This window comes from Bradyrhizobium sp. DOA1 (assembly GCF_001593325.1).
Taxonomy (GTDB): Bacteria; Pseudomonadota; Alphaproteobacteria; order Rhizobiales; family Xanthobacteraceae; genus Bradyrhizobium.
In genome coordinates, this window is record NZ_JXJM01000001.1 from 3,921,807 (window position 1) to 3,978,045 (window position 56,239).

A 56,239-nucleotide genomic window follows, 5' to 3' on the forward strand; every position below is an offset into this window, starting at 1 on the left:
CGGCGGTCAGCGCCACCATCACGGTGGTGACGCCTGGAATGGCACGGACGGCAGCCTCGGCTTCGGCCCGGATGGGCTCCCAGGCCCGCGCCTCGGTGGCATCGACGTTGATCGAGAAGAACACCTTGCCGTCGGAGGCGCTGACCGCGCTCAGCACATTGGCGTTGGTGAGCGCGACCCCGCGGGGCGACTTGATCCTGGCGAGGCTGTCGAGAACCTGTTGCTGCGTCACGCTCAAAGCGCATCTCCTAGAGTTGAGGATGCCCCATTAGAGCGGAAACGCCCAAAAGGCTACTGCCTGCCGATATCGTCGGCCATCTCCGCGGGCGCTGCCCCCTGCTCCCTGACCGCCTCGTAATTCAGCTCGATCATGACCCCGTTGGGGTCGTGCACGAAGATCTGCCAGAGGTCGCCGCCGGGCACCTGGCGGGAGTCGAACTTCATCCCCTTCGACGTCAGGCGCTGCTTCATGGCGTCGAAGCCGCGGCTGACGAAGGCGACATGGTGAACAACGCCGGAATCCGGCTTTTGTGGCTCGGCAGTCGGCGAAATATCGACCAGATGCACCACCGGCCTGCCCTCGCTGTACATCCAGGCGCCCGGAAAGGCGAAATTCGGCCGGGCGCCATTTTCGAGGCCCAGAACGTCCTCGTAGAAGCGGACCGTCTCGGCCAGCTTCCGGGTCCGGATGTTGAAATGATCGAGCACGCCCACGCTCACGTCGCCCAAATCCACACCCATGCCTTCGCTCCCATTTTTTGAGGTTCTTGAGGTCCGCCATCCTAGCACAGGGGAGCGCCAAACGAAGCCGTTGCCCTCCGGCCTCAAGGGTTTATGGTGCGGCCCAATCCGTCTCCAAGGCGGAACCAGGCGCCCTGCTCGCCCGGCAAGAACCGTAAACCCAAACTACGGACAAGGTACCATACATGGCTAAAGTCGCTTTCCTCGGTCTCGGCGTCATGGGCTTCCCGATGGCCGGACACCTCGTGAAAAAAGGGGGCCATGAGGTCACCGTCTACAACCGCACCGCGGCCAAGGCGAAGGAGTGGGCGGACAAGTTCGGCGGCAAGACCGCGCCGACCCCGAAGGCCGCGGCCGAAGGCCAGGATTTCGTGATGTGCTGCGTCGGCAACGACAACGATCTGCGCGCGGTCACGATCGGCCCCGACGGCGCGTTTGCCGGCATGAAGAAGGGCGCGACCTTCGTCGACCACACCACCGCCTCGGCCGAAGTCGCCCGCGAGCTCGATGCGGCCGCGACCAAGGCCGGCTTCAAGTTCGTCGACGCGCCCGTTTCCGGCGGCCAGGCCGGCGCAGAGAACGGCGTGCTGACCGTGATGTGCGGCGGTGCGCAGGATGCCTATGCCGGCGCCGAGCCGATCATCACCGGCGCCTATGCGCGGATGTGCAAGCTGCTCGGCCCCGCCGGAAGCGGCCAGCTGACCAAGATGGTCAATCAGATCTGCATCGCGGGCCTCGTGCAGGGTCTCTCAGAGGGTATCCACTTCGCCAAGAAGAGCGGCCTCGACGTCGCCGCAGTGATCGAGACCATCTCCAAGGGCGCGGCGCAGTCCTGGCAGATGGAGAACCGCTACAAGACCATGAACGAGGACAAGTACGATTTCGGCTTCGCGGTCGAATGGATGCGCAAGGACCTCTCGATCTCGCTGGCCGAAGCCCGCCGCAACGGCGCCAACCTGCCGGTGACTGCGCTGGTCGACCAGTTCTACTCCGAAGTGGAGAAGATGGGCGGCAAGCGCTGGGATACGTCGAGCCTGCTTGCGCGCCTGCAGCGCTGATCTATCGGCGCTCGCAGCATCAAACTTCGTCGCGACTTCGGCCGCGACGAATTCCAAGCGGGCGTAACAACCATAGCATTCGGGGGAGTCTTGCTTAGCATGATCGCCGCCATCCTTGTCGTTGCTTTTGTCGGTGTTACCGGACATAGGGTCTTTCAGCGGCGCTCTCTCTTCCTCACGAGCCTAGTCTGCCTTGCTATTCTGATCCTGGTTGCGTCGCCTTCGCCGGCGCGAGCCGCATCGCTCGACGGCGCCAGCATCGGCCCGCAATGGGCGCTCCCATTCGCCGGCATGCTCCTATCGATCGCGATATTTCCGCTCGCAGCACCGCACTTCTGGGAACAACATCAGGGCAAGATCGCCGCGATGTGGGCTGCCCTGATCGTGTTGCCGTTCGCAATCTGGTATGGCTCGCTTCCGACCATCCAAGCGCTCGTTCATACCGCGCTGCTGGAATATATTCCCTTCATTCTGCTGCTCCTTGCGTTGTTCACCGTGGCCGGCGGAATCGTGGTGCGTGGCAATCTTCACGGCTCTCCGCTGCTGAACACGCTCCTGCTCGCATTGGGCACGCTGCTCGCAAGTGTCATCGGCACGACCGGCGCGTCGATGGTCATGATCCGGCCGGTGATCCGCGCCAACGACGACCGGCGGCACAATGCGCATGTCGTCATCTTCTTCATCTTTCTGGTGTCCAACATCGGCGGCTCGCTCTCACCGTTGGGAGATCCGCCCTTGTTTCTGGGATTCCTGCGCGGCGTCGACTTCTTCTGGACGACGACGCACCTGTTCCCTCAGACCACGTCCGCGGCCTGGATCCTGCTCGCTTTGTTCTTTTGCATCGACGCTTATCTTTATCGCAAGGAAGGCCGCGTCAAACCCGACCCTACTCCGGATAATCCCTTGCGGATCAACGGCGGCCTCAACTTCGCTCTCATGGGGGTAATCATTGCCGCGATCCTCGTGAGTGCCAAGCTAGACCTCGGCGGGTTTGACGTCCTCGGCACGCATCTCCAGGTGCAGAATCTTCTGCGCGATGCCGTGATGATCGGCGTCGTGTTCGCATCCCTTGCGGTCACGTCGAAGGAGGACCACGACGCGAACGGCTTCTCTTGGGGCCCAATGATCGAAGTGGCAAAGCTGTTCGCCGCCATCTTCATCACCATCATTCCCGTGCTTGCGATTCTCAACGCCGGCCGATCCGGTGCGTTTGCTCCCGTCGTCAACATGGTCACCAATGCCGACGGCACACCGAACAATGCGGCCTATTTCTGGTTGACGGGCCTGCTCTCATCTTTTCTCGACAATGCACCGACCTATCTGGTCTTCTTCGAGCTTGCCGGGGGCGATGCCAATCATCTGATGACGAACGGCGCCCTGACCCTTGCCGCGATTTCGGCCGGTGCCGTGTTCATGGGCGCAAACTCCTACATCGGCAACGCCCCCAACTTCATGGTGTACGCGATTGCGCGAGCAGGTGGCGTCGCAATGCCGGGCTTCTTCGGATACATGGTTTGGAGCTCCCTCCTGCTGCTGCCGGTCTTCGCGTTGGTCACGCTCGTTTTCTTCAGGTGAAGGGCCGCGGGTCCACCGACCGCGGCGGCCCGGACGGAACATCAATTAACGCCGGGTTAACGTAATTCTTTAGCTCCTTAAGGCACCTCTTAAGGATTTCTTGCCAGAGATAGACAATGCAGAAGGCCCGCGTCCGGCGTGGGCAGGAATCGTGTTGCTTGATGAGTAACCCCGCTGAAAAGCCCGAGGTTGTGCAGCTTCCGGCGGAGCCGGTGAGCGCTCCATCGGCGAGCAGCCGAAGGGCTGCGGCGCAGCGGGTGCGCGAGGCGCGCGACAGGTTAACGTCGACCAGCGGAACCCGGCCGGCCTTCGACGCCGAGATGCTGCGTCAATACGCCCAGACTCGGCTGTCGGCTTCCTATGTCGTGATGCTGCTGGTCGTCGCAACCGGCGTGCTGTTCGGGGTCTGGATGCAGCCGATCCCGGCCGCGGCCTGGACAGCTGGAATGCTCTGCTTCCATGCCGCCATGATCCGCAGCTGCCGACGGTTCCTGACCGAACCCGCCTCTCCTGCCGCGACGCGCGCGTGGCGGACACGTTTCGTCGTGCTCGACCTGCTTTATGGCCTGTGCTGGATGGCAATCCTGATCCATCCCGTGCTCGACATGGTCACGGAAACGCTGATGATGTTTCTGATGCTGCTGGTGATCGCAGTATCGAGCATGCTGGCCGCCAATCTGCCGATCGCCGCCGTTGCCGCCACCATGCCGGTCGCTGTCGCGATGGCACTGAGCTTCGTGATGACGGGCTCGCTGGACAATTACATCCTGGCGGCGCTCGCGGTCGCGGCCGAGGGCTATTTCGTGCTGCTGGCCCACCGCCTGCACTCCTCGACCTTCGCCACGCTCGAGGCGCGCGCCGAGAAGGACGCGCTGATCGGCGAGCTCGAACAGGCCAAAGCAATCTCGGACGAAGCACGCCACCGCGCCGAATCCGCCAACGTCGCCAAGTCGCGCTTCCTCGCGCAGATGAGCCACGAGCTGCGCACGCCACTGAACGCCATCCTCGGTTTTTCCGAGGTGATGAAGAGCGAGATTTTCGGCGCACATGCGGTTCCGGTGTACAAGGAATATTCCGCCGACATTCACAATTCCGGCGTACACCTGCTCAATCTCATCAACGAGATCCTCGATCTATCCCGGATCGAAGCCGGCCGCTACGAACTCAACGAGGAAGCGGTGTCCCTGGTCGGCATCGTCGCCGACTGCCACCATTTGATGAAGCTGCGCGCGTCCAGTCGCGGCATCACCATCCACGAAGTGTTCGAGCAAGCGATGCCGCGGCTCTGGGCCGACGAGCGCGCGATCCGCCAGGTCGTGCTCAATCTGCTCTCCAATTCGATCAAGTTCACTCCGCAAGGCGGCGAGATCTGGCTCAAGGCGGGATGGACCGCTTCGGGCGGACAATATCTCTCGGTGAGGGATTCCGGCTCCGGCATCCCCGAGGACGAGATTCCGGTCGTGCTGGCCTCGTTCGGCCAGGGCTCGAACTCGATCAAGTCGGCGGAACAAGGCGCGGGCCTGGGCCTGCCCATCGCCAAGAATCTGATCGACCTGCATGGCGGCACGTTCACACTGAAATCGAAGCTACGCATCGGCACCGAGGTGATCGTCACCTTCCCGCCGGAGCGCGTGATGAGTGCGCTGGCACCGCTGTCGGACGATTCCCCGCCGCTCCAGCCGGAAAGTTCGCTCGTTCCTGATGAGAAGCGCCGGCCGCGCCACAAGCCGATCATGAGCGCAGGCACGGGGTCTTAACGAGATGCTTGCAGACATGCCCGACCATCCCTCACTATATCCGTATGAGCAAAGACACGCCGTGCGTCGCCGTCTGCATCATCGATCCCAAGTCCAAGCTGTGCTTCGGCTGCGGCCGGACCTTGCCGGAGATCGCGCGCTGGCACGCCATGGACAGCGCGGAACGGCTGGCCGTCATGGCGCTATTGCCGGCCCGGATGAATCAGGCTGGCCTCACGCCGATCGCGGCATTGCCAAGGCGCACCTGACGGGCACGCGCACGCGGGGAGGCGTGCGATGATCCGCTTCCTGCTCGTTCTCGTCATGCTCGCCGGCACCGCAGGTGCGGTCGTCGCCTATGGCGATCCCGACCAGATCGCGCGGGCCAGCCACAAGGTCTCGCACATCTTCCGCGCGCCGACCGCCGCGCCGGCTCCCGCCGTGCATATCCCGCGCGGCCAGGGCGGCGAGTTCGCATTGCGCGCCAAGATCAACGGCGTGGCTGCACCGATGGTGATCGATACCGGCGCGACCTCGGTGGTGCTGACCTGGGAAACCGCAAAGGCGATCGGGTTGCCGCTCGATATGCTCGAATACGACGTCGACCTGGAGACCGCCGGCGGCCACACCAAGGCCGCCCGGCTCACGCTCGACCGTCTCGCCGTCGGCAAGCTGGTGGAGAAGTCGGTCCCGGCCCTTGTCGTGCAGCGCGGCCAGATGAAGACCAATCTGCTCGGGATGAGCTTCCTCGACCGCCTGGAGAGCTGGGGCGTGCGCGCGGATACGCTGATGTTGACGGGGTATCCGGAGCTCCAGCGCAGCTCCCGTCGCACACGCGCGGCGGTCAACTAGACCAACCTAGGCCGCCGCCTCCGCAGGGGCACGTGCACCGACACGCGCGATCGCGTCGCGCAGCACGGCGAGACCGGCGCCCGGCTTCACCCCCTGCTCGGCGAGATGCCGCCGGAATGCGCGCGCCCCCGGCACGGCGTGGAATGCGCCAACGAAATGCCGCGTAATCGCGTGCAGCCGGGTGCCACGCGCCAGTTGCTCTTCGATGTAGGGCATCATCGCCTCGAGCGCCTCCTGCATGGAGGTGTGCGGTGCCGTCTCGCCGAAGATGTCGTCATCGACGCCGAGCAACCGCCACGGCTCCTGGTAGGCCGCGCGGCCGAGCATCACGCCGTCGACGTGCTCGAGATGCGCCTTCGCCTCTTCGATGCTCCGGATGCCGCCATTGATGATGACGGGCACATCAGGCATCGCGTGCTTGAGACGATAGACGCGTTCATAGTCGAGCGGCGGGATGTCGCGGTTCTCCTTCGGCGACAGGCCGCTGAGCCAGGCCTTGCGCGCGTGCACGATCAGCGCATCGCAGCCGGACGCCACCACCGCGCGCGCCAGCGTATCGAGCGCGACCTCGGGATCCTGGTCGTCGATGCCGATGCGGCACTTCACGGTGACGGGAACGGCGACCGCAGCCTTCATCTCCTCGACGCATCGCGCCACCAGTTCCGGCTCGGCCATGAGGCAGGCGCCGAAGCGGCCATCCTTCACGCGGTCGGACGGGCAGCCGACATTGAGATTGATCTCGTCATAACCAAACGCTTCGCCGATCCGCGCGGCCTGCGCGAGTTCGTGCGGATCCGAGCCGCCAAGCTGAAGCGCCACCGGATGCTCGCATGCGTCGAATCCAAGCAGCCGCTCCCGGTCGCCATGAATGATGGCGCCCGTGGTCAGCATCTCCGTATAAAGCAGCGCCCGTCGCGTCAGGTGACGGTGGAACACCCGGCAATGCCGGTCAGTCCAATCCATCATGGGGGCAACGGAAAAACGATTATGTCGAAATCTCAATGACTTACCTGTGATAAGAAGCTGCGGCTTGAGCATTGTTACCCGCACCTCCTAGCGCTTTGTAACACCGTCCTCAAGATCGCTTTTCCTGCGCCGTCGGTTCATAGATGTCAGGCATCAGGGTGGACAATATCGATGACAGATGCTGCAGTCAGAAGAAGCTCGCACTGCCGCTCTGGCGCGGCTGCTCGTCCATGCGGTGCGTGTTCGCAAAGTTGGATTTCAAGCTCGCGAGAAGTGAAGATTTAAGGACAGTGCTCTCGACTCTCACGCTTCGGTCCGCGCACCCCTCCTGAGCCTCACTTCAAGGCGATCGTGATCTGACTGATGTTGGCCGCCAGCTCGAGCCCCGCCTTGGGGCCTTGCAGCACGATCGTCACACCCTTCTCGTTGCGGAGATGGACGCCGTTGACGCCGCCGACCAGAGCAAAACCGCCGCCGACCGAACTGTAGGTGCCGGCAAAGTCGCCGACCTCGCGGATCCCCGAAGCCCAGCCATCGAGCCGGCCGACTGTCGCGCCGACCGTGATGCCGAAGCTCAGGCCGCTGATCTTGAACGGGTAAGACTTGCCGCGGTAGGTCAACACGCCACTGCCAGCGCCGCCGCCGACCACAAGGCCGGCCTTGACGATCTTGGCCCTGACCTGGCCGGACGCCTGCGCAAAGGATGGTGTTGCCGGCGCAGCCAACCCAAGCGCCAGCAACAGGAGCATCATCAGCCGAAGTGCGCGGTGGCGCCCGCGCCGCTCAGGGTTTTGCAGCATCGACCTTCTTCCAGGTCTCATCGGGATCGAACAGCGTGGTCCGCTCGGCGACGAATGCCGTGCGCTTGCCAAGGTCTTTCTGGTAGACGGTGCCGGCGTGATTGACCAGGAAGGTCATGATGCCCGAATTGCCATACTCCGCCGGCCAGGCGATCAGGGCAAATCCGCCGATCATTTTGCCCTTGACGACGTAGTTGAGCGCGCCGCCAGGCGCATCCCGACCCTGCCCCTTGAGGATGCGGAAATAGTAGCCGTGATAGGGCGCAGGACCGACGTCGCCGGCGCGATAGCCTTCCTTCGAGGCCTCGGCCGCCAGCGCGCCAAGCGGGCTCGGATCGTTGTCGTCACGCCAGAACAGGCCGTCCTTCTTGCCGGGCGAGGAGACGATGCGCTGTGCGTAGATGCCAGCGCCCTCGCCGCGGTCCTTGTCGGCATATTCATTCTGCGCGTCGACGAAGGCGAGCGCGGTCTGGATCGCGTCGAGCTCGTTGCGGCCGATGCGACGGCGCAGCACCTCGATGCGTCCCTCGGCGGTGTCGAATTCCCAGCCGCTCTTGGTGTTGACTAGCGGAATCGGGAACGCGAAATCGTCCGGCCCGAGCATCAGGGTCGCGGTCTTGTTGCCCTCGGCCTTGATGGCGTGCTTGGCGTCATACATCGAGGTGAAGCGCTGGCGGATGTCATTGTCGGCGATCTCGTCGCCGGAGGAGACGATGTCGTCCGCGGCCCTGCCCAGCACTTTCAGGATGTCATCCGGCCCGCTCTTGACCGCAGCCGCGAGCGCGGCGGCCGCGTCCTCCGGCGTCTTGAAGGACTGCTGCGCCTGTGACGCAGAGCCGAGCAACGCCAGCGCCACGAAACCCGGCAACATTGCGCGACGGAATGATTTCAAGCCGGTCATGGCGTCGCCTCCGCAGGGATCTTCGCGCCGCCGGCGAGCCAGTCGCCATAGCTGCGGAATGTCAGGCCGAGCTTTTCGTAATAGACGCGCAGATATCCATCGCTGCCGCGGGTTACCGCGGCTGGCATCACCTGCTCGACCTCCTGCGCCATGACGCCGACATAGGCCTTGTCGCTGCCGATATAGCTGAAGCGATAATAGCCGAGGCCGTTTGAGAGTTGACCGAGCAGGACGACGTCATGCTTCAACGCAATGTCGGAGCGCCGGCCGCCACCGCCGCCTCCGCGGAATCCACCGCCGCCACCACGCATCGCCATTCCGCCACCACCGCCGCGGCCGGCAAAGCTCGGTCCACCGCCGCCACCGCGTGGCATGCTGGCCATGCTGGCGCGACCACGCGCGGACGCTGCGGCTGCCGAGCGGCCGGAGGAGACATTCATGGCACCGCCGCGATTGCCGCCGCCGCGGTTGGCCGCAGCACCGCCGCCGGCGCGGTTGGCGGCCTTGGCGCGATCTCCGCCGCCTTTGTTTGCAGCCTTGGCCCGGTCACCACCACCCTTGGCACGATCGCTGGACCCAGCGCGATCGCCGCCGCCGGGCCGATCGCCGCGGTTGCCGGCACGATCACCCGCGCGATCGCCCGCACGATCTCCTGCGCGGTCACCGGCGCGATCGCCTGCCCGATCTCCTGCACCTTGATTTGGACGCAACACCTGGTTGCCGTCACGGCCGCGGAAATCCATCCGATCCGACACGCCGGCCTTCAGATTGTTGTTGCCGAAACGCTGCTGAACATTGCTGTTGTTGTAGCGCACGCCGCCGCGATGCGCCGGATTGTGCTGCCAGCCGTTGCCGATGTTAGTGGTGCGGTGATTGACGTAAACGTTGCGATTGCCCCAGTTGCAGCCGCCGCCCCAGTAATTGCCCCAGCGTCCGATCGCCCAGGCCGTGCCGAACGCCAGGCCGGCCGCGACCATGCCGGCACCGATATAGGACGGGTAGCCCCAGTAATAAGGCGGATACTCGGCATAGGGCCAGCTCCCGTAGACCGTCGCCGGATCGTAATACGGCACATACATTTCCGCAGGATTGGCCTGCTGGATCACGACAACCTGCTTGCCCTCCTGAGACTGGACACTGACCTTCTGCTGCTTGGTCGTGACCAGCTTCTTGTTGTCATAGGCCTTGTTGCGCAGGCGCTGGATCGCATCCATCACGTCGGGCTGCTGAGCCAGAAAGGCGTCGCCCAGCTTTTTGGTCCAGTCGAGCTGGTCGCTCATCATGGTCAGAACATCGGCAGTGCTGGCCAGCGCCTTGACGCTGTCATCCCAGGCCTGCTTGTCCACCTCCGTCTTCAGCGCGTCACCTTTGAGGGCCTTGCGCTCCTTCAGCCAGCGATCAGCCTGCACCACCTCGAGCGGATAGGTCGAAGCGGCCAGAACGTTCGCAAGGAGTTCGTCCGGATAGAGCGCGATCGGCGCCACGAGAGCCTCGAGCTGCTCGGGCTTCAGAAGCTCCGCCGACGGCGCGGGCTGGCTCGCCGGCTGCGCCTGCGGAATCGGGGCCGCAGGCGGCGTTGGGGTCTGCGCCGTTGCAGCGACCGAAGTCGCCATTATGAACGCAAGCGCCATCAGGATCTTGCCGCAGCGAAACATCACATCCTCCTTCGGACTTTCAGCTTCGGAAGATCGAGCCGGATCGGACGCGTTCGTTGATCAAGATCAACGAAACGAAGTCGTCGAGACTGCTGCAGCGCGAGAGCAGAGCATCATTCGATCAGTTCCGCATCCATCAGGAGCCGACATCATGCAACTGCGAAAGAGAGACGGTCCCGGCCATCGAGAGGCTTGATCAAGATCAAGATATCGCCCGTTCAGCGCGCGACCGGAAGCCGGATCGTGAACAGGGCCCCGCCCGCGGCATGGGTTGCCGCGGCGATATCGCCCTGATGGGCCTCGATGATGGTCTTGACGATCGCAAGTCCCATTCCCATGCCTTGCGGCTTGGTTGTGAAGAACGGATCGAAGACCTTGGCGAGGTCGGTCGCGGCTATTCCAGGTCCGGTATCGGTGATCCTGATCTCGGCGTGATTGCCGGCACGAACGGTTGAGACGCTGACTTCGCGCTTATCGGCATTTGCATCGGATACCGCATCCATTGCGTTCATGATCAGGTTGAGGATGACCTGCTGGAGCTGGACCGGATCCCCCTTGACATCAAGATCAACCAGGACAGGCGTGTAAATCAATGCGATGCGGCGCCCATCCGCCACGGCTTTCACGAGCCCGATCGCTTCGCGGACGGTGTCGTTGAGCTCGATCTCCTTGACCTCGAAAGGCGTCTTTTTCAAAACGGAGCGCAGCCTGCGGATCACCTCGCTGGCTCGTTGATCGTCGCGCCTGATGTCAGCGAGAATCTGACGAACCTCGTTGATGTCCGGTGAGTTGGCGCGCAGCATGAGCTCCGCCGTTTCGGCGTTGGTCAGAATCGAGCCAAGCGGCTGGTTCAGCTCGTGGGCGATTGACGTCGTCAACTCGCCGACGGCGGAGTAGCGATTGGCGTGAGCGAGTTCGGCGAGGCGCTGGCGCGATTCAACCTCGGCAAACCGCCGCCGCCGACGCTCGTGCAGCAGCCCGCTGATGAGACCGGCCTGCACCAGAAATACGGCCGCGATCATCAACATCTGCCAGCGATAACGTTGCCAGATGTTCGGCTCCCGAAACAGGATGGCGCTGCCGGGAGGCAAACGGCTCTCGCTGATGCCCCAGCGCTGTAGTTCCCGCCAGTCGTATCGGGGCGCAGCAAAGCCGATAGGCTCATAATTGATGCTTCCCGGCGTCGCGCCGCCGAGGATACCGATCGCGGCGCTAACGGTCCTTGAACTCGTTTCTGTAATCAACTGCATCGGTCCGCCAACGGTGCTGTCACCGAAAAACGGCTCCGCATAGGAAAAGATCGGAGCATTCGCGACCGCATGCAGACTTCGCAGAGCAATGTCGCTCTCGTGAACGACCCCAGCCGCATCGATCGACATTAGCCCCCAGAATAGCGCGCTGTGTGCGGGGAGCTTTGCTGCCCGCTTCAGTATGTCCTCAAATGACAGATCCGAATACCAGACCAACTCGACCCGCGCGTCGAGAGGCTTCAGCTCCCGTTTCACCTCTTCCAACCAGAACTTCTCCAGGGGCGAGGCACCAATCACCACTGCAACCGACTTGGTGTCCGGCAGAAGCTGCAGGATGTGCTCGAATGCGATCAGGAAATCATTGCGGACTGCAACGATCACGTCGTTGCTACTCAGATTGGCTCGGTCAACCAGTCGATGTTCGACCACCGCATGAATGAGCGGGGTGTCGGGGAACAGTTTCGCCCGATATCTCTGCGCAAACCGGGCCGCCGGCGCGCCGATGCACAAGACAATGTCGGGCAATGCGCCCTGGTACAACGAGTGCAGATACTCGACGAAAGGCGCCTCGGGACCGGGATTGTTGAAACGCGCTGTGAGCAGCGCGTGCTCCTGGATGTCGAGCGGCCATGGCGATTGCCGCTCGAGTTCGGTCTTGATGTCGCGCGCATACTCGCTCCACGGCCGAAACTCGCGGCCGAAGGAGTGCAGGATCAGCACCCGTTTGAGCTCGCCGCGCCGGCTTCGCTCGACGGCGTCGGCGCGCACAGGTGGCAGGCACACGACCACGAAGAGGCCGAGGGACAACAGCGCGGCCGCGGCTCGCCACGACCTGACTGAACCAGTGCACATACGCCCGCTCAACCTCCATTCCCGCAGCTTCGACGGCTGCTTTCCAGGGCATTCTAGCGGGAATCACGACACGCCGACAGTCCGCAACCCGACACATGTTGAACATGTGTCAAGACCAGCGCATCTTCCCGCTACTGAGCCGGGCAACGGTGATAGCGGATTTCCATATCCTCCATGCCGGGGAACTGTCGAACGAGGCTGTTTGTATCGAGCTCTTTCAGGCTGAATTGAACGCTGGAGAGCATCATGTCGGTGGCGCAGGCGGCGATCAGGTTAACGTTCGGCCCGCTGTCCTTCCTCGCCTTGATCCGGCAGCGTGCGAATTTTCCGATGATCTGATCTCCATCGACAATGAAGCCGCCGCCATAAACATCCGACATGTCGGTGAAGCCGAGCTGGGCTCCCTTGCGCGCGAATACCTTGGCGCAGTTGTCGGCACCGGTCGCCCATGCGCCGTTGAGCTCGAGCGCATTGGCGCTGACAACCGTGACGACGAGCGAGATCATCGTCATACCGAGCGTGGCTAATTTCCTTGAACCCATCTGATCGTCCTTCTCTCGCCGCTCAATGCCCGCTCAGTACCAGCGTTTGGATCGGCAGCAACAGCGCCTGGATACGCAGCAGCAGCGCGTGGACGAGGCCGACGCCGTCCACGACATGGAGCGCGATCTTCCGGCTTGTCGAGGTACCCTTGGCCGAGATCTCCTCGTGATTGCTGGTATAGGCATTGACGATGCAGCTCGAGCCCGGCGTCACCCCGTCGAGGCCGCCTTTGTAAAGTGGCTCCAGAAATACGAGGATCGTGCCGGGACGGACCGCATTCTGCGGATCGATGAGCTGCTCGCCGGAGCGGAACTGTCCGGCCGCGATGTAATCCTGCACCGTCGTGATCACCATCGGGATGATCACCCATGGCCTCGAGATGCAGGTCGCTTCCGCCACCATGCCTGTCTTCATCACCTGCGCCTCGATTTGGCCGAAGCCGGCCTGCAGCGCCTTGCGGCCGGCACCTTCGGGCACGAGAACGCCCGCCGGGCGCATCAGCTGATTGACGACATCGCCGGTCCGAACCAGGAACTGCTCCACTCGTCCGTCGACGCCGGCGCGTACAAAGGTTTTATCGAGGTCGACCTGCGCCTGAGCGAGTGCGGCTTCCGCGCTGGCCTTCTGCGCGGGCAGCAAAACCGACAGCTGCAAGGAAGCGGATTGCTTGGCGGCCGCCGCGGCATCGATGCCGGACTGGCGCTGGTCGACCAGGACCTGGAGCTTGTCAATGTCGCGTTGCGGAACGATTCCGGGATTGCGGCGCTGGAGCTCGCTCTTGACCTCAAGCTCGTCCTTGGCCTGCTGGTAATTGGCTCTCGCCTCCCCGACCTGGGCCTCCGCTTTCACGACGTCGGCCTGCGCCGTCTGCATCGCCGCATCGACCTCTGCCACCTTTCGCCTGGCGGTTTCGACGGCGGCCTGCTGCTTCGAGCTGTCGAGCGTGAACAGCACGTCGCCCTTCTTGACCGGCGCGCTGAAGCCGACCTTGACCTCGTCGACGCGGCCGGACCCCTCAGGCAGGATCGGCACGGTGCGGAAATAGAGCGTCGCCGACGACGTCGCCGGATGGAAGTAGAAGATCATGGTGATGAGCGACACCGTCAGCATCAGACAGCCGGTGATGCCCCAGCGCAGCTCATACCAGATCGAAAAGAAGGTGATCTCCTTGCCGAGGCGCTTGCCCTGGACATAGCGGCGGTAGAGATAGTCCGGCAGGATCGTGACGAGGGAGCAGATCAGGAGCTCAAGCATGGCTAGGCTCCTTCTCCTTGGCGAACTCCGGCTTTTCTGCTGCCGCCGCGGCAACCGCAACGTCGCTCGCGGCCTCCTCGCCGCCGCCCGGCGTCGCGTCGGCAATCTTCTCTACCGATCCGGCGATGCTGCGCAGCGGTGTGCCGAAATCGGGCAGATCGATCATCGCCAGCAGCAGCCCCGCAATCCAGAAGATGTGCATGTGCGTGAACAGCGAGATCAGTCCGAGCACCGCAACGAGTTCGAACTGCAATTTCTGCGACTTGTGCGCCATCCGCTCGGGCAGGCTGTGCAGCTTCCAATAGAGCGTACCGACCCAAAGTATGGTGCCAATCAGGAAAAACCCCATCACGACCATCAGCGTGTCGGTGCCGCTACCCGGCGCGAGATAGAACGGCAGATGGTGCGGAGCCATTGGATGAAGCTGGTCGCTCAAACGTCTCTCCCGATCAGCGAAAATGCACTTTTGGTACTCTGTTCGGGCAGTCTCGCTGTTTGCTTGATTTGAATCAAGAGAACGCCTCGTGCCCGACCTAGCGTTTTCCCTTGCTAAATGGATAATCATCAGGAGCCGCAAGCATGCCGGGCCTCGACGATCTCATCCCCAACGCCGCACAGATTCGAAAGGAAGCTGCCCTCAAGGAGGCTGAAAAAGCGGACGAATATGTCCGCCTCGCAGCAGCGGCCGACGCCGAGAAGCGCGCGCTCATCGAGCGCCTGAGCAAGCCGTCCGGCAAGAGCGAGGAGGAGAAGATCAAGCTCGCCTCAACTATCATTCAGCGTGCCGTGCGAAACGGCCTGACGGAAGTGCTGGTCTATCGCTTCCCCAACTCGCTTTGCACCGACAAGGGACGGGCCATCAATCAAATGGAAAAGGGCTGGGAGAACACTCTGACCGGAATCCCCAAGGAGATCTTCCAGCTCTGGACCGATTATCTGAAACCGCGCGGCTATCGCATTTCCTACCAGGTGATCGAATTTCCTGGCGGTGTGCCCGGCGATATCGGCGTGACCATCTCCTGGGACGAATGAAGCGCGACAGGAGCGAATGGCATGGCCAAGGACGCGCCTGCGGAGCGGATGAAGCGAAAGGACTACGAGAAGGAGCTTGGAAAGCTTCAGGTCGAGCTCTGTCATCTCCAGGATTACGTGCGAGAGAACAAACTGCGCGTCATCGTCCTGTTCGAGGGCCGGGACGCGGCCGGCAAGGGCGGCACGATCAAAGCGATCACCGAGAAGGTCAGCCCGCGCGTGTTTCGCGTGGTCGCCCTACCCGCACCGTCGGATCGCGAGAAGACTCAGCTGTTCTTCCAGCGCTACATGGAGAAATTTCCCGCTGCCGGCGAGATCGTGATCTTCGACCGGAGCTGGTACAACCGTGCCGGCGTCGAATATGTCATGAACTTCTGCACTCCCGCGGAACACGAACGCTTCCTCAACCTCTGTCCGCAGATGGAGAAATACGTCATCGACGGCGGCATCATCCTGATCAAGATCTGGCTCGAAGTCGGCATGGACGAGCAGGAACGCCGCTTCAAGGCCCGGATCGACGACCCTGTCCGGCAGTGGAAGCTCAGCCCGATGGACCTGGAATCATTCCGGCGTTGGTATGATTATTCACGGGCGCGCGACCTCATGCTGAAGAAGACGAGCACGAAGGACGCGCCCTGGTACATCATCCGGTCCGACGACAAGCGCAAGGCGCGGCTGAACTGCATCGCCCACCTTCTCGGCGCCATTCCCTACAAGCGCATCAAGAAGGACAAGATCAAGCTGCCTAAACGATCCGACAAGGGGCGCTACGACGACCAGGCTGGCCTGAAGTACATGAATTTCGTGGCAGAGCGCTATTGAGACGCAGACGGGCTGCGGTGACGCAGCCCGTCGCTCCTTCGGTTCACTTGAGTCGGATCGTAACGCCGCCGACCGCAGCCGATACTTCCGCGCCGACCCTGGGGCCGCTGAGCTGAAGGATCACACCATTGCCGTTCTGCAGCTGAACGGCACCGGCCCCCGCGGCGATCGCCCCACCGGCTCCGCCTACCGCATAGGAGCCTTCGATAGATGCCGGCCCCTTCAGATTGAGCGCCCGACCGACGAACTTCGTGGTCGACGCCCCGATGGTGAGGCCCACGCTCATGCCCGAGACCGTGAACGGGTATTTCTTGCCGCGGTAGAACAGAACTCCCTCTCCGCCACCGGCCCCGACGATGAAGCCACCCTTGGTGAAGACGACCGCAACCTGGCCGGTATCGGCACGCGCCTGCGTGCTGATACCGAGAGTGGCTGTCGTCAAGGCAATCAGGACGGCACCGATGGCAACTTTCCTCATGATGTTTCTTTCTCCTTTTGTGGTCATTGCGCCAGGATCATCGCGAAGTAGCCGAAGATCGTCAGGAGGATGCCCGAGACGGCATAGCCGACCGGGAATCCGATCCAGGGCACCGAGCTCTGGATCTCGACTGCGGCTTCGCGGCACGGGCCGGAATGCGACCGCGCGCCGGCGACGCCGCCCATCAGCACGGCGGGATTGATCTTGAAGACGTGGAAGCCGATCGCCCAGACGATGAAGGGCGGGATCGTGCAGGCGATGAAGCCGACGATGAAGATCTTCAAGGCGATCGCGCCGGTAAGCTGCGACAGCAGTCCTGCGCCGGCATTGACGCCAACGATGGCGACGAAGACGACGAGGCCGAGATCCTCCAGCACGTTCCGCGCCGCGTTGGGCGTGTTGCCGAAGAAGCGCAGCCGCGACACGATCGAGGACACGATCACGCCCGACAGCAGGAGGCCGCCGGCATTGCCGAGACCGATCTTGGCGCCGAATGCCGGAAACTCGATCATGCCGATCAGGAAGCCGATGATCATGCCGACGGATAGGGTCAGAAGATCAGTCGACGTATTGGCGCGCGCAATCCGGCCCCACTTCTCGCCGAGCTCGTTGACTGCTGATTTCAGGCCGACCACGGAGACGATGTCCATCCGCTCCAGTTTGGTCTTGAGACCGGCCGGAATCTGGACGCCACCGCGCTCAACCTTGGTGACCTGCAACTGGCCCGCGATCGCCGTGTCGCGGAAGGACTCGAATGTCCGCCCCACCATCTCCTTGTTGGTGACGAGGATATCCGCCTGGTCCATGGGAATGCCCAAGGTCTTGGCATCCGCAACCTCCGGGCCAATAAGACCCATCTTCTCGGTGAGATGCTCGGTCGAGCCGCCGAGCGCGACGACGTCGCCCTTCTGCAGCACGAGGTCGGCATCGGCGCCTTGAGGCTCACCGTTCCGTCCCACATTGACGATCCGGTACTCGGGATTGATTGCCCGGAATTTCGCGATGCTCATCCCCACGGTGGCCGGGTTCTCCAGCCGGTACGCTCGCAGGCCGAACTGACGATAGCCGGTCAGGCCGCCGCCTTCGAGATCCTTGACGCCATATTCCCGCTCATACTGCTTCGCGGCAGCCTTGGCGTCGACGCCCCACCAGCGCGGCAGGTATTTGCAGATCAGGATGATGCCGACGGTGCCCCAGATGTAGGTGATGCCGTAGGAGAGCGCGATCATGCCGGAGGCTTCCTCGGGCTTCATGCCCTCCGGCAGCTTCACGACACCTGAGGTGACCGCCTGCTCTGCCGAGCCGATCGCCGCCGACATGGTCTGCGATCCCGCGAGCATGCCGCCGGCAGCACCTGGCGGCAGGGCGAAGAGCTTTGCACCGAGCACCACCAGTGTCAGGCCCAAAACGCTGGACACGACTGCGAGGAACACGAACTTGATGCCATCGCCTCGCAGGCTGTTGATGAAGGACGGACCAACGCGCAAGCCCACGCCGTACATAAAGAGGTAATAGAACAGGCTCTTGACGAAATTGTTTAGCTCGAGCTTCACACCGTAACTGGATGCCCAGACCGAGAGGCCTGCTCCCACCACGATGGCGCCGGCAACCATGCCGAGGCCATAACCCTTGACGTTGGCCCGGCCGATATAGACGGCGAGACCGACGACGAAAAACAGCAGCAGATACGGATACTGCCGCAAAAACTCAAAGAATGCCTGCATGTTAGTCCCCTCCAAGCCTTAGGATGCGGCCTTGAGCTTCGGCTTCGCGTCGGTCTTCGGTCGACCGAGTTTCGCCAAAGCTTCCGTGCGCACGAGCTTCAGGCCTTCCTTGGCGTCGTAGCCATGGATTTCCTTCACATCCAGCTTGCGCATGAAGTCGATGGTCTCCTGCGTGATGACCTGGCCCGGCACCATGATCGGGAAGCCCGGCGGATAGGGAATCACGAAGTTCGCCGAGACGAGCTCGGGGCCGGCCTTTAGCCGCTGATCGATCTCGGGATCGTTGAGGCGGATGTGCTCGCATCCGGCAACGTCATAGGCCGCGTAGAAGCCGCTGCGGATGTCGCCTTCATTGGTCTTGGTGCCAGCATCGCCACGGAAGCTCGGGTGGAAATGCGAGAAGTTCGGCAGATCCGGCACATCTTTCATCAGGCTCGTCACCCGTGCCTCGAAGGTCTTCCGAGCATTGGCGCCGCCCTGGGCAAGGCCGCGATCAATCTCGCCCGCGATTTCGGCGAGCACGCGGACGAGATGCGCCACGTCGCTGCGGGTGTTGTTGATGTTGGACTGGACCAGGACCGAGTTGCGGGAGGTCTTGTTGACCTGGATGTTGTACTCGTTGGCGAGAATGCCTTTGAACTGCGTCCCGTCATAACCGGCCATGCCACACACCAGCGTCATGCGGGTCGGATCGAGGCAGAACTCGTCGTCGTCCAGGCTCTTGAGTGTATTCGCCCAGTTGACGCCGGGAGCGAGGAAGTCGGTGAAGCCGCTCTGGCGGTATTGCGCCGGCACCATGGCGTCGGCACCGAGGATACGGAAATATCTCGAGATCAGAGGATTGCTGTTGACTGCCTGGCGGATCGCGAACGCGATCTCGATCGCATTGGCGACGAGGCCATAGCCTTCCAGCTCCATCTGCCGCCGCGAGATGTCGAGGCTGGCGATGAGCTGCTGGTTCGGGCTGGTGGAGGCGTGGGTGAACACCGCCTCCTTGAACTGCTGCTCGACCGTGTGGAATTCCACATCCTTGACCGACAACATCGAGCCCTGACGGATCGCCGACATCGACTTGTGGGTCGAATTGGTTTGGTAGACCCGGAGCCGGATCTGGCGCGGATCCGGGATCAGCCGAGTCTTGAGCAGCACCTCGTTGGACGGGCTCTTGCCGAGCTCGGCCTGCTGCTTCTCATAGACCGCGACCGACTTCGGATCGCGCATCCAAGCCTCGATCTCGTTGGCGGCGCCAAGGCCCGTGCGGCGGCGCAGGAACGGCGAGAACCGGGCAAAGCCGAACCAGGCTTCGTCCCAGAGGAAGATGAGGTCGGGCTTGATGGCAAGGCATTCCTCCATCACTCGGCGTGTGTTGTAGATGTGACCGTCGAAGGTGCAGTTGGTGAGATCGACCATCTTGACGCGGTCGAGCCGGCCGTCCGCCTTGGCGCCCAGCAGCGCCTGCTTGATCGTCTTCAGCGGTACCGCGCCGTACATCGAATATTCCGTCATCGGAAAGGCTTCGACATAGAGCGGCTGCGCTCCGGCCAGCACCATGCCGTAGTGATGCGACTTGTGGCAGTTGCGGTCGACGATCGCGATGTCGCCGGGCGCGAGCAGCGCTTGCACCGCCATCTTGTTGGACGTCGAGGTGCCGTTGGTGACGAAGAAGACGCGGTCGGCGCCGAGCGCCCTCGCCGCCTTCTCCTGCGCCTTCTTGATGTTGCCGGTCGGCTCTAGCATGCTGTCGAGGCCGCCGGTGGTGGCGCTGCTCTCGGCCAGGAACAGGTTCGGGCCATAGAACTCGCCCATGTCGCGGATCCAGTCGGATTTGAAGATCGACTTGCCGCGGGCGATCGGCAGCGCATGGAAAGTGCCGATCGGGCGTTGGGCGTATTTCTTGAGATTGTCGAAGAACGGCGTGTCGTAGCGATCCTGGATGCCTTCGAGGATCGACAAATGCAGCTCCAGAAGCTCTTCGACGGAATAGAAGATGCGGCGAACCACGTCCGCCTCGGGATTACCGGCGAGCTCCTCCACGTCGCGGTTCGAGATCATGTAGAGATCGAGCTCGGGCCTGACCCGCTTGATGATGTGGGCGAGCCGGAGCGCTGACGCGTCAGTTTCGTCGTTGAGGCCTGCCGTCGCCATGATCGAGCGCAACACCGGTGCATCATGCCGCGAACGCAAGCCGAAGCCCTCGTTGATGATGACAGCACCGATGTTCGGATTGAGCATCGTCGCACAGAACGCATCCTCCAGGCTGCCGACGATGACAGGTTCATAGATGAAGGCGTCGACCGGGCGCCGCAGCTTGCGCCATTCGGCCGCCAGCGCCGGCCATTGGCCCGGCGACACGCCGGTGACGATCAGGGTCTCGAAATAAGGCCGGCGTGCCACGTGGGCACCAAAGCTCGGCGGCACCAGTTCGGGCGCATCGCCGTTGCCGTCGTCCTGTGCGCTCCAGTCACCGGCGTGCTGGCGGAAGGACCGCGTTGCCAGCGCCTGGGCGATCTTCGTGGCAAGGGCGAACGAGGCCGCGCCGTCGCCGGCTGCCGCGGCTTCCCGCAGCGCCGCCATCAGCTGCATACCGGGATAACCGTGAAATTCCTCAGTGATCGAGAGATCGGCGAGTGCCGCGTCAAAGGCCGCGCGATTGCCGACCCTGGCCCAGGTCTTGGCGGCCTCGACCAGATCGCGCCAGTCGTCTGCCCGCGCTCCCGGCCCGGAAAAGAACTGGTCGATGCGCTTTTGCGCGGCCTTGGGCTCTTTGGACATGTGTCTCTCCCGATCCATGAGGGCAAAGGTGATGCGGGATCGTGAGTGCGGCCCCGGTCCCTCCATTGATCCAAGTCAACGGTCGCATGCATTCTGGCTCGCGATGCCAGGCCGCCCGCAGCGCAACACGGAGGGGTCAAGCCTTTCGTTGCGCTGAGTGCGTCTCGTCGTCGCTGGGCAGGCTATCGAGCGACCGCAGCCACTGGTCGCTGTCGGTCTTGCCCGCCAGCCCCTCGGCACGCAGGAGGTCACGGAGCTGCGCATGCGCACCGACGACGCAGAAGGTCACCCCGCGTGATGCAAGCTCGTCGTGGAGATCGTGCAGCATGCCTGCACCCGCCAGATCGATGTAGGGCGAAGCCGAGAGGTCGCAGACCACCAGCCGGACGCCCGACGACCTGCGCAGCGCCGTCAAAACGGTCTCCAGGATGGTCTCGGCATTGATGTAAAGCAGCGATGCTTCAGGCCGGAACGCGATGATGCCGACCAGCGGCTCGACGCCCTCGTGCCGCGCACTGTCCGAATACCGACCGCTGCCGGGCAATCGGCCCAGGAACGCGACATTCGGCCGCGAGGCCCGCGCCAGTAGCAGGAAGATCGACGCGATCGACGCCAGCAAGACGCCTTGGAGAATGCCGAGCAGCAGCACGGAGATCAGTGCGATGGCCGCCGCGTAGAAATCGATCCGACTGACCCGCCACATTCGAAGCAGCGCCCGAACATCGACCAGCCTGTAAACGGCGGCGAAGACGATCGCCGCGAGCACCGCCTTCGGCAGGTTGGTCAGCAGCCCCGTGAAGAACAACAGGCACAGACCGAGCGTCACCGAGCAGATCACCAGCGCCAGCGGCGTCCGCGCCCCGGCGTTGTCGTTGACGGCCGATTGCGACAGGCCACCGGCAACGGGATAGCCATGGCCGAAAGCAGCGGCGAGGTTCGCTGCGCCCAGTCCCAGGAATTCCTGACGGACATCGAGGGAATAGCCGTGCTTGGCAGCGAAGCTGCGGGCCGCCGACACGCCTTCGATATAGGCAAGGAGCACGCAACCTGCGGCGAGAGGGAATAGATCGTCGAACTCCAGCAGGCCAAATGTCGGGACCGCCAGCGCCGGCAGCCCTTCCGGTATCTTCCCGGTAACGGGCACACCTAGGGCCGGCAGGCCCAGCAGCGTTGCCAGAGCGATCGCAAGCGCAACGACAGTGATGCCGACGGGTTTTCCCGGCAACAGCCGTTCGCCGAGCAGAAGCAACAAGAGCGCGACCGCACCGATGCCTAACACCAGCGGATCGACGCCGCCGAGCTGCCCGAATAGCTTGACAGCCCGATCGAAGAAATTGTGGCCGCCACCGGCCACCCCAAGAAGGCTTGGCAATTGGCTCATGATGATGGTGAGCCCAGCTCCCGCCTTGAAGCCGACCAGGATACTGTCGCTAACGAGCCGGACGAGAACGCTGAGCTTGAACAGCCAGGCGATCAGGCAAAGCACCGCCACGGAAAAGGCCGCGAGGCTCGCGATCTGCGCGTAGCGTACCGCATCTCCTCCGGCCAGCGCACCGACGGTCCCTGCAATCATCAGGGAAATCGCTGACGTCGGCCCGATCGCGAGCTGCCGCGACGACCCGAGCAAGGCGTAGCCGATGCCTCCGAGCATGTAGCCATAGACGCCGATCTGCGGCGGCAGGCCGGCCAACGCGGCATAGGCGAGCGAGACCGGAATGGCATAAGCGGCCAGCGTGACGCCGGCAATCGCGTCGGACGGCAGCCATTCGCCGCGATAGGCCGCAAGCCAGCCTGCCGGCGGGAAGAAACGCCACCAACCGGCATCGGACGGTGCGCTCATCGCCCTTGCTCCTGATGGGGCGCTTCGCAGCGCAGCAGCACAATCAGCAGCGCGACGACCGGCAGGCAGAGCGCGAGATCGGGGATGTTCTTGGTCGCAAAAGCACCGGCGGCGGCCCCGAAGCCAAACACGGCACACAATGCGAAGAAGATGCCCGACTTGCGCAACGTCCCGAGCGGAGCCCCGCCATACACGACCGAAAACATGTTCTCGATGGCTTGACGCATATTGCCGGTGATCATCACCGTGCTGCAAACGGTGCCCTCGACCCGGGCGAACATGGACGATTGCATGGCTGCGACCACGGAGATGCCGAGCGTTCCCGCCAGGTCCGGCAACCGGTTGTGCAGGACACCAATCACGATCAACAGCACGATCTCGATGACAGTGCTGATCGCCGCGGCGCGCCCGCCGGCGACACGACGCAGCCAGGCAGCGATCACGATGCCGACCGCGAAGGCGAGGATCGGTGGCACGAAGTGCGACGCCCTCGCCCAGTTACCCGCCATCCCGTAGGCCCAAAGGAAGATCAAATTCGCGGTCTGAGCGTTCGCCAGCACGCCGTGAATGATCCAGGTATAGGCATCGATGAAGCCGCCCGCGAAGGCGAGCAACAATACGATCTCGACCGTCTCGTCGCGGCGGATCGCGCCGGCTGCGACGTCCAGGGTACTCATCTCGGAAATACGGGCTGCCGCAAATACTCCATTCCGTCATAGGCATCCCGCCGTCCCTGCCGAGGCTTGATCTGGATCAAGCAAGATCCCCGGGACGCCAATCAAATCCCGTCAAAGCGCCGGGGGAATGCCATGGAAACCGTCAGGTGGATCATCGCCACCGCACCGGAAATATTCCTGCTGCTCGCCATCGCGATCGGCACCGTCCTTGGCCGCATCAGAATCCGTGGCTTCTCGATCGGAACGACTGCCTGCATCCTGATCGTAGCCGTTCTGATCGGCCAGCTCGGCAGCTTCACGTTTCCGCCGATCCTGCGCGCGATCCTGTTCAGCCTGTTCGTGTTCACGATCGGCTACCGGTCGGGACCCGAGTTCTTCGCCTCGTTGAGCGTGCGGACCCTGGCGCAAGTCATGCTGGCGCTGGTGATCGGAGCGACCGGGCTCGTGATCGTGCTCATCTTTGCCCGCGTCTTCACACTCGATACTGGGACAGCAGCGGGCCTGGCCGCCGGCGCGCTGACCCAGTCCTCCGTAATCGGAACAGCCTCGGGCGCGCTGGCGCAGCTCGGGCTCCCAAGCGAGGTGTTGAAACAACAGGAAGCCAACATCGCCGCGGGCTACGCGGTGACCTATGTGCTCGGCTACATCCTGACGCTGCTGTTCGTGCCGTTCGTTGCGCCAAGGCTGATGCGCATCGATCTGAAGGCGGAGGCGAAAAAGCTCGAGGCCGAACTCGCCGGCGGCGCGCCGCCGAAGACGCAAAACCTCTCATACCGCAAATTCCAGGCTCGGGCCTATCGCGTCTCAGCGGGCGCGGGCCGTGCCATCGGTGCGATCGAAGCCGAGATCGGCAGCCGTACGGTGGTGGAACGCATCGTGCGCCGCGGAGCCGACATCAAGGTGCAGCATGACACCGTGATCGAGGCCGGCGACGACATCGTCATTGCCGGTCCGACCGCTGCGATCGTCGCGGCCAAGCCCATCATCGGGACCGAGATCGATGCGGGGGAACTGCTGAGCAGCCTGCCGGGCAACGTAGTCGAGGTGCTCGTTGAAAACCGTCAGTTGCACGGCCGCTCGCTTCGCGAGATCGTCGAGCGGCTGGGCGACAATGCGCGCGGTGTATTCCTGCGCGCGCTCACGCGCATGGGTCGGGAGGTACCTCTCGGTCCCGACACGCGGATCTATATCGGCGACGTCATGACGCTGGTCGGCAGCACCGGCAACATCGCGCGGGCAACGGAGCGTGTGGGACATGCCCTTAATACCAGCGATCGGACCGACATCGCCTTCGTTGCTGCGGGCATCGCGGTGGGTCTGCTGGCCGGTCTTGCCAGCTTCAAGGTCGGCACCGTCGCGCTGACGCTCGGTGGCGGTGGCGGTGCGTTGATCGCGGGGCTCGTCTGCGGCTGGCTGCGGACGCGCAGGCCCGGCATCGGCGCGATGCCGCCGGCAGCGCAGCAAACCTTGAGCGATCTCGGGCTCGGCGGTTTCATAGCGGCCATCGGACTCGGCAACGGGCTTGCCGCCTGGTCTGCGATTCAGGCGCACGGTTTGCTGCTGGTCGGCATGGGCATCGTCGTCACGCTGATTCCGATGACGATAGGAACGCTCGTTGCCTATTACCTTCTGCGCATGAACCCGGTAGTGACCTGCGGCGCGCTCGCCGGCGCCATGACGGTCGATGCCGCCGTCACGGGGGCTTGTGACGTTGCCGAGAGCCAAACCCCGGTGCTCGGCGTCGCCGTGCCCTACGCGGTCGGCAATGTCGTCCTCACCGTCCTCGGCCCGATTGTGGTGGCCGCCACGTTCACAGGGTAAGGAGGCCGAGATGCGAACGCCTCTCCCGGCAATCGGCCAAATCTTCGCAGTCATGCTGTCCATTCTTGGCACGCTTGCCGCGCCCGCACGCGCCGAAGACCAAGTCCGGATCCAGGAGGAAGTCTGGGTGTTGCCACTACCGCTGCCGATGTTCGCCTATCTGGTGCGCCCGGTCGGCGATGGTCCCTTCCCTCTCGTGATCATGAATCACGGCGTGTCGCTCAACCCGACCGATCGCAGCTTCTTTCCGCTCGTCGAGTTCCGGGACGCCGCCAAATGGTTTGCCCGGCGCGGCTACCTCGTCGTGGCTCCGGTCGGCACCGGCTATGGTGCAGCAGCCATCGACATTCCCGAACGTGGCATCTACGGACCGTTCTTCTCCAAGATCGGGAACTGCTCCAATCCCAACTTTCGTGACGCAGGGCTCGCCGTCGCAAAGGTCGATCTCGAGATCATCGACTATCTCGCCGCCGAGAAACGCATCATCCCCAAGGACGTGATCGTGGTCGGCCAGTCTGCCGGCGGCTGGGCCTCGATCGCCTTATCCAGCGTGAACCCGCCACCGGTGAAGACAATCATTACTTTTGCCGCAGGCCGTGGCGGGCGCGTCGGCGGCAAGCCGAACAACAATTGCGCGCCGGACAAGCTGGTTGAAGCCACCGCGGATTTCGGGCGCACCTCGCGGGTGCCGATGCTGTGGATCTACATCGAGAACGACACGTTCTTTGGGCCCGACCTGTCCAAGCGCATGCATGCTGCCTTCACCGCTGCCGGCGGCCGGGCCGAATATCATCTGATGCCGCCGTTCGGCGGCGAGGGGCACTTCTTCATCGGTTCGCCAGACGCAATTCCGCTCTGGTCGCCCTTAGTGACGAAGTTCCTCGATGCGCAGAAATAGGTGGCCGATCCGGAGGCGCGACTATGCCCAACATCCGTGACTGCCTTGCAGGCCTTCTCATTGCTATCGTCGGGACCGCAACGTCGCTTGGCGGCGTCGCGCCGGCGGAAGCCCAAGCCGACAAGCCGGCCGAAGTCGCGACGCGCGGTCAGCGTGAAGCAGCGGACATCAGCTACGGCGGTTGGCAGAAACTATGTTTCAGGCCGGGAGGTGCGCCCACGCTGTGTCGAACCTCGATCACAGGTCGATTCCCGACCGGACAGATCGCCGTGCGGCTTGATCTGATCGAACGCGAGGGGTCCGAAACAGTGCGTCTGCAATTGTTCGTGCCCGTCGGCATGTATCTTCAACAGGCGCCCAAATTGACGATCGACCAAGGCTCCCCCTTTCGCCTGCCTTATACCTGGTGTCTCACCAACCTCTGCATAGCAGCCGACGTGGCGGCGCCGAAGACCATCGAGGAGATGGCATCAGGCAAGGCGCTGATGCTTGAACTCGTCGATTCGAACCTCCTGGCGCTGACGACCTCGGTGCCGCTGGCGCAGTTCGCGGCCGCCTACAAAGGTGCGCCGGCGAAGACGCTGGAGCAACATGTCGAGGAGTGATCGATGCGGGGACCTATGCAGCAGCCGCACGCGTCACGGGCCCGATCAGGGCTTCTGCAGAAAATGGCTTGGTCAGATAGGCGAGGCAGCCCGACGTGATCGCCGCGGTGCGGTTCGCCGGACTGTCGTTGCCCGTAATGTAGATGACCGGGGCGGTGACGCCCTTCTCCGTCAGGCTCCGGCGCAGGTCGATGCCGGAACTTCCGTCGAGATCGATGTCGAGCACGATGCAGATCGCCCCTTCCATTCCGCCATAGTCCAGCAAGGCGCCCGCCGACTCGAATAGCGTCGCGACGAAACCGTGCGCACGCAACAGCCTGGACATGCTCGTCCGGACGGACAGGTCATCATCGACGATGAAGACGGATTGGTGTTTCGGCACGGCGACCTCTCAAGCGTCCCAGCGGTGGTGGTCTGCGGCTGATCGCGTTATGACCCGGCCTTCCATCGCGCATTGGGGCAATTGGGCACACTCGTCTGCATGGCAGCATCGCCAACGTCTTTTCAATTGTCCCTTCGGGAAGTCACATCAAGGGAACTGTGCGAACTGAAAGCAGGTGCGCTATTTGCCATTCACATCGAGCATTCCCAATCGTTCCGCGATCGAAACGAGTTCCGCAAGCGAATGGACCTGCATCTTCTCCATCACCTGGTGACGATGCGCTTTCACGGTCCGTTCTGTGGTCCCGAGCTCATGCGCGATCTGCTTGTTGATCCGGCCGCGCACGATGAGATCGAACACCTGCCGCTCGCGGTGTGTCAGGGAGGCCAGATGACTTCGAAATACATCGAGCCTGCTGCGCTGGGCGCGTGACACCCGCTGGCTCGCCAGCGCGCGCTCGATGGCATCGATCAACTGCTCGGAGGATATCGGCTTGGTCAGGAAGTCTTCCGCACCGGCCTTGATCGCTCGCACGGTGGTTGGAGTATCCGCATATCCCGTCAGGAAGATGATCGGCAAAGTCGAACCGGACGCGGCCAATCGGGTCTGTAACTCGGGCCCGCTCAATCCCGGTATCCGCACGTCGAGCAGAATGCACCCCGCCTCCTCGTCGTTCGGCGCTGACTCCAGCAGCGCTTGTGATGACGCATAAGTGGCAACATCGTAGCCCGCGAGCTTCAGCCGGCGCTCGATCGCCGTGCGAAAGGACTCGTCGTCATCGACAATGTGAACGAGGCCCGGCACCTTCCACCTCTCGCGCAATTCCTACGGGGACCATTGAAGTCCCCTCAAGCCGCAGAATCATCTTCAACAATTGAAGTTCAAAATATCTGTCATGCAATCAGCCAGATTCCCGCAGCGCCTGCCAACTTCTCATCCTGCGCATCCAAGCGGCTGCCCTGTCCCTTGGTACAATGAACGTTGGGCCAATGGATTGAACCACCATCATACTCGTAAATCTACCTGGGCGGGAGTGGGATAGCGCGGCGCATTTCCGGCCAAGAATTTCGTTTGACGGACCAATTCGGCGGCAAGCTGAGGAGTTGGCCTATGTTTGTTCGCATCACAACGGATTCCGCCCTACGCCCCAATTCACTCCGTGACCTCGGCATGAAAAGTGAGTCAAATGCGTTGGTCAGTTTAAGCGAATTTTCCTACCGAAAGGGATCCGAGATCTACGGGGAGAAAGAGCCGGCGGAATATGTCTACCAAGTCAAGTCCGGAGCGGTACGAAGTTACAAGCTGCTAACGGACGGCCGGCGCCAGATCGGCGCATTCCACCTCGTCGGGGACATCTTCGGGCTCGAGAATGGTAGCGAGCACCGGTTTACGACCGAGGCGATCGTCGACACCACCGTGCGCCTTGTGAGGCGGCATAGTCTCGAAACGGTCGCCCAGAACGACGCAATGGTGGCTAGAAATCTCCTGAGCATGACCACCAACAATCTCCAGCATGCCGAAGACCACATGCTGCTGCTAGGACGCAAGACCTCGCTGGAGCGGGTCGCGGCCTTCCTGCTGGAGATGGACAAGCGTCTGACGGCTGCGGGAGTCATGGCGCTGCCGATGTCGCGGCGCGATATCGCGGATTACCTTGGCCTGACGCTGGAAACCGTCTCGCGCGCTCTCTCACGCCTGCATGAGCTCGGCGTTCTCGGCTTCGTGGGCAACACTCAGCGGCAGATCGTTCTGCTCGACCGGCAGCAGCTCGCCGGTCTCGATCTGCAGTCTTGACCTATATGGTTCGATCGCACCTGGATCAGCGACGATTGGACGGCGCCTGACGCGCCGTTCAATGGCGATTGCGCGACCTTCGATACGCCGATGACGATGATTTGAATGCCTGCATAGCAGCAGGAATACTGACATTTCGTCACCAACCCCAGTGCCCTCCTCGCCTGACGGCATCGGGATTTTTAGCCGACGTTCTGTCGGCTTCGGCGCGCTGTTCGCGATTATCATATCACTACGCTGCTCCACTGCGGTGCTCGAATTACCCCGAAGCTGATCGAGGCGCCTTGGCGGCTTCGAGATGGTCGAGCGTCTTGCGAAGGACCTCGAACAGCACGGCCGCCGACCATCCAAACAGCAGCACCCCATTCATGGCTGTCAGTGGGCCAATGAGCCGCCACTCGCGCACAGGCGTGATATCGCCGTAGCCGAGAGTCGTATAATTGACGAACGCGAAATAGAGCAGCCCGTCTTCAGCAGCTGCCGCGCCGACGATGCTGTAAGTCGCTGCCCACACGAGGACTTCCAGTACATGAGCGACCATCAACACCACGGCCGTGGCCATCATCACGCCCATCAAGTGCGATCTCGGCCGTGCCGTGTGACGCAAACCCGCGCTGCGTGCAATACTGACCGCAATGACCGTCACCAGTGCGTGCAATCCGATACAAGCCAGGCTAACCAGCGTGCCGACGAGAAACGGAAGCATCATAGCGTCCACCGCATTTGCAACTGGCTCGTTGTTGTCTTTAGTCACGGAGTTCCGAGGCGGCTGTGTCGCCGCAGCCGCATCAGGTCAGCTGCTCGGCCATGCGCAGCTGGACGCCGCCGGCAGGCGTCGTGATTGATCCACGTCAATGGTGGATCGCAGTGGTTTCGGAATTGGCAGATTAGATATCGTCAGACCACACAGGCTCGCAGACAACCAGCGACGACATGGCATGGTCTGATGGACAAATGAGCGCTTGATGCATCATCGGATCAACGCTCTGATAGAAGGCTTCAGCGGCGTCCATCGCCTTTCAGCTGTTTTCCCGACAATCCGGATTGACAGGTGCATGGCGCGCGGGCATCGCGATGCCGCGATGCCGCGGTTAGATTGCAACTGAGGTGGAGAACAAGGATGCAGCCAGGGCCGTATCGGAGAGATTATGGTTGAGAATGCTCATTCGACAGGTCGGCCGCTCGATCCCCGTTGCGCATGGTCCGGGCTGTCCCAAGCGGAACGCGATGCTGCCTATGATAACAACGCAGCCGTCAAGAACAGCGCGGCCCTGATCGCCGAGCGGAACGAAGCCTCTGGCCGGCTGCGAGGCAGGCTGAAATCCCATCTCGATCTGGCTTACGGTCCGCGGGCGAACAACAAGATCGATCTCTACCCGGCTGCCAGGCCTGAGGCGCCATGCCTGGTGTTCCTGCATGGCGGCTACTGGCAGCGCAATTCGCGCGAATTGTTCGCCATGCTCGTCGAAGGCATCGCCGCCCATGGCTGGTCGGTTGCCATTCCCGGCTATTCGCTGGCGCCGGAGGTGTCCCTCACCGACATCGTCGCCGAGGTCCCGCGCGCGCTCGACTGGCTCGCCGCCAATGGCGCGTCCTATGGCGTTGCCGGACCGGTCGTCTTGTCGGGATGGTCTGCCGGCGCCCATCTCGCAGCGATGGCGCTGGACCATCCGAGTGTCCATGCGGGACTGGCGATCTCAGGCGTGTATGAGCTCGCGCCCATCCGCGATACCAACCTCAATAACGCGCTGAAGCTCACCGATGAGGAAATCGCCGCGCTGTCGCCGCTGCGCCTGCCCCCCACGCCGAAGCGGCTCGACATCGCCTATGGCCGCAACGAGCTGCCGGCGCTGGTGTGCGATTCCATCAATCTCCACGACAAGCGCGCGGCGGCGAAGGCGCCCGGCAAGCTCATTCCGGTCGACGGCGCCGACCATTTCACCATTCTCGAGGCCCTGCGGCGACAAGACGGGGTCCTCGTCGACGCCGTCCGCCGCTTGCTGGATTAGAGCCGCGAAACAACCCCATGCACAGTAGAGAAGCCTCTGTTTTCAAAGACGAATTTTACAGTCAGGTCGGCACCATCGATCCTTTGACACGTCGGGCAAAACAGGAGCGGGATGCCATCATCGCGGCGCTTGTTGCTCCCGCGCGTCCGGTGACGCCGCTGTACCCACACACCATGTCCCGGATATCAAGCACGTCCGCCTCCATGCGAGATAGGCTTTGATGACTGCCGGATCGTTGCAGATCTCGTCGGACGGCCCTTCCGCGATGATGCGACCGTAGTTGAGCACCACGAAGCGGTCGGAGACCGTCATCACCATCGGCATGTCGTGCTCGACTGTGAGGTGGCCCACATCGCGCGAGACAATCTCCGTGTATCCATCGTGTCGGGTGGACATGGCAAACGGAGATGCGCATGAAACGCCTCATGCTCTCGCTCATTGCAGCCGTGCTTCTCGCCGGTGCGGCCACCAGCGTGCTCAGATCACATGTCCTGTTCCATTACGGTCGGAGCGGCATGCCATCCATCGAGGAGCTGCAGGCAGGGCAGGCCAACAAGCTTCCTGAACAGGAGATGCAGGACCGCTCCGTCTTGTTTGCGAAAGAGACCGCACGCTAGAGCAGGCCGTCTCCCTTTTAGGCTCTTCGCGCTACTCGGCCGCCGCGGTCGCAGGTTGAGGCTGACTGTCGTTTGGACCCGTTCGCGCCTTCTGCTGCTCGAGCCAGAGGCTATGGTGCTCGCGTGCCCAGTTGACGTCGACTTCGCCGGAGCCCATGGCCTCGAATGCACCTTCCATTCCGATGGTGCCGATATAGATGTGCCCGATCATCGCTGCGACGAACAGGACCGCGACGATGGAGTGGACGATCTGGGCCAGTTGCATGCCTTCGATGCCCGTGCCGTAGAACGGGAACATCAGCGCATAGCCGCTCGCGGCGACGAGCCCACCGCCGATCACGACGATCCAGTAGATCATCTTCTGGCCGCCATTGAAGCGGTAGGCCGGTGGATGGTCGTGCCCGATCAGGCCGCCGCCGCGCTTGGCCCATTCGATATCCGCCTTATTGGGAATGTTGCCGCCGATCCACATCAGGAAGATCAGCACGACCCCAAGCGTGAACGGGAAGCTCAGATAATTGTGGGCGTATTTCGCCCATTGCGACCATTCGGAGAAGGCCTCGAAACCGATCAGCGGCAAAAGCAGCTGCCGGCCAAAGGTGACGTTGAGGCCGGAAATCGCCAGGATGATGAAGCAGGTTGCCGTCATCCAGTGCACGAAACGCTCGAAGCCGTTGAAGCGCACGATGGTGCGGCCCGAGCGGCCGCTTTCCAGCCGAACCATGCCGCGGGTGAGATAGAAGATCATGATCAGGGCGATCATTCCGATAATGGCAATGCCGCCGATCCAGGGCAGCGTCACCATCCGGAATTCCCGCCATTCCCGTCCCTGCGGCTGCTCGAGGACGCCGGACCGCTGATCCGGAATGCTGACACGCCCTTGAATCCGGTTCAGCTCCTGCAGAAGTTGCTGCTCCCTCACCGAGCTTGCAGTCGGATTGACCTGTTGGGCGTTCGCGGGCGCCGCCATCACCAAGAGAAGCAGCGTGCAAACGCCGAAAGCCAGGCGAATGAACCTTCCAAATGACGCCATCACGTCCTCCCCGGTCTTGCGCGCCCTTAGCTGCCTATCTCAAGATTCGATCGACTCGCGATAGGCGGTCTTCCAACCCCATGCGCCCGAGCCATAGCCGCGCTTCATGACGCGCTCCTTGTAGATCTGGGCGATGATCTCGCCGTCGCCCGCAAGCAACGATTTGGTCGAGCACATTTCAGCGCAGAGCGGCAGCTTGCCTTCGGCCAGCCGGTTCGCGCCGTATTTCTCGTACTCCTCCTTGCTGCCGTCGGCTTCGGGGCCGCCGGCGCAATAGGTGCATTTGTCCATTTTGCCGCGCGAGCCGAAATTGCCGACCTTCGGATATTGCGGCGCGCCGAACGGACAGGCGTAGAAGCAATAGCCGCAGCCGATGCAGAGGTCCTTGGAGTGCAGCACCACGGCATCCGCCGTGGTGTAGAAGCAGTTGACCGGGCAAACCGCCGCGCAAGGCGCGTCGGTGCAATGCATGCAGGCCATCGAGATCGAGCGCTCGCCCGGCTTGCCGTCGTTGATGGTGACGACGCGGCGCCGGTTGATGCCCCAGGGCACCTCGTGCTCGTTCTTGCAGGCGGTGACGCAGGCGTTGCACTCGATGCAGCGGTCAGCGTCGCAGAGAAACTTCATTCGAGCCATGTTCGTTGCTCCCTCAAGCCGCGACGATCTGACAAAGCGTGACCTTCGGCTCCTGCATGCCCGTTGCAGGATCGTAGCCGTAGCTCGTGATCGTGTTGGCGCTCTCGCCCAGCACGATCGGGTCGGTACCGGCGGGATAGTTCTTGCGCAAATCGACACCGCCGAGCCAACCGCCGAAATGGAACGGCATCCAGGCGACGCCCTTGCCGACGCGTTCGGTCACCAGCGCCTTCATCCTGGCCCGCGAGTTGTTCTCGGCGCCGCTCACCCAGACCCAGCCGCCGTCCTTGATGCCGCGATCGGCGGCATCGGCCGGGCTGATCTCGATGAACATGTCCTGCTGCAACTCGGCGAGCCACGGATTGGTGCGCGTCTCCTCGCCGCCGCCCTCATACTCCACCAGACGACCCGAGGAGAGGATGAGCGGAAACTGCTTCGCGATCCCCTTCTCGACCGCCGCCTTCTGCACCGAGAAGCCGATATTGGGCAGACGGAACTGCCTGGCGTCGGGCAGAGTCGGATATTTTTCCACCAGATCGACGCGCGGCGTATAGATCGGCTCGCGATGCACCGGGATCGGATCCGGCAGACCGAACGCATTCATGCGCGCCTTGCCGTTGCCGAAGGGCACGCAGCCGTGCTTCAGCGCGACGCGCTGGATGCCGCCCGAGAGGTCCGTCGCCCAGGACACCGCATCCGGATTTGCCGGATTGACCCTCTGGATGGTTGCCATTTCGGTCTCGGTGAGATCCGTGTCCCAACCGAGCTTCTTCAGGCTCGCCAGCGTGAACTCGGGGTAGCCGTCCTCGATCTCCGAGCCCTTGGAAAAGGACTTGTCGGCAAGCAGGCTCACTTTCCGCGTCGTCCCGTCCGGCAGCTTTTCCTCGCGCTCGATGCCGAACCGGGGCCGGAACGCGCCGCCGCCGTCCATCACGTGCAGATTGTTGTTGTAGAGCAATGGCGATCCCGGATGCTTCACCTCGGGCGAGCCCCAGCACGGCCACGGCAGACCGTAATAGTCGCCGCCGACCTCCGGATCGTCTTTTGGCGCGCGCATCGTCACCAGATCGAACTTGTTCTGGTTCTTCATGTGCGCCTTGATGCGCTCAGGCGACTGCCCGCAATAGCCGGTTGACCAGCTTCCGCGGTTGATCTCGCGCAGCACGTCTTCAGCGAGGGGAAGATTGTTCTCGACCTTGATGTTCTTGAACATCTTGTCGGCGAAGCCGAACTTCTTCGCCATTAGATAGATGATCTCGAGATCATCCTTGGACTCGAAGATCGGCTTGACGATCTGCTCGCCCCACTGCATCGACCGATTGGAGGCGACGCGCGATCCCGCGCATTCGAACTGCGTTGCCACGGGCAGGATATAAACTCCGTCCTTGCGTCCCGCCTCCACGGCCAGAGACGCCCAGGTCGTCGGGTGCGGATCCGCGATCACCAAGAGATCCAGCGCTTTCAGACCCTTCATCGACTCCGGAATGCGGGTGATGCTGTTGCTGGCGTGGCCTTGGACGAAGACGGCCTTGACGTTGTCCTTCTGAGCGACATCCGCCTTCGGCAACAGCGCGGCATCGAACCAGCGTGTCAGCGGGATGCCTGGGGTCTCCATCTGCTTCTTCTCGTCGAAGCGGGAGACCAGATATTCGTAGTCGACCTCCCACACGCGTGACCAGTGCTTCCAAGCGCCCTCCGCAAGGCCGTAGTAGAACGGCAGAGTCACGATATCGAGACCGACGTCGGTCGCACCCTGCACGTTGTCATGGCCGCGCAAGATGTTGGCGCCGGCGCCGGCCTTGCCGACATTGCCGGTCATCAACAGGGCGATGCAGCTCGCCCGCACATTGGCGGTGCCGACCGTGTGCTGAGTCTGGCCCATGCACCAGATGATGGTCGCGGGCTTGACCGTCGCAAACATCTTGGCGACGCGCTCGAGCTGGGCTGCCGGCACGCCGGTAACGCGTTCGACCTCCTGCGGATTCCATTTCTCGACTTCCTTGCGCAGGTCGTCGAAGCCGTAGACGCGTTGCGCGATGAACTCCTTGTCTTCCCAGCCGTTCTTCAGGATGTGCCACATCATTCCGTAGAGCACGGGAATGTCGGTGCCGGGGCGGATGCGGACATATTCGGTGGCGTGCGCCGCGGTGCGGGTCAGGCGCGGATCGAAGACGATGAAATTCGCCTTGTTGAGCTCTTTGCCTTCGAGCAGGTGCTGCATGCTGACGGGATGCGCTTCCGCCGCGTTGCTGCCGATGAACAGCATCGTCTTGGAGTTGCGCATGTCGTTGATGCTGTTCGTCATCGCGCCATAGCCCCAGGTGTTGGCGACGCCGGTGACGGTGGTGGAGTGGCAGATACGGGCCTGATGGTCGGTGTTGTTGGTGCCCCAGAACGCACCGAGCTTGCGGAACAGGTAGGAGCCTTCGTTCGTCATCTTGGCCGAGCCGAGCCAGTAGACGGAATCGCTGCCCGACTTCTCGCGCACCTGGAGCAGCTTGTCGCCGATCTCGTTCACCGCCGTATCCCACGACACGCGCGTCCATTGCCCGTTCACGAGCTTCATCGGATAGCGCAGACGGCGATCGCTGTGCACGAGCTCGCGCACCGAGGCGCCCTTGGCGCAATGCGAGCCGCGGTTGATCGGCGAATCCCAGCTCGGCTCTTGCCCGACCCAGACTCCGTTGAGCACTTCCGCCGTGACTGTGCAGCCCACCGCGCAGTGCGTGCAGATGCTTTTCTTGACGACGGCGCCGGCGGCGAGCGGGCCGGCTGCGGCCGCTTCAGCCTTGCGCACACTGCCGACCGGCAAGGTCCCCAGTGCGGCAAGAGCGCCGCCGGCAAGGCCCGACCTGCGCAGGAACGTACGGCGATCAAGTCCTCCGCCCTGGCCCGCAAGGGACTCGGCAACGGAGCCGCGGCGATCGGAACGCTGATGTGTTCGCTTGATAAGCACGGCAGCCTCCCTCTCAGGCCGGATAACGATTGACGCGGTAGAACGTCTTCACGTGATCGGATTCCTTGTAACGCGCCTTGCGCTTCTCATCGTTGTTTTCACTGTCCGCCTGCGCCGACCCGACCAACGGAGTCGCAAGCGTCGCGCCGGCGCCGACCGTGCCGATGCCGACCTGGCGAAGGAAGTCGCGGCGTCCGACCTTTGCTTTCGTCTCGTCACTCATCGCATTTCTCCCAGGACCGACGCGCGTCGATCAATTGGCGAATGTGAATGCTTCCGTCTCGATCTCGATGAACGTCCGTCCGAGCGCTCCGACCGCGCGATAGAAACGCGCATTGCCGGCGCCCTCCATGTCTGCGAAGAGCCGCCCCATCCAGGGCGACAGGTGCTTGTCGAAGAAGGCGCGCTGAGCCTCGGACGGAGCATCCAGGCAGCCATCGGCAAGGCCCGACATGATCTCGCACAGGATCGCGGCGTGATCCTCGGGCTCGGAATTGTTGGCAATCCGCTCGATGCCGAGCTTCGTCAGGTCGGCGCGCAGACGCGACAGCGGCCGTTCGTTGAGAAATCCGGTGAGGTAGTAGGAGGCGTAGGGCAGCAATTCGCCGCGACCGAGCCCCACGAACAGATCGAAATATTCTCGCTCGACCTGAGTTGGAATCGCGCGCGCGGCGGCATCGGCGAGCGCTGCGTGCGCGCGTCCGAGCGGTGTTGCGTCACCGCCCAAGGCTGCAAGCTGGTCGAGCAATCGCTTCGACGGCGGCGCGGACAGCAACGTCGCCAGCAGGGCATATTCCTGCGCCCGCGCGGCATCGATGGGATCGACAGTATCTGGGGGCATCGCCTGTTCGTAGAGATCGGGCCGCAGGTCGTTGCGAGGAACACCGGTGGCGCCTTCAACTGCAACCACCCGTTGTGCGGGCACGCGGGACCAGGTCGAGACGGACGGCTGACTGATGCCTATTTTGCGCGCAAGCTGAGCGATGCCGCCTGCGGCATCGATCGCGCGTTCAAGCCCGTCATCACGCACGTGGACCTCCCATCCAAGAGTCCCGTCTGCTGAATATTGTCATTTGTTACAAAGCACTAGAGCAAGCGTAATCCTGGTTCCCCGAGCCGTCAATCGCTCGACCATAGCCGCAGCCTATAGCCTTTGGTCTACGGCTTACCGGGCTGCTGTTTAACGCGGCAGTGCACCACCGTGGGTACGTGGCCTGACAGGTTCGGCAAGCTCCGCCCATGTGTCCGCCACCGTTGGCTGCACTGCAACAGGGATCGTCGCGCGTTCCGTCTCACCCAGCGGCTCCGTGACATCCGTCGGGTCGGGAGCATCGGCTTGATGAAATTGTGCGGAAGAATCCGTTGTTTCAATCGACGCTTCGGCGAGGGACTGCGCCGCCTCACGTACGCCGCCGACAATCCGATCGACGAGCGCGGCCAGTTCCTCGGAGGAACAATCCAGTGGCCCGAACCCCGGCATCGCAGTGGGATCGTTGAAGTCCCAGGCGTTCTCCGCGAGACCGACGAAATCGCGAATGGCGGGATCGGCCGCCCAAGCGCGGCGAAGAGCCGCACGACCCAAGTCCTGTGGAATACCCTTGCGCAGGAACGCGGTGATGTCGGTCGCAGCATCGATCTCGTCGATCGACGGCAGGCTGGAGAGATCGATCTTGCTCGCGTCGTCATCGACCTCGGACGGCGGCGCGGGCTCAGCCACAGCAGGCTGCGCCGGCTCCGCTCGCGCCTCGCGCTTGCGGCGGGACCAACGGGCAAGGAACTCCTCCTCACTCATTCCTGTCCGCCCTCGTGTTCTCGCCGCGCCAGCGCCTCCGGGTCGGCACGGCGCCGCTTGCGCTTGACGAATTCCCGCTCGACATGGTGCTCGGCGACGAAGCTTTCAATTGCCTCGCGCAGCACCTCCGGCATCGGCACGGCCTCGACGAGATTGTCCGCGGCTTCAGTGAAGCCCTCGCCTTCCGCCGGATCGGCAGTCACCGCGGCAACGGCATAGGGCGAGGCGCCTTCCGAAGGCGACAGCACGATCCATACACTCGGATTGCCTGAGGCGAGATTGTCGCGATAGCGCGCCGTCTCGGACGGATAGAGATCCACGGTCGCACGTCCGGCGTAGAACAGCGTCGTGCCGTCCTGCTCGCGAAGCACGGTCCAGGGGCGTGTGGCCGGCTCGTCCGGCAGCACGGCAACCCCGCGCCAGATGAAATCGACCCAGGGCGAATCTGCCTTGCGCCGCTCGACCACGACACCGACGGCAATGGAGAACAATGGGCGCGCCGCGGGACTCATGTCGCCATCTCCAGCCCCTTCACCGGCAGCCCGGTCAAGAGATTCTGCGGCTTCATCCGGAGCTTCTGGTCCGCCGTCATCGACAAGATCAGGTAGACCGGCTCGCCGCTGACATCGTCAAGCGCGCGGTTTGCATCCGCAAAGGTCAGCCGGAATAGTGCGAGCACCCGATCGGCGCTGCGCTGGTCGAGTTCCTCGCCGTGCCAGAGCCGGTCGCCCAGCCGGGTGGAGTCGGCATCGAGCCCGACATACCAAGTGAGCTTCTCGTCCTGAAGCGCGCGCAGCGGTTCGATCATGACGTCGACGGCAAGGAGATGGGAGATCCAGCGCGTCATTACCTGTGCCAGCGCAGTCGGTCCGCGTCCGCCAGCCGTGAGATCGAGGGCCATGTCGAACTGGTCGCTGCGCTGCCAATAGGCTGCGGCGGTCTCTTCGCTCAACACATCAACAACGGCGTCGGTGGTGGCCCCCAGCATCGACATCAGGGACAGCACCGGCGTCGGAGTCCGGCCGCCGACGATTTCCTCGTCGCCGAGCAGCACGGCCTGTTCATGCGGCAGGACCCGCTGGATCCGGAAGAACAGCTCGGCCGCGCGCAGCACGAACGGATCGTCACAGCCATCGAGCGCATTGCGCAGGATGACGTGCACAAGCTGGTTGACGAAGAGCGGCGGCAGGTCACTCGCGCCCGATCGCACCGATGCGAGATAGGCGGCTTCGAGCGTCGGATGCCGCAACAATAGATCCCGAAAGGCCAGCACGAACTGCCAGTTCTCCCGGGCGTCGGGATCGGCAAGGGATGCAATCTCGTCCGCGCCGACCGCCTGGCGCGGGTCGACGAGCAGTTCGCGGTGCAGCCGGCGTTCGACCGGGCACGCATCCTCCGGCGGCATCAGCTCGGGGCGGGCAAAATAGGCCTTGAGGAAGTCGTCGGTGACGCGCAGTCCACCGCCCTCGTCCCGATCGAGCAGGTGATGGCCGCAGGCGATCCAGAAATCGTTCATCTGACTGACGGTCCCCGGCCGAGATCCGCAAGCCTGAGACTGCCGTCAGGCTCGAGGTCGTCCTCCATTTCCATGAACGAGAACGCCTTGCTGTGCCCCTGCCCCTCACGAAGTTGCAGCCTGCGGAACGACTCGCGGACCTCGCCGTCGCTCACTGCCCGGTGCACCGCAACAAGCGAGCTGATCGGGTGGCTGCAGAGCGACTGCGAGAACGCCACCTCCTCTTCGGCGGCCGCCCTCGCGGTCGCCACGTCCGGCGCACCGAAGCGATCGACGAGTTGCTTTGCCAGGAGATCGACCAAGCCATGGTAGTCGTCCGCAGTCGCCGGAACGATCTGCGCCAGCGTCGACCAGCCCCAGGATTGCACCCCGAGGAAACCGCCGCGAAACGCCGCGCGCGCCTTGCCCTCGAGCGACGCCGCGTCGCAGTCCCAGAAGCGGAAGGCACCGGAGACGGCCCACTCGCCCGGCTCTGCCGCCACGTCAAATACGAATGTGTCGGAGGGATCGAGCGCGATGGTCCGCAGGAGCTTCACAGCCGTGGTCCCCCGAGTGCCGGATCGAGCCAGGACGGCGTCGCAAGCGCCTGCATGAGGTCGCGACGTTCGATCGCGCCCGCGCCAATCCGGCGCGTGAGGAGATCGCCGTCATCGTCGATGCGCTGGACGGACTGCCGTTCGCGCGGCATCCGGGAGAGGTATTCACGCGCAACGCCGTCAAAGCCGTCCGCCCGCCAACCGTCGAAGGCCAGCATCAGGTGCCGGGCAAAGCTCTCGGTGATCTGCGCCGCGCCGGCCTCGCCGAAGCCCTCCTGGTCGAGCGCCGAGGCAAGCGGATGGACACCCGGCTCGTCGTCAGTCATGGCCACCGTCCGGATCATCGCGCCGAAGACCAGCCATGGCGGCACCTCCTCCTCATTGGCGGCGAGAGGCCATCCCAGGCGGCCGCCGCCAATCAAGCCTCCGTCGATCCTGACGGCGTCCGGCCAGCCGATCGTGATGGGCTTGCTCGGCGGCGCGTAGGCGCGCAGGGCATCGGTGAGCGCGACCATGCCGGCGTAGAATGCGCGCCGCGCGCTGCGTAACGGCTCGGTCGGCTCGAGCACCACCGCGAACTCCGCGAGGTCAAAGCGGCCGACATAGACCAGCGTGCCGGCGCCGCTCTCCGGTGCAATGCGGCATGCATGAACAAAAGCGTCACCACCCTCGCGTAGCCGCACCAATGTGAACGGCGGCGGCAGGTGGATCGGTTCCGCCAGGGACACTTGGCTGATAGGGGTCGACGGCAGGCCGTCCTCCGCTTTCCTTTTCTTCCCGATGGATAATGTCTATACGAGGCGAAGGGCCGGCGCGAGTCCGTCGTCGTCGTCCAAATGGCGGAGGGTTGAACCTGGAGCAGCCATCGAAGACCGTCCTGATCTGCTCGTGCGAAGACACGATGCGGCTCGACATGGCCACGATCAAGCGCGGTTGTTCCAACGGCGAGATCAGAGGTTTCCGCCATCTCTGCGGTACCGAGCTCGATCACTTCCGCAAGTTCGCTGCGACAGACGCAGCGCTTACGGTCGCCTGCACGCAACAGGCGACGCAGTTCTCCGAGGAGGCCGGCGAACGCCCTGATCCGATCAGCTTCGTCAACATCCGCGAAACGGCGGGATGGTCGAGCGACGGCGCCCGGGCCGGTGCAAAAATGGCTGCCCTGCTCGCATCCGCCTCCATCCCGGCGCCGGACTATCCACTCGTCACCTTGTCGAGCGAGGGCGTGGTCCTGATCTACGGGCGCGATGAGGCCGCGATCGAGGCCGGCCGCCTGCTTGCCGATCACCTCGACGTCACCGTGATGCTGAAGCAGCTCGGCGAGACGATCGCGCCCGCTGCTACGGTCTTCCCGATCGTGCAGGGCACGATCCGCTCTGCCAAAGGGCATTTCGGTGCCTTCGAGCTTGCGATCGACGATTATGCGCGTCCCCGCCCCTCCTCGCGCGATCGCTTCGTGCTGGACGCGCCGCGAAGCGGGGTCACCTCGCGCTGTGACATCGTGCTCGATCTTTCGGGCGGGATGCCATTGTTTCCCGCCCACGAGCTGCGCGACGGCTATCTGCGCGCGGATCCGAACAATCCCGCGGCGGTGCTGCGTGCCGTGCTGAGCGCGCGTGACCTCGTCGGCAGCTTCGACAAGCCGAAATATGTCGACGTTACGCCGAGTCTCTGCGCCCATTCGCGCTCGAAGCGGACGGGGTGCCATCGCTGCCTCGATCTCTGCCCGACCGGGGCCATCACGCCCGCCGGAGATCATGTCGCAATTGATCCGAACATCTGCGCGGGCTGCGGCCAATGCGTCGCCGCCTGCCCGACCGGCGCGGCGTCCTACACGCTGCCGCCCGCCGATACGCAGCTGCATCGAATTCGAGCCATGCTGCTCGCCTACCACGCGGCCGGTGGCGCGGATGCAGTGCTGCTCTTTCATGACAGCCCGCACGGCACGCCGTTGATCGACGCCCTGGCGCGACATGGCGACGGCCTGCCCGCGAACGTGCTTCCCTTTGCCGTCAACGAGCTCACGCAGCTCGGACTGGAGGCGATCGTCGGCGCCTTTGCCTATGGCGTCTCGGCGGTGCGGTTCCTGCTGCGGGCAAAGCCGCGCCACGATCTGACCGGGCTATCGCAGACCATCGGCATGGCCGAGGCAATCCTTGGCGGTCTCGGATTTGCCGGCCGCCGTCTCGCCACCATCGAAACGGACGATCCCGATGCGCTCGGCGCGCATCTGACGGCCATCGGCACGCTTGCCGCCGTCGCAACGCCGGCGACCTTCAGGACCGTCGGCACGCGGCGCGACCTTTTGCGATTTGGATTGAGCGAGCTGCACCGGCTGGCACCGACTCCGGTCGACGTGATCGCGTTGCCGCCGGGCGCGCCGATCGGTGCGATCACGGTCGATACGGACGGCTGCACGCTGTGCCTCGCCTGCGTCTCGGCCTGCCCAACCGGCGCGCTGCGTGACGATCCCGACCGCCCCGTGCTGAAATTCATCGAGGATGCTTGCGTGCAATGTGGCCTGTGCCAGAGCACCTGTCCGGAGAAAGTCATCAGCCTCAAGCCGCAAATCGACTTCCGCGCGACCCGCGCGTCCGCCGTGACCATCAAGGAGGAGGAGCCCGCACTCTGCGTCCGCTGCGGCACGGCCTTCGGCGTCAAGAGCACGATCGACCGCATCGCGGCCAAGCTCGAAGGCCGGCACTGGATGTATCCAGCCGGCGACAAGCGGGTCGCGGCACTCAGGATGTGTGCGGACTGCCGCGTCATCGTCATGAGCGAACAGCAATTCGATCCGTTCAAAGGCGTTCCCGAACGAACGCCGCCGCGCACCACGGACGACTATTTGCGCCAGCGCGAGGTCAAGGACAACAACGGGTAATTTCGCAGGGTCGGAAACCAAGGAAGCATCATCACCATGTCTCGTTTCATCGCAGCTCTGTCGACGTGCATGATTTCGGTTGCTGTCGCCGGCGGATCGGCCGAAGCCGCCGCTCCTCCCCTCACCAAGGCGCAGAAGGTTGCCGTGAAGCAGGCGATCGTCGCCTGCAAGGCCGAAGCCAAGGGCCAGAAAATCGCGTGGCTGTCACGCCGGAAATACGTCAACCGCTGCGTTGCGGACGCGCTGAAGGAGCATCCCACCATCGACGTCATTCAGATCCTCAAGCAGCATCCGGAGATGAGGGATCTTCCGATGGACAATTGGGACTCGATTTGAGAGGCGGCTATCGCGACGTCGCGCGGCCAAGGAAGTCGGTCAATGCGCGGCGGTCCTCGGCTGAACCGATGCGCTGCTCCGGCATCTTCGTCCCGGGCGTGTAGCTGTTCGGTCCGACTTCGAACAATTTTGCGACGGTCTCGGGCGTCCAGACGATGTCCATGGTCTTCAGCGCCTCGGAAAAGCGATAGCCTGGGAGCGATGCGATCTTGCGGCCATACAGTCCCGCAAGCGTCGGGCCCGCGCGCTGAACCTCCTTGTCCGACAGCGTGTGACAGGCAACGCAGGCGCGAAACACTTCTGCACCGTGGTCGCCGGCATAGACCGCCAGCGGATCAGCCGACTTGCCGGATAGAACAGAGCTGATCGGATCGCCCGTTCGCGCATTCCAGCGACGGATCTTGCCGTCCGCACCGCCCGTGATCAGCGTCTCGCGATCCGAAAGGAAAGCGACCGACCAGACCGGCAGCCCCGGGCCGATAAACGTGCGGAGCAAGCTGCGGGACTTGCGGTCGACGATGGCCACCGTGCCGCCGATGCCGGCCGCCGCGATCAACGCGCCGTCCGCCGAGATCGCAATGGCGACCACCGGTGTCGGGCCAGCAGCAACCTCGCCGCTGACCTTGCCGTCTGCGGTCAGCATGCGCAGCATGCCATCGACCGCACCCACGACGATTTCACCATCCGGCGCCACGCTCACGACATTGAGCGGCGCCGGCAAGGTCATGATTTCGGGCTGGCCGTCCGGCAGGCGCCAGATGCGCAACGTCAGATCATAGCCGACGCTGACCAGCGACTGGCCGTCCGGCGTGAACGCGACGCCGTTGACGTTCTGCGTATGCCCTTCCAGCACGCGCGAGGCACCGTCCGATAGCGACCACAGCCGCACTGTCCGATCCCATGAAGCCGATGCGAGAAATGCCCCGTCGGGAGAGACTGCGAGCGCGACGATGGGAGCGAGGTGTCCCTCGAGCAAACGCTCCGGCTGCTGCCGGCCCGCGGTCCACACCGCAATCCGTGCGTCGGCACCGGCCGTCACCATGCGGCCATCCTTCAGGAAGACGACCGCGTTGACGGCATCGGCATGGTACCGCAGCACTTGCTCCGCGGTATCCGTCTCCAGCGACCAGCGAATGGCGGCCGTATCGAAGCTGCCGGACAGGAGGCGGTTTCCATCGGGCGAAACGGCAAGCGCCCGTATGGGGCCGCCATGTCCCACCATGTCGGCGCGCACGGCTGACACTGTGACGATGACCCACAGGGCCGCGGCAAGTGCGCAGAAAGGTAACCTCATCGCCCCTCACCGGCCCTGGTCACGTTCACGCCCTCGAGAATGCCAGAACAGTCGGCGGAGATAAATTACCGATCTACTTCGCCGGTGCCGTCGTGACCTTGGATGATCCCTCGGGCGCGGGCTGCATTCCCGGCGGACTCTGACCCTGAGGACTTTCGGGGGGCGCGCCGCCCGAGCCCGTGTTGATCGGACCCGTCCAGCCTTGTGGCTGGGGTTGGCCCTTCTCCTCCGGAGGTGTCTGCGCGGCAGACGAGTTGGGTTGCGCGGTCTGGGCGGAGGCACTCTCGAAGAGGCCAAGTGCTGCAAAGCACAAAATCGTCATCAGCAGTTTCACGTCAGATCCTCCGGTGCACGTACCAAACGAGTTGCCCCCGTTCTACGTTCCGGCATGTGCGCCGCGACAGACTGACCTTGCATCCCGCTTGAACGGCGGGGGTCCGGGCACTACGCTCGGGCTAGTCTGGTGGTCAAGGATGACGGCGTGCAGGGGCGAGCGCGGCCATTTCTGCAGATGCTGGCGCGACTGCGCGCGTTGCGTCCGCTCGATAGCTCGGAAGAGCCCGAGACGCGGCGCGCCTCGCCCTTCCTGATTGTCGTTGCCGTCGTGCTCGCGCTCCTTTTGGCGATCCTGGCAATCGACCTGAACCAGGCCGCCCTTCAGTCTCTTGGCCTGATCGGCACCGCGTTCTCCGCCGACCCCATCTTCAAGAGCCCGTAGAACCGCTTGTGCCCTGATGCAATCAACGCGTTGGCTCGCGGCCAGCCGTATCGTATAAACAGCTTGATGTTTGGTGCGGGAGGCTGCGGATGAAAGCGTTTCTTCTTGGCTGCGTCGCGTCGCTGGTGATCGCGGTTGCGGGAATGGTACTCTTGAATCGGGTTCAGGAGCCCGTCGCTCACGCGTTTGCGACGACCGGGGTACGTCTCTAAGGCGCCCAAATCTCACTGGGCGTGAAGCCCGTTGGTCGGCGCGCTCCTTCTCGCTTTCCCGCGCAACGACCTGACGATCGTCCTGGCTGTCCTAGTCTCGCGATCGACTTCGTGTATCCGCGACTTAGGAACCACGGCAGCCCGCTGGCATTGCCGGCACGTGCAAGCGGAGCACATAGATCGGACATTTGGAAAGACGTCTCGGTCACGGCAGCCTTGCTCCGATCGGTCCGGTCCATCAATTCGAAGCAAAATGGTCGAAACACAAAGCCGATGCTTGAAGACCTTCGCGCGATCACCCAGCCAGGAGCGATGATAGCCGTCTTGATCGTCCTGCTGCTGATGGCGGTCGCCGATGCGGCCATTTTCATCGCGGCCAGAGGATGGCCGTTCTGATGCGCCTGTAAAACCGCGACTTCGCGCGGATAGGAACCTTCATACGATTGACCGGTTCGCCTTCCACAGGGGAGCACGGCGAAATCGATGAATGTCCGGATGCGAACGGCTCTGGTGCCATTTGCGACCTTGCCGCTGGCCGCTTGTGCGGGCCGCCAGTCCGTGCTCGACCCGCAGGGACTTCAGTCCGACCAGATCCTCCGGACCTTCTTCATCTTCCTGATTGTTGCGGCCGTCGTCTGGATCGCCGTCGTGATCGTGCTTTGCGTGGGCATGCTGCGCCGAAAGCGCGCGGCCGGTCAACCGCTCGCGCTGCACCAGTCCTTTGAGCGGACCAGTGGCCGTGTCGTCTTCGTGTTGGGGGTCGCGACCCTGGTCATCGTGCTCGGGCTTTCGATCGTCAGCTATGCCGGTCAGCGCACCGTCTTCGCCAAGGACGAGAACGCGCTCACGCTCAAGATCATCGGCCATCAATGGTGGTGGGAGGTCCGCTACGAAGACGACAGTCCCAACAAGAGCTTCGTGACAGCGAACGAGATCCGCATTCCGATCGGCCAGCCAGTGAAGGTCGAGTTGGAGTCGGCCGACGTGATCCACAGCTTCTGGATCCCGAGCCTAACCGGGAAGATGGACCTGATCACTGGGCAGAAGAACGAATTGCAATTCACCGCGAAGACTCCCGGCGTCTATCGCGGCCAGTGTGCCGAATTCTGCGGACTTCAGCACGCCCATATGGCCTTTGCCGTACTCGCACTGCCGCCGGACGAGTATGGCCGCTGGCGCGACAAGGAGAACGAGAGTGCGAAGAGCCCGACCGAGCCACTCGGCAAACAGGGCGAGCAGCTGTTTCGCGCGCGGGGCTGCGCGCTCTGCCACACCGTTCGAGGCACGCTCGCCGGTGGACAATTGGGACCGGATCTGACGCATGTCGCCAGCCGAACGACGATCGCCGCCGGAACGCTGCCGATGACGACGGCGACGCTTGGGGCCTGGATCGCCGATCCTCAGCACATCAAGCCCGGCAACACCATGCCGAAGATGCCCATGCAATCGGACGAGCTCATCGCGATCATTCACTATCTGGAGCAGCTCAAATGACCCAGATAGCTGAACGGCGCGAGTTGCGGGATGATGGGCTGAGCGGCCTCCAGCTTTCGACGCGGCTCGAGAATATCTGGCGCACGCCATCCGGCTTTTTCGGCGCGCTGATGTCAGTAGACCATAAGGTCGTGGGCCGGCGCTACATCGTCACGGCGTTCGTGTTCCTGCTGCTCGGTGGGATTCTCGCAATCCTCATGCGCGTTCAACTCGCCGGCCCCGAGAAGACGTTCCTGTCTGCGGACAAGTACAACCAGATCTTCACGATGCATGGCTCGACCATGATGTTCCTGTTTGCCGTGCCGGTGATGGAGGCATTCGCCGTCTACCTGGTGCCGCTGATGGTCGGAACGCGAAATATCGCCTTCCCGCGCCTGAATGCGTTCAGCTACTGGATATTCCTGTTCGGAGGCTGCTTCCTCTGGATTTCCTTCGCGCTCAATGTCGGCCCGGATGTCGGCTGGTTTGCTTATGTTCCGCTGTCCTCGTTGCAGTACACGCCGACGAAACGCCCGGACGTCTGGGCGCAGATGATCACCTTTACCGAGGTCGCGGCGCTTGCCGTTGCCGTGGAGATCATTGTGACCGTGTTCAAGCAGCGCGCGCCCGGCATGACGCTCGATCGCATTCCCCTGTTCGTCTGGGCGATGCTGGTCACCGCCTTCCTGGTGATGTTCGCGATGCCCTCGATCATGGTGGCCTCGACATCGCTGATCCTGGATCGCCTCGTCAACACGCGCTTCTACGACTCGTCCTCTGGTGGGCATCCCCTGCTCTGGCAGCATCTGTTCTGGTTCTTCGGCCATCCCGAGGTCTATATTATTTTCATTCCCGGCACGGGCATGGTGTCGGCGATTCTGGCGACCTTCGCGCGCCGGCCCGTGGTCGGTTACCCAATCGTCATTCTCTCGCTGATCGCGACCGGCTTCTTGTCGTTCGGGCTCTGGGTCCACCACATGTTCGTGACCGGCCTGCCCCAGCTCGGCGCCGGCCTGTTCACGGCCTCTAGCATGCTGATCGCAGTACCGAGTGGGCTCCAGATCTTCTGCTGGCTGGCGACACTCTGGGATGGCCGTCCCGTCTACCGCACGCCGCTCCTGTTCGTGATCGGTTTCATTGTGATCTTCGTGCTCGGCGGCCTGTCCGGCGTCATGGTCGCCTCGGTTCCGATCGACACCCAGGTGCACGACACTTATTTCGTCGTTGCGCACTTTCACTACGTCCTGATCGGCGGTGCCGTCTTCCCGCTCATTGGTGCCGTCTATTACTGGTTTCCGAAGATCACCGGCAGGATGCTCAGCGAAAGCCTCGGTCGCTGGAATTTCTGGCTGGCCTTCATCGGCTTCAATGTCGCGTTCTTCCCGATGCACATCCTTGGACTGATCGGAATGCCGCGCCGGATCTACACTTACACGGCCGACATGGATTGGGCGCATCTCAACCTGCTCTCGAGCGGTGGCTCCGTCATCTTCGCGCTCAGCTTCGCGCTGCTGCTGGTCAACGTGATCCATAGCTTGCGGAGTGGCGCGCTCGCAGGTGACAATCCCTGGGATGCTTCAACGCTGGAATGGGCGACTCCATCTCCGCCGCCACCGCAAAACTTTGATCGCATTCCCATCGTCAAGCATCGCGATCCCCTGTGGTTCGACAATGAAAGCCTGCCCGTCGTCGCCGGTCTCAGCGTGGAGCGCCGCGAAGTGCTTTTGACATCGCTCGCGGAAGCCGAGCCACAGGTCCGCGAAGCGTCTCCCGCGCCCAGCATCTGGCCACTGCTGACGGCCATCGCGACGGCAATCTTCTTCATCGGCTCGATCTTCACGCCTTGGGCTGTGCTCTGGGGGACGCCACCGATGGCCATCGCCTTGATCGGCTGGTTCTGGCCAGCCAAGACCAGGGAGGACGAGGAGTGAGACAGACCATCGTCCGCAACGTCGGCGACTTGCCGACCTATGGCTACGGCCCGCAAAGCGGTCCGTGGTGGGGCGCCATCGGCTTCATGGCGCTGGAAGGCATGGGGTTCTCCGTCGCGATCGGCGCCTATCTGTATCTCTATGCGGTCAATCCCACCTGGCCGATCGGCGCTGCGCCGCCCGATCTCTGGCCCGGCACGGCCGCGACCATCGTCTATGTCTTGAGCATCATCCCCAACGAAATGACCAATCGCGCTGCGCACCGGCAGGACCTTGCGAAGGTGCGTACAGGCCTGATCGTGATGTCGCTGATCGGGATCGTCCTGCTCGTCCTGCGCGGTTTCGAGTTCGCTCATCTCAACACCCGCTGGGACAATTCAGCCTACGGATCCATCGTCTGGCTGATACTCGGACTGCACACGACCCATCTCGTCACCGATCTTGGCGACACGATCGTCCTGGCGGTGCTGATGTTCACCCGCCACGCCAAGCCGCGCCGGTTCAGCGACGTCACCGACAACGTGTTCTACTGGAACTTTGTCGTGCTCGCCTGGCTGCCGCTCTACGTTCTCCTCGACTGGGTGCCGCGCCTATGACCGCCACCGAGGGACACAACAGATTGCTCTATTGGGCCGGCGTCGCGCTCGGGCCGCTGGCCTGGGGCATCAACCTGCAGGGCATCTATGCGCTCGCGCATTTCTCATGCGAGACAACGAAGCTGACCGGCACGATCATGAGCGCCATTTTGGCCGTCGTGGCCCTCGCGGGGACAGCGATATCGGCGCGGGCAGTCCGCCGCGGCGCGCGGGCGGAATGGATCGATGTACAAGGCGGTGGTCCCCGGACTTTCATGGCCTGGCTCGGCGTCGGCACCGGCGTGCTGTTTGCCCTGGTGATCGCAAACCAGCTTGCGGCATCGTTGATGATCAGCCCATGCCTGCGCTAAGTCTGCTGGCGTTGTTGGTTGGCTTGCTAGCACAGCCGGCCGCTGCGCATGGCATCTCCGACGTCGATCCTGGGTCGCTCTGGAGCTTCGATCCCTGGCTTCTGGCACCGCTTTATCTCGTCGGTCTTGGCTTCTACATCGGCACGCAGCGGCTTTGGCATCACGCCGGCGGCGGTCGCGGCGTCAGCTTTCGCCAGGTGGCGGCATTCTGGACAGGATGGCTGATCGTCGCGCTCACCCTGACCTCACCGCTTCATTGGCTCGGCGAGCGATTGTTCACAGCCCATATGATCGAGCACGAACTGCTCATGGTCGTAGGGGCGCCACTGATGGCGTTCGCCAGGATCAACGGACCGCTGATGTGGAGCCTGCCCTCCTCGGTTCGTCCTGGTGCAGGCCGCTTCTTGAATCGGCCGATGGTAGCCAAGCCATGGGCGTTGGTCAGCCATCCGGTCAGCGCGACAGCCCTGCACGGCCTGGCGCTTTGGGCCTGGCATGCGCCGCCGCTCTATGCATGGGCCCTTGAGAACACCGCCATCCATCGCTTCCAGCACATCAGCTTCTTTGCCACCGCATTGTTGTTCTGGTGGGTCCTTTTTCATGGCCGCGGCGTGGGCCGCAGCGTACGGCTTCGCGACGGCATCGCGATCGTCTGCCTGTTCATCACCATCCTGCATTCCGGTGTGCTCGGCGCGTTGTTGACTCTATCGACACGCTTGTGGATTTCAGGACAGGGCGCGCTCGCCGGCGAATTCAGTCTGTCGCCGCTGGAAGATCAGCAGCTCGCGGGCATCCTGATGTGGGTGCCGATGGGCATGCTCTACACCGGCGCAGCCTTGTTCTTCGCTTATCGGTGGCTGACCACGATGGATGCGCGCCCCCACACGCCGGCGGTTCAGCACGTCGGTTGATGATCCCGCAAGTTTGGGAAGGCATAGGAACCGCAGGTTTGATGCAACGTTCGCCTCTGACATGGGCAATTCCGTGGAGGCCATATGGGCAAACAAGCCGTCCTGGCGAGTGCCATTCTCACGGCGGTCATGGCCGTGCTGCAAGGCGCGATCGCGCAAGATCAGCCGCGTCCGGGACTGTCTTGTCCGGTCGACCACGACCAGCTGGCCGACATCCTCAAGAAAAGCGTCAAGCCCGGCGGTGGCCCCAGCAACGGCGGTCTGGACAACAACGAGTGGGCCGCGGTCGTGAATCGGCAGGGCCTTGTTTGCGCCGTCGCTTACAGCGGCAGCAAGGTCGACGACCAGTGGCTCGGCAGCCGCGCGATTGCGGCCGAGAAGGCCAACACCGCGAATGCGTTCAGCCTGAAGGACAAGGCGATAGCCACCGCCAATCTATATGCAGGCGCCCAACCCGGCGGCATTCTGTTCGGCGCGACGCTGAGCAATCCACCTTCCCCCGAGGTGATCTATGCAGGCACGCCTGATGAATTTGGAACGGCGCATGATCCGATGGTCGGCAAGCCCGTGGGCGGCGTGATCGTCTTCGGCGGAGGGCTCGCGCTCTACGATCGAAACGGCATTGCCGGCGCGCTCGGTGTCAGCGGTGATAGCTCCTGCGCCGATCACAACGTTGCCTGGCGCGTACGCCATTTCCTCGGTCTCGATCACGTACCCGCCGGGGTCAGCCCGAACATGAAGGACGCGATCATCTACGACATTGGACCGGACGGCAAAAGCCCGTCGGGCTTCGGCCATCCCAAGTGCAACGGTCGGGAGGACCAGATCGCCGTCGATCTTGGTGCCGGCGTTTCAGGAAATGTTGTGAGATAGGCCTCTGCGCCTCGGCAGAGCTTTGGAACCAAGCGAGAGCGCAAGGTTTGTACGTTCGCAAACCGGCCTGCAACGCGGCGCGGCCTCGTCAATGCCGTGGAGATCTTCACCTATGTTAATGCTTGGCCTCAGGCGGTTGCTGGGGAGAACGCTGAGTGCGCTCTGCGCTTGCTGTGCATTGCTCTCGCCGGTGATGGCGCAGACTGATCTCGCCAGCCGCATGAAGGATCCCGCTCAGTGGCCGATGGCTGCGCGCGACTACGCCAACACCCGTTACAGCGAGCTCGATCAGATCAACACCGATAACGCATCGCGCCTGCAGCTCGCCTGGACGTTCTCGGTCGGAGCCGACCGCGGTCAGGAGGCAGCGCCCCTCGTGATCGACGGAACCATGTATGTGGTCGGCCCCTATGCCGGCCCCTATCCGAACCGCGTGTTCGCGATCGATGCCACCACGGGCGAGCTGAAATGGTCATATGCTCCGAAGCCCGAGCCTGCCGCGGCGGGTGTTGCATGCTGCGACGTCGTCAATCGCGGGCTCGCCTTCAACAACGGTAAGATCTTTCTCAACACGCTCGACAATCACTCGGTCGCGCTCGACGCCAAGACAGGCAAGGAGCTCTGGCACACGAAGCTCGGCGAGATCAACAAGGGCGAGACCATCACGATGGCGCCTGTCGTCGTGAAAGGCAAGGTTCTCATCGGCAACAGCGGCGGCGAGCTCGGCGTGCGCGGCTGGCTCACTGCCGTGGACGAAAACACGGGAGCCATCGCATGGCGCGCCTATGCGACGGGGCCCGACAAGGACGTCTTGATCGGCGACGATTTCAAGCCGTTCTACGACAACCTCAAGGGCAAGGATCTCGGCGTCAAGAGCTGGCCAGCCGACCGATGGCAGGTCGGTGGCGGCACCGCGTGGGGATGGATCTCCTACGATGCCGAGCTCAATCTGATCTATTACGGCACCGCCAATCCCAGCCCGTGGAACGCGAACCAGCGCAGTGGCGACAATCTCTGGAGTGCGACGATCTTCGCCCGCAATCCCGACAACGGGCATGCGATGTGGGCGTATCAGGTCAACCCGCACGACCTGTTCGACCATGACGAGATCAACGAGAATGTGCTGGTCGACCTCGAGCTGAATGGTCAGCCGCGCAAGGTTCTGATTCACCCCGGCCGCAACGGCTACATGTACGTCATGGATCGCGCCACCGGTGAAGTGATCTCGGCGGACGCCTATGACTTCGTGAACGCCTATAAGGGCGTCGACCTCAAGTCCGGCAAGATCATTCCTAACGAGGAGAAGACGCCGCTGGTCGGCAAGACCGTCGAGAACATCTGTCCGACCGCGCCGGGCGCCAAGGATTGGCAGCCGTCCGCCTGGTCACCCCGTACCAAGCTGCTGTACGTCCCGCATCAGCATCTCTGCATGGATTTCAAGGCATCGCAGGTCGGCTACATCGCCGGCACGCCCTATGTCGGCGCCGACGTCGACATGTATGCCGGTCCGGGCGGGCATCGCGGCGAGTTCATGGCGTGGGATCCGGTTGCCCGCAAGAAAGTTTGGGAGATTCACGAGAAGCTGCCGGTCTGGAGCGGCGCGCTGGTGACTGCGGGCGACGTCGCGTTCTACGGAACCATGGATCGTCTGTTCAAGGCGGTGGACGCCAGGAACGGCAAATTGCTCTGGCAGTTTCGCGCCGGCTCCGGCTTCATCGGCCAACCGGTCTCCTATCGGGGCTCGGACGGGCAGCAATACATCGCAATCCTCTCGGGCGTCGGCGGCTGGCCCGGTGCGGTGGCGAATGCCGAGGTCGATCAGCGCGTGCGTAATGGCACGCTCGGCTTCACCGGTGCGATGCAGGACCTGCCGTTCTACACCGCCGGCGGCAGCGAGCTCTTGGTGTTCAAGCTCGGGAGTGCCAGCCATGCGCCTGCGCAGTGATTGTGCCGCTGTTGCGATTTCCGGCCTGATCGGGATCACGTCCTCCGTATCCGCCGCGGCGAACGGCGAGCTGCGTGTCTGCGCCGATCCGAACAATCTGCCGTTTTCCAACAGCGCCGAGACCGGCTTCGAGAACAAGCTCGCGACGATGGTGGCCAAGGGTCTCGAGCGATCCCTGTCCTACACCTGGTGGGCGCAGCGTCGCGGCTTCATCCGCAACACGCTGAAGGCAGAAAAATGCGACGTGGTGATGGGCGTGCCCTCCGAATACGAGTTCGTGGAGACCACGAAGTCCTACTATCGCTCCACCTATGTTTTCGTGAGCCGTCAGGACCAGCATCTCGATCTCTTCTCCTTACTCGATCCGCGCCTCCATCGCCTGACCATCGGCGTCCATCTCGTCGGCGATGACGGCAACAACCCGCCTCCTGCGCAGGCGCTTGGCCAGCTCGGGATCGTCGACAATGTCCGCGGCTATTCGATCTATGGCGACTATCGCCGGGCTGATCCTCCGGCGCGCCTGATCGAGGCCGTCGAACATGGCGAGATCGACATAGCCGCAGCCTGGGGGCCGCTAGCCGGCTATTTCGCCACGCATGCCAAGGTGCCGCTGACAGTGACCCCCATCAAGGACAGTGAGCGCTTCGCGCCTCAACAGTTCCAGTTCGCTATCTCGATGGGCGTCCGCAAAGGCGATCACGCTCTGCGCGACCAGCTGAATGCGTTCATCGACGCGCATCGGTCCGATATTGCCGCACTGTTGCGGAGTTACGGCGTGCCTCTGGTCGACATGGCCGTGACGGCATCAGGAGGGCATCCGTGATGTCCGGTCCAATGCTACGCGCCAGTGCCGTAACGTTGCTGCTGGCGGCCGCACCCAACGGCGCATTGCTTGCCCAGCAAACTCTGCCGCAGTCGCAGGAGGCGCAGATGCCGACGCTGGCGCCTCGGCCGAATTTCGGCGGCAGCGTCGGCAGCGGCCGGCCCGGCGTGTTCATGCAAGTTCCGGTGACCACCCTCTTCCCGGGCGCACAGCCCGATCCGCCCCAGATCAAGAATCCGGTGCAGGGCGATCCCAATGCGGCGCAGCGCGGGATGACCTATTACGTCAACTTCAATTGCGTCGGCTGCCATGCGCCGAACGGCGGCGGCGGCATGGGGCCGGCGCTGAGCAACAACAGCTTCATCTATGGATCGCAACCCGAGAACATCTATCTGTCGATCCATCAGGGGCGGCCCAATGGAATGCCGGCGTGGGGCGGCGTGCTGCCCGACAGCGTGATCTGGGACCTCGTCACTTATATCGGCAAGATCAGCAATGAGCCGAACAGGCAATGGGGCCGTACCTTCTCGGCCAGTCCGCTTTCGCCTGACGTGGAGCAAGTTCCCAGCGAGCAGGTTTCGACGACTGATCCGTGGTCCGCCACCAAGTCCTTCAAGTTCGGCCAAAAGCCCTGATGGAGAAGCGGAGCAGCCGATGCTGGGTCCGACGACACGATCGCTCATCGCCGCCCTGCTGGCTCTGCCGGCGGTCGCTTGCGACAACGGCAAGGCTGCCGGCCCCGATAATTTCGTCGGCGACACACGCCGTGGCGCCGACCTCGTCAAGCAATACCAATGCGGCAGCTGTCACGACATTCCCGGCATCGCCGGTGCCGACGGAAATGTCGGCCCGCCCCTGCACCGGATCGGCACACGGACCTACATTGCCGGCTACATCCAGAATTCGCCCGATAACATGGCCGACTGGATCGAAGATCCGCAGCGCGCGTTGCCCGGTAACGCCATGCCGAGAATGGGCATCCCGCAGAAGGACGCGCGCGACATCGCGGCGTTTCTGTATACGCTCAAGTAGGCCATATGATTCCCACTCATGGTTCGGCTCAGTGGTTCCGCGACGCGCCATCGCTGGCCATCACCGTTGTGAGGCTGCGGCGAACAAAAACAATACGTCGTGACGGTCGATGGCGGTCACGGCTCGTTTGGCGCCGAGCTCGGCGATCACGTACGCGCCTACGCGCTGCCGTGATGCGACACGGCCTGCCGATGCCGGCGGCGCCTGGGCGCGATCTGCCTGTGCGGACGAGCAATTGTTGAGGCCGCGAAAGCTACGCACGCAGCTATTCCGACGACCGCAAGCCCCTTGCTGATGACGCCAGCCGGCGGAAGTCGCTTCCGTGCCAGCCAGCCTCCATCGACCGACGAGCCTCGCGGTGACGCCTCGATCATGGTTCCCTCGCTGATCGGCGCGCGTCTCGCGCGCGACAGGAGGAAGCGGAATGCGCCGCCCAGCAAATGCTCAGTCAGTGTCGGTGCGGCGGCATAGGCCATCTGGCCGGCGCGCGCGGGCCAGCCGACGGCCACTTCATCGCGCGGCGCACGGGCAAGGTTCAAGAAGGCCTGCGCGACGTCTTCCGACTGGTACAGCAGCGGGCCTGGATCGAGCCTTTTCCCGGACATATTGGCACCGTGCACGAATCCCGGTGTATCGACCATCGCCGGGAACACGCCGCAGACGTGGATGTTCGGATGTTCGCCAAGCTCCTGGCGCAGGCTCGCCGTGAACCCGCGCAGACCGAATTTGCTCGCCGTGTAG

Annotated in this window: 57 protein-coding genes and 1 pseudogene (1 of these 58 running past the window's edge); 27 read left to right on the forward strand and 31 right to left on the reverse strand. The window is 63.2% G+C overall.

The window, feature by feature from the left end:
- Both SE91_RS18730 and SE91_RS18735 read right to left on the reverse strand, forming a co-directional pair.
- Positions 1-238: iron-sulfur cluster assembly protein (locus SE91_RS18730; protein WP_156490022.1), on the reverse strand; the 238-nt coding region annotated here is incomplete at its 3' end.
- A 53-nt stretch (positions 239-291) separates the two neighbouring features.
- A complete protein-coding gene (locus SE91_RS18735; RefSeq protein WP_061851195.1) occupies positions 292-729 on the reverse strand; it encodes a VOC family protein in 438 nt (145 codons plus the stop codon).
- 197 nt (positions 730-926) lie between these two features.
- Here SE91_RS18735 and SE91_RS18740 point away from each other — a divergent pair, with 197 nt between their 5' ends.
- From SE91_RS18740 to SE91_RS18760, 5 genes are all read left to right on the forward strand, one after another.
- A complete protein-coding gene (locus SE91_RS18740; RefSeq protein WP_061848628.1) occupies positions 927-1,799 on the forward strand; it encodes an NAD(P)-dependent oxidoreductase in 873 nt (290 codons plus the stop codon).
- A gap of 99 nt (positions 1,800-1,898) precedes the next feature.
- Positions 1,899-3,374, forward strand: coding sequence for a sodium:proton antiporter (locus tag SE91_RS18745; RefSeq protein ID WP_082813752.1), 1,476 nt, complete (start codon positions 1,899-1,901; stop codon positions 3,372-3,374).
- Between the two features lie 161 nt (positions 3,375-3,535).
- Positions 3,536-5,131, forward strand: a complete 1,596-nt coding sequence (locus tag SE91_RS18750; RefSeq protein ID WP_061851197.1) for a sensor histidine kinase — start codon at positions 3,536-3,538, stop codon at positions 5,129-5,131.
- Positions 5,132-5,175: 44 nt separating this feature from the next.
- The gene (locus SE91_RS18755) at positions 5,176-5,379 is read left to right on the forward strand and encodes a DUF1289 domain-containing protein (RefSeq protein WP_061848629.1); all 204 of its coding nucleotides are present in this window, start codon (positions 5,176-5,178) and stop codon (positions 5,377-5,379) included.
- A 28-nt stretch (positions 5,380-5,407) separates the two neighbouring features.
- Positions 5,408-5,962: a TIGR02281 family clan AA aspartic protease gene (locus tag SE91_RS18760; protein WP_008553000.1), complete on the forward strand. Its 555-nt coding sequence runs from the start codon at positions 5,408-5,410 to the stop codon at positions 5,960-5,962.
- Positions 5,963-5,968: 6 nt separating this feature from the next.
- Here SE91_RS18760 and dusA read toward each other — a convergent pair whose 3' ends face one another.
- From dusA to SE91_RS18800, 8 genes are all read right to left on the reverse strand, one after another.
- Complete coding sequence (gene dusA, locus SE91_RS18765; protein ID WP_082813753.1) at positions 5,969-7,000, reverse strand: tRNA dihydrouridine(20/20a) synthase DusA; 1,032 nt, start codon at positions 6,998-7,000, stop codon at positions 5,969-5,971.
- A 263-nt stretch (positions 7,001-7,263) separates the two neighbouring features.
- On the reverse strand, positions 7,264-7,728 hold the full coding sequence (locus SE91_RS18770) for a hypothetical protein (protein ID WP_061848631.1): 465 nt from the start codon (positions 7,726-7,728) through the stop codon (positions 7,264-7,266).
- Positions 7,712-8,629, reverse strand: coding sequence for a DUF2950 domain-containing protein (locus SE91_RS18775; RefSeq protein WP_061848632.1), 918 nt, complete (start codon positions 8,627-8,629; stop codon positions 7,712-7,714). Before SE91_RS18775 ends, SE91_RS18770 begins: the two co-directional genes overlap by 17 nt.
- The gene (locus tag SE91_RS18780) at positions 8,626-10,284 is read right to left on the reverse strand and encodes a DUF3300 domain-containing protein (protein WP_061848633.1); all 1,659 of its coding nucleotides are present in this window, start codon (positions 10,282-10,284) and stop codon (positions 8,626-8,628) included. Before SE91_RS18780 ends, SE91_RS18775 begins: the two co-directional genes overlap by 4 nt.
- Positions 10,285-10,502: 218 nt before the next feature.
- On the reverse strand, positions 10,503-12,386 hold the full coding sequence (locus SE91_RS18785; protein ID WP_061848634.1) for a sensor histidine kinase: 1,884 nt from the start codon (positions 12,384-12,386) through the stop codon (positions 10,503-10,505).
- Positions 12,387-12,517: 131 nt separating this feature from the next.
- Entirely contained in the window at positions 12,518-12,892 is a 375-nt protein-coding gene (locus SE91_RS18790; protein ID WP_245318477.1) for a hypothetical protein, read from the reverse strand.
- 58 nt (positions 12,893-12,950) lie between these two features.
- The gene (locus tag SE91_RS18795) at positions 12,951-14,183 is read right to left on the reverse strand and encodes an HlyD family secretion protein (protein ID WP_061848636.1); all 1,233 of its coding nucleotides are present in this window, start codon (positions 14,181-14,183) and stop codon (positions 12,951-12,953) included.
- Positions 14,176-14,598, reverse strand: coding sequence for a hypothetical protein (locus SE91_RS18800; RefSeq protein WP_061848637.1), 423 nt, complete (start codon positions 14,596-14,598; stop codon positions 14,176-14,178). The genes SE91_RS18795 and SE91_RS18800 overlap by 8 nt, the downstream gene beginning before the upstream one ends.
- Positions 14,599-14,762: 164 nt before the next feature.
- Here SE91_RS18800 and SE91_RS18805 point away from each other — a divergent pair, with 164 nt between their 5' ends.
- Positions 14,763-15,215, forward strand: coding sequence for a hypothetical protein (locus tag SE91_RS18805; RefSeq protein WP_008553024.1), 453 nt, complete (start codon positions 14,763-14,765; stop codon positions 15,213-15,215).
- 21 nt (positions 15,216-15,236) lie between these two features.
- Positions 15,237-16,037, forward strand: coding sequence for a polyphosphate kinase 2 (gene ppk2 / locus SE91_RS18810; RefSeq protein ID WP_061848638.1), 801 nt, complete (start codon positions 15,237-15,239; stop codon positions 16,035-16,037).
- Positions 16,038-16,080: 43 nt separating this feature from the next.
- Here the strand turns inward: ppk2 and SE91_RS18815 are convergent, their stop codons facing one another.
- The 5 genes from SE91_RS18815 to SE91_RS18835 all read right to left on the reverse strand — a co-directional run bounded on the left by SE91_RS18815 (position 16,081) and on the right by SE91_RS18835 (position 23,528).
- On the reverse strand, positions 16,081-16,515 hold the full coding sequence (locus SE91_RS18815; RefSeq protein WP_061848639.1) for a hypothetical protein: 435 nt from the start codon (positions 16,513-16,515) through the stop codon (positions 16,081-16,083).
- A 23-nt stretch (positions 16,516-16,538) separates the two neighbouring features.
- A complete protein-coding gene (locus tag SE91_RS18820; RefSeq protein ID WP_061848640.1) occupies positions 16,539-18,239 on the reverse strand; it encodes an aspartate:alanine exchanger family transporter in 1,701 nt (566 codons plus the stop codon).
- Positions 18,240-18,257: 18 nt separating this feature from the next.
- Positions 18,258-21,011: a decarboxylase gene (locus tag SE91_RS18825; RefSeq protein ID WP_061848641.1), complete on the reverse strand. Its 2,754-nt coding sequence runs from the start codon at positions 21,009-21,011 to the stop codon at positions 18,258-18,260.
- 136 nt (positions 21,012-21,147) lie between these two features.
- Positions 21,148-22,851: a SulP family inorganic anion transporter gene (locus tag SE91_RS18830; RefSeq protein ID WP_061848642.1), complete on the reverse strand. Its 1,704-nt coding sequence runs from the start codon at positions 22,849-22,851 to the stop codon at positions 21,148-21,150.
- Positions 22,848-23,528, reverse strand: coding sequence for a YoaK family protein (locus SE91_RS18835; protein WP_008553047.1), 681 nt, complete (start codon positions 23,526-23,528; stop codon positions 22,848-22,850). The genes SE91_RS18830 and SE91_RS18835 overlap by 4 nt, the downstream gene beginning before the upstream one ends.
- A 132-nt stretch (positions 23,529-23,660) precedes the next feature.
- Here SE91_RS18835 and SE91_RS18840 point away from each other — a divergent pair, with 132 nt between their 5' ends.
- From SE91_RS18840 to SE91_RS36375, 3 genes are read left to right on the forward strand one after another with little or no spacing between them, the layout of a single operon-like run.
- Positions 23,661-25,349 carry an aspartate:alanine exchanger family transporter gene (locus SE91_RS18840; RefSeq protein WP_061848643.1) on the forward strand — a complete coding sequence of 563 codons (1,689 nt, stop codon included), beginning with the start codon at positions 23,661-23,663 and terminating at the stop codon, positions 25,347-25,349.
- 10 nt (positions 25,350-25,359) lie between these two features.
- On the forward strand, positions 25,360-26,247 hold the full coding sequence (locus SE91_RS36370; RefSeq protein ID WP_061848644.1) for an alpha/beta hydrolase family protein: 888 nt from the start codon (positions 25,360-25,362) through the stop codon (positions 26,245-26,247).
- A gap of 23 nt (positions 26,248-26,270) precedes the next feature.
- Positions 26,271-26,852 (forward strand): invasion associated locus B family protein, encoded by a 582-nt coding sequence (locus SE91_RS36375; protein WP_061848645.1) that lies wholly within the window; start codon positions 26,271-26,273, stop codon positions 26,850-26,852.
- A gap of 13 nt (positions 26,853-26,865) precedes the next feature.
- Here the strand turns inward: SE91_RS36375 and SE91_RS18855 are convergent, their stop codons facing one another.
- The gene (locus SE91_RS18855; RefSeq protein ID WP_008553055.1) at positions 26,866-27,234 is read right to left on the reverse strand and encodes a response regulator transcription factor; all 369 of its coding nucleotides are present in this window, start codon (positions 27,232-27,234) and stop codon (positions 26,866-26,868) included.
- Positions 27,235-27,414: 180 nt separating this feature from the next.
- Complete coding sequence (locus SE91_RS18860; protein ID WP_008553056.1) at positions 27,415-28,038, reverse strand: response regulator transcription factor; 624 nt, start codon at positions 28,036-28,038, stop codon at positions 27,415-27,417.
- 306 nt (positions 28,039-28,344) lie between these two features.
- On the opposite strand from SE91_RS18860, the gene SE91_RS18865 reads away from it, so the two are divergent.
- Positions 28,345-29,028, forward strand: coding sequence for a helix-turn-helix domain-containing protein (locus tag SE91_RS18865; protein ID WP_061851198.1), 684 nt, complete (start codon positions 28,345-28,347; stop codon positions 29,026-29,028).
- 259 nt (positions 29,029-29,287) lie between these two features.
- On the opposite strand, the gene SE91_RS18870 is transcribed toward SE91_RS18865, so the two are convergent.
- Positions 29,288-29,737, reverse strand: a complete 450-nt coding sequence (locus tag SE91_RS18870; RefSeq protein ID WP_061848646.1) for a potassium channel family protein — start codon at positions 29,735-29,737, stop codon at positions 29,288-29,290.
- Positions 29,738-30,176: 439 nt separating this feature from the next.
- Here SE91_RS18870 and SE91_RS18875 point away from each other — a divergent pair, with 439 nt between their 5' ends.
- Positions 30,177-31,037: an alpha/beta hydrolase gene (locus SE91_RS18875; protein ID WP_061848647.1), complete on the forward strand. Its 861-nt coding sequence runs from the start codon at positions 30,177-30,179 to the stop codon at positions 31,035-31,037.
- A 185-nt stretch (positions 31,038-31,222) separates the two neighbouring features.
- On the opposite strand, the pseudogene SE91_RS36380 reads toward SE91_RS18875, so the two are convergent.
- Positions 31,223-31,379: pseudogene (locus SE91_RS36380) on the reverse strand (ABC transporter ATP-binding protein C-terminal domain-containing protein); the annotation flags it as partial.
- 71 nt (positions 31,380-31,450) lie between these two features.
- Between SE91_RS36380 and SE91_RS18885 the strand changes: the two are divergent.
- Positions 31,451-31,654, forward strand: coding sequence for a hypothetical protein (locus SE91_RS18885; RefSeq protein ID WP_063921151.1), 204 nt, complete (start codon positions 31,451-31,453; stop codon positions 31,652-31,654).
- 31 nt (positions 31,655-31,685) lie between these two features.
- Here the strand turns inward: SE91_RS18885 and SE91_RS18890 are convergent, their stop codons facing one another.
- From SE91_RS18890 to SE91_RS18935, 10 genes are all read right to left on the reverse strand, one after another.
- On the reverse strand, positions 31,686-32,687 hold the full coding sequence (locus SE91_RS18890; protein ID WP_061848649.1) for a formate dehydrogenase subunit gamma: 1,002 nt from the start codon (positions 32,685-32,687) through the stop codon (positions 31,686-31,688).
- Between the two features lie 39 nt (positions 32,688-32,726).
- Entirely contained in the window at positions 32,727-33,323 is a 597-nt protein-coding gene (fdh3B, locus tag SE91_RS18895) for a formate dehydrogenase FDH3 subunit beta (protein WP_008553076.1), read from the reverse strand.
- A gap of 13 nt (positions 33,324-33,336) precedes the next feature.
- Positions 33,337-36,279 carry a formate dehydrogenase subunit alpha gene (locus tag SE91_RS18900; protein WP_061848650.1) on the reverse strand — a complete coding sequence of 981 codons (2,943 nt, stop codon included), beginning with the start codon at positions 36,277-36,279 and terminating at the stop codon, positions 33,337-33,339.
- 13 nt (positions 36,280-36,292) lie between these two features.
- Positions 36,293-36,502 (reverse strand): twin-arginine translocation signal domain-containing protein, encoded by a 210-nt coding sequence (locus tag SE91_RS18905; protein WP_061848651.1) that lies wholly within the window; start codon positions 36,500-36,502, stop codon positions 36,293-36,295.
- A 30-nt stretch (positions 36,503-36,532) separates the two neighbouring features.
- Positions 36,533-37,309 (reverse strand): molecular chaperone TorD family protein, encoded by a 777-nt coding sequence (locus tag SE91_RS18910; RefSeq protein ID WP_061848652.1) that lies wholly within the window; start codon positions 37,307-37,309, stop codon positions 36,533-36,535.
- A gap of 150 nt (positions 37,310-37,459) precedes the next feature.
- On the reverse strand, positions 37,460-38,071 hold the full coding sequence (locus SE91_RS18915; protein WP_008553093.1) for a DUF3306 domain-containing protein: 612 nt from the start codon (positions 38,069-38,071) through the stop codon (positions 37,460-37,462).
- Positions 38,068-38,583 (reverse strand): DUF3305 domain-containing protein, encoded by a 516-nt coding sequence (locus tag SE91_RS18920; RefSeq protein WP_061848653.1) that lies wholly within the window; start codon positions 38,581-38,583, stop codon positions 38,068-38,070. Before SE91_RS18920 ends, SE91_RS18915 begins: the two co-directional genes overlap by 4 nt.
- Positions 38,580-39,587: a DUF6352 family protein gene (locus SE91_RS18925; protein ID WP_061848654.1), complete on the reverse strand. Its 1,008-nt coding sequence runs from the start codon at positions 39,585-39,587 to the stop codon at positions 38,580-38,582. The genes SE91_RS18920 and SE91_RS18925 overlap by 4 nt, the downstream gene beginning before the upstream one ends.
- On the reverse strand, positions 39,584-40,123 hold the full coding sequence (locus SE91_RS18930; RefSeq protein ID WP_008553098.1) for a DUF6505 family protein: 540 nt from the start codon (positions 40,121-40,123) through the stop codon (positions 39,584-39,586). Before SE91_RS18930 ends, SE91_RS18925 begins: the two co-directional genes overlap by 4 nt.
- Entirely contained in the window at positions 40,120-40,851 is a 732-nt protein-coding gene (locus tag SE91_RS18935) for a biotin/lipoate--protein ligase family protein (RefSeq protein WP_349540752.1), read from the reverse strand. The genes SE91_RS18930 and SE91_RS18935 overlap by 4 nt, the downstream gene beginning before the upstream one ends.
- Positions 40,852-41,024: 173 nt before the next feature.
- On the opposite strand from SE91_RS18935, the gene SE91_RS18940 reads away from it, so the two are divergent.
- Both SE91_RS18940 and SE91_RS18945 read left to right on the forward strand, forming a co-directional pair.
- Positions 41,025-43,004 carry a 4Fe-4S binding protein gene (locus SE91_RS18940; protein ID WP_061851200.1) on the forward strand — a complete coding sequence of 660 codons (1,980 nt, stop codon included), beginning with the start codon at positions 41,025-41,027 and terminating at the stop codon, positions 43,002-43,004.
- A gap of 36 nt (positions 43,005-43,040) precedes the next feature.
- The gene (locus tag SE91_RS18945; RefSeq protein ID WP_245318478.1) at positions 43,041-43,340 is read left to right on the forward strand and encodes a hypothetical protein; all 300 of its coding nucleotides are present in this window, start codon (positions 43,041-43,043) and stop codon (positions 43,338-43,340) included.
- Between the two features lie 7 nt (positions 43,341-43,347).
- On the opposite strand, the gene SE91_RS18950 is transcribed toward SE91_RS18945, so the two are convergent.
- A complete protein-coding gene (locus SE91_RS18950) occupies positions 43,348-44,562 on the reverse strand; it encodes a c-type cytochrome (protein ID WP_156490024.1) in 1,215 nt (404 codons plus the stop codon).
- A gap of 535 nt (positions 44,563-45,097) precedes the next feature.
- Between SE91_RS18950 and SE91_RS18955 the strand changes: the two genes are divergently transcribed.
- From SE91_RS18955 to SE91_RS19005, 12 genes are all read left to right on the forward strand, one after another.
- The gene (locus SE91_RS18955) at positions 45,098-45,352 is read left to right on the forward strand and encodes a hypothetical protein (RefSeq protein WP_245318479.1); all 255 of its coding nucleotides are present in this window, start codon (positions 45,098-45,100) and stop codon (positions 45,350-45,352) included.
- A gap of 485 nt (positions 45,353-45,837) precedes the next feature.
- Positions 45,838-45,960, forward strand: coding sequence for a hypothetical protein (locus SE91_RS38065; protein ID WP_257721962.1), 123 nt, complete (start codon positions 45,838-45,840; stop codon positions 45,958-45,960).
- 99 nt (positions 45,961-46,059) lie between these two features.
- The gene (gene coxB / locus SE91_RS18960; protein ID WP_245318480.1) at positions 46,060-47,058 is read left to right on the forward strand and encodes a cytochrome c oxidase subunit II; all 999 of its coding nucleotides are present in this window, start codon (positions 46,060-46,062) and stop codon (positions 47,056-47,058) included.
- The gene (gene ctaD / locus SE91_RS18965) at positions 47,055-48,968 is read left to right on the forward strand and encodes a cytochrome c oxidase subunit I (RefSeq protein ID WP_061848659.1); all 1,914 of its coding nucleotides are present in this window, start codon (positions 47,055-47,057) and stop codon (positions 48,966-48,968) included. The genes coxB and ctaD overlap by 4 nt, the downstream gene beginning before the upstream one ends.
- Positions 48,965-49,564: a cytochrome c oxidase subunit 3 gene (locus SE91_RS18970; RefSeq protein WP_061848660.1), complete on the forward strand. Its 600-nt coding sequence runs from the start codon at positions 48,965-48,967 to the stop codon at positions 49,562-49,564. The genes ctaD and SE91_RS18970 overlap by 4 nt, the downstream gene beginning before the upstream one ends.
- Positions 49,561-49,914: a hypothetical protein gene (locus SE91_RS18975; protein ID WP_061848661.1), complete on the forward strand. Its 354-nt coding sequence runs from the start codon at positions 49,561-49,563 to the stop codon at positions 49,912-49,914. The genes SE91_RS18970 and SE91_RS18975 overlap by 4 nt, the downstream gene beginning before the upstream one ends.
- Positions 49,902-50,825, forward strand: coding sequence for a cytochrome c oxidase assembly protein (locus SE91_RS18980; RefSeq protein ID WP_061848662.1), 924 nt, complete (start codon positions 49,902-49,904; stop codon positions 50,823-50,825). The genes SE91_RS18975 and SE91_RS18980 overlap by 13 nt, the downstream gene beginning before the upstream one ends.
- An 84-nt stretch (positions 50,826-50,909) precedes the next feature.
- A complete protein-coding gene (locus SE91_RS18985) occupies positions 50,910-51,698 on the forward strand; it encodes a heme-binding protein (RefSeq protein ID WP_061848663.1) in 789 nt (262 codons plus the stop codon).
- Positions 51,699-51,810: 112 nt separating this feature from the next.
- Complete coding sequence (locus tag SE91_RS18990; RefSeq protein WP_061848664.1) at positions 51,811-53,643, forward strand: methanol/ethanol family PQQ-dependent dehydrogenase; 1,833 nt, start codon at positions 51,811-51,813, stop codon at positions 53,641-53,643.
- Entirely contained in the window at positions 53,627-54,466 is an 840-nt protein-coding gene (locus SE91_RS18995) for a substrate-binding domain-containing protein (RefSeq protein WP_061848665.1), read from the forward strand. Before SE91_RS18990 ends, SE91_RS18995 begins: the two co-directional genes overlap by 17 nt.
- Positions 54,466-55,101, forward strand: a complete 636-nt coding sequence (locus SE91_RS19000) for a c-type cytochrome (RefSeq protein ID WP_061848666.1) — start codon at positions 54,466-54,468, stop codon at positions 55,099-55,101. The genes SE91_RS18995 and SE91_RS19000 overlap by 1 nt, the downstream gene beginning before the upstream one ends.
- A gap of 19 nt (positions 55,102-55,120) precedes the next feature.
- A complete protein-coding gene (locus tag SE91_RS19005; protein WP_008553131.1) occupies positions 55,121-55,498 on the forward strand; it encodes a c-type cytochrome in 378 nt (125 codons plus the stop codon).
- A gap of 158 nt (positions 55,499-55,656) precedes the next feature.
- On the opposite strand, the gene SE91_RS19010 is transcribed toward SE91_RS19005, so the two are convergent.
- Positions 55,657-56,239 carry the end of an SDR family oxidoreductase gene (locus tag SE91_RS19010; protein WP_156489674.1) on the reverse strand. Its footprint extends 1,214 nt past the window's final position, so the window shows 583 of its 1,797 coding nt (coding positions 1,215-1,797); the start codon falls outside the window, past its right edge — the gene reads right to left on this strand; its stop codon occupies positions 55,657-55,659.

Coding starts and splice junctions, on each gene's coding strand:
- SE91_RS18740 (WP_061848628.1), top strand. CDS start 927: ATGGCTAAAGTCGCTTTCCTCGGTCTCGGCGTCATGGGCTTCCCGATG.
- SE91_RS18745 (WP_082813752.1), top strand. CDS start 1,899: ATGATCGCCGCCATCCTTGTCGTTGCTTTTGTCGGTGTTACCGGACAT.
- SE91_RS18750 (WP_061851197.1), top strand. CDS start 3,536: ATGAGTAACCCCGCTGAAAAGCCCGAGGTTGTGCAGCTTCCGGCGGAG.
- SE91_RS18755 (WP_061848629.1), top strand. CDS start 5,176: ATGAGCAAAGACACGCCGTGCGTCGCCGTCTGCATCATCGATCCCAAG.
- SE91_RS18760 (WP_008553000.1), top strand. CDS start 5,408: ATGATCCGCTTCCTGCTCGTTCTCGTCATGCTCGCCGGCACCGCAGGT.
- dusA (WP_082813753.1), bottom strand. CDS start 7,000: ATGCTCAAGCCGCAGCTTCTTATCACAGGTAAGTCATTGAGATTTCGA.
- SE91_RS18770 (WP_061848631.1), bottom strand. CDS start 7,728: ATGCTGCAAAACCCTGAGCGGCGCGGGCGCCACCGCGCACTTCGGCTG.
- SE91_RS18775 (WP_061848632.1), bottom strand. CDS start 8,629: ATGACCGGCTTGAAATCATTCCGTCGCGCAATGTTGCCGGGTTTCGTG.
- SE91_RS18780 (WP_061848633.1), bottom strand. CDS start 10,284: ATGTTTCGCTGCGGCAAGATCCTGATGGCGCTTGCGTTCATAATGGCG.
- SE91_RS18785 (WP_061848634.1), bottom strand. CDS start 12,386: ATGTGCACTGGTTCAGTCAGGTCGTGGCGAGCCGCGGCCGCGCTGTTG.
- SE91_RS18790 (WP_245318477.1), bottom strand. CDS start 12,892: ATGATCTCGCTCGTCGTCACGGTTGTCAGCGCCAATGCGCTCGAGCTC.
- SE91_RS18795 (WP_061848636.1), bottom strand. CDS start 14,183: ATGCTTGAGCTCCTGATCTGCTCCCTCGTCACGATCCTGCCGGACTAT.
- SE91_RS18800 (WP_061848637.1), bottom strand. CDS start 14,598: ATGGCTCCGCACCATCTGCCGTTCTATCTCGCGCCGGGTAGCGGCACC.
- SE91_RS18805 (WP_008553024.1), top strand. CDS start 14,763: ATGCCGGGCCTCGACGATCTCATCCCCAACGCCGCACAGATTCGAAAG.
- ppk2 (WP_061848638.1), top strand. CDS start 15,237: ATGGCCAAGGACGCGCCTGCGGAGCGGATGAAGCGAAAGGACTACGAG.
- SE91_RS18815 (WP_061848639.1), bottom strand. CDS start 16,515: ATGAGGAAAGTTGCCATCGGTGCCGTCCTGATTGCCTTGACGACAGCC.
- SE91_RS18820 (WP_061848640.1), bottom strand. CDS start 18,239: ATGCAGGCATTCTTTGAGTTTTTGCGGCAGTATCCGTATCTGCTGCTG.
- SE91_RS18825 (WP_061848641.1), bottom strand. CDS start 21,011: ATGTCCAAAGAGCCCAAGGCCGCGCAAAAGCGCATCGACCAGTTCTTT.
- SE91_RS18830 (WP_061848642.1), bottom strand. CDS start 22,851: ATGAGCGCACCGTCCGATGCCGGTTGGTGGCGTTTCTTCCCGCCGGCA.
- SE91_RS18835 (WP_008553047.1), bottom strand. CDS start 23,528: ATGAGTACCCTGGACGTCGCAGCCGGCGCGATCCGCCGCGACGAGACG.
- SE91_RS18840 (WP_061848643.1), top strand. CDS start 23,661: ATGGAAACCGTCAGGTGGATCATCGCCACCGCACCGGAAATATTCCTG.
- SE91_RS36370 (WP_061848644.1), top strand. CDS start 25,360: ATGCGAACGCCTCTCCCGGCAATCGGCCAAATCTTCGCAGTCATGCTG.
- SE91_RS36375 (WP_061848645.1), top strand. CDS start 26,271: ATGCCCAACATCCGTGACTGCCTTGCAGGCCTTCTCATTGCTATCGTC.
- SE91_RS18865 (WP_061851198.1), top strand. CDS start 28,345: ATGTTTGTTCGCATCACAACGGATTCCGCCCTACGCCCCAATTCACTC.
- SE91_RS18870 (WP_061848646.1), bottom strand. CDS start 29,737: ATGATGCTTCCGTTTCTCGTCGGCACGCTGGTTAGCCTGGCTTGTATC.
- SE91_RS18875 (WP_061848647.1), top strand. CDS start 30,177: ATGGTTGAGAATGCTCATTCGACAGGTCGGCCGCTCGATCCCCGTTGC.
- SE91_RS18885 (WP_063921151.1), top strand. CDS start 31,451: ATGAAACGCCTCATGCTCTCGCTCATTGCAGCCGTGCTTCTCGCCGGT.
- SE91_RS18890 (WP_061848649.1), bottom strand. CDS start 32,687: ATGGCGTCATTTGGAAGGTTCATTCGCCTGGCTTTCGGCGTTTGCACG.
- fdh3B (WP_008553076.1), bottom strand. CDS start 33,323: ATGGCTCGAATGAAGTTTCTCTGCGACGCTGACCGCTGCATCGAGTGC.
- SE91_RS18905 (WP_061848651.1), bottom strand. CDS start 36,502: ATGAGTGACGAGACGAAAGCAAAGGTCGGACGCCGCGACTTCCTTCGC.
- SE91_RS18915 (WP_008553093.1), bottom strand. CDS start 38,071: ATGAGTGAGGAGGAGTTCCTTGCCCGTTGGTCCCGCCGCAAGCGCGAG.
- SE91_RS18920 (WP_061848653.1), bottom strand. CDS start 38,583: ATGAGTCCCGCGGCGCGCCCATTGTTCTCCATTGCCGTCGGTGTCGTG.
- SE91_RS18925 (WP_061848654.1), bottom strand. CDS start 39,587: ATGAACGATTTCTGGATCGCCTGCGGCCATCACCTGCTCGATCGGGAC.
- SE91_RS18940 (WP_061851200.1), top strand. CDS start 41,025: ATGCGGCTCGACATGGCCACGATCAAGCGCGGTTGTTCCAACGGCGAG.
- SE91_RS18945 (WP_245318478.1), top strand. CDS start 43,041: ATGTCTCGTTTCATCGCAGCTCTGTCGACGTGCATGATTTCGGTTGCT.
- SE91_RS18950 (WP_156490024.1), bottom strand. CDS start 44,562: ATGGTGGGACATGGCGGCCCCATACGGGCGCTTGCCGTTTCGCCCGAT.
- SE91_RS38065 (WP_257721962.1), top strand. CDS start 45,838: ATGCTTGAAGACCTTCGCGCGATCACCCAGCCAGGAGCGATGATAGCC.
- coxB (WP_245318480.1), top strand. CDS start 46,060: ATGCGAACGGCTCTGGTGCCATTTGCGACCTTGCCGCTGGCCGCTTGT.
- ctaD (WP_061848659.1), top strand. CDS start 47,055: ATGACCCAGATAGCTGAACGGCGCGAGTTGCGGGATGATGGGCTGAGC.
- SE91_RS18975 (WP_061848661.1), top strand. CDS start 49,561: ATGACCGCCACCGAGGGACACAACAGATTGCTCTATTGGGCCGGCGTC.
- SE91_RS18980 (WP_061848662.1), top strand. CDS start 49,902: ATGCCTGCGCTAAGTCTGCTGGCGTTGTTGGTTGGCTTGCTAGCACAG.
- SE91_RS18985 (WP_061848663.1), top strand. CDS start 50,910: ATGGGCAAACAAGCCGTCCTGGCGAGTGCCATTCTCACGGCGGTCATG.
- SE91_RS18990 (WP_061848664.1), top strand. CDS start 51,811: ATGTTAATGCTTGGCCTCAGGCGGTTGCTGGGGAGAACGCTGAGTGCG.
- SE91_RS18995 (WP_061848665.1), top strand. CDS start 53,627: ATGCGCCTGCGCAGTGATTGTGCCGCTGTTGCGATTTCCGGCCTGATC.
- SE91_RS19000 (WP_061848666.1), top strand. CDS start 54,466: ATGTCCGGTCCAATGCTACGCGCCAGTGCCGTAACGTTGCTGCTGGCG.
- SE91_RS19005 (WP_008553131.1), top strand. CDS start 55,121: ATGCTGGGTCCGACGACACGATCGCTCATCGCCGCCCTGCTGGCTCTG.